The sequence below is a fragment of the Fibrella forsythiae genome, assembly GCF_017353175.1.
In the GTDB taxonomy this organism is placed as follows: domain Bacteria; phylum Bacteroidota; class Bacteroidia; order Cytophagales; family Spirosomataceae; genus Fibrella; species Fibrella forsythiae.
Genome location: NZ_JAFMYW010000005.1, coordinates 461,372 through 519,042, shown reverse-complemented (window position 1 = coordinate 519,042; position 57,671 = coordinate 461,372). Strand labels below are relative to the sequence as shown.

47 protein-coding genes and 3 pseudogenes (2 of these 50 running past the window's edge) are annotated in these 57,671 nt (G+C 44.4%); 27 read left to right on the top strand and 23 right to left on the bottom strand.

The window, feature by feature from the left end; genetic code table 11:
• Positions 1–564 carry the 5' end (the start) of a serine-rich family protein gene (locus J2I46_RS18655; protein WP_229379835.1) on the bottom strand. Its footprint begins 846 nt before the window's first position, so the window shows 564 of its 1,410 coding nt (coding positions 1–564); its start codon is at positions 562–564; the stop codon falls past the left edge of the window.
• A 338-nt stretch (positions 565–902) separates the two neighbouring features.
• On the opposite strand from J2I46_RS18655, the gene J2I46_RS18650 reads away from it, so the two are divergent.
• The 5 genes from J2I46_RS18650 to J2I46_RS18630 all read left to right on the top strand — a co-directional run bounded on the left by J2I46_RS18650 (position 903) and on the right by J2I46_RS18630 (position 9,590).
• A complete protein-coding gene (locus tag J2I46_RS18650) occupies positions 903–2,159 on the top strand; it encodes a hypothetical protein (protein WP_229379834.1) in 1,257 nt (418 codons plus the stop codon).
• A gap of 65 nt (positions 2,160–2,224) precedes the next feature.
• Positions 2,225–2,728, top strand: a complete 504-nt coding sequence (locus J2I46_RS18645; RefSeq protein WP_207330552.1) for a hypothetical protein — start codon at positions 2,225–2,227, stop codon at positions 2,726–2,728.
• A gap of 13 nt (positions 2,729–2,741) precedes the next feature.
• Positions 2,742–5,687: an RHS repeat domain-containing protein gene (locus J2I46_RS18640; RefSeq protein WP_207330551.1), complete on the top strand. Its 2,946-nt coding sequence runs from the start codon at positions 2,742–2,744 to the stop codon at positions 5,685–5,687.
• Positions 5,684–9,136 carry a DUF6443 domain-containing protein gene (locus tag J2I46_RS18635; RefSeq protein ID WP_207330550.1) on the top strand — a complete coding sequence of 1,151 codons (3,453 nt, stop codon included), beginning with the start codon at positions 5,684–5,686 and terminating at the stop codon, positions 9,134–9,136. The genes J2I46_RS18640 and J2I46_RS18635 overlap by 4 nt, the downstream gene beginning before the upstream one ends.
• 1 nt (position 9,137) lies before the next feature.
• Positions 9,138–9,590 (top strand): hypothetical protein, encoded by a 453-nt coding sequence (locus J2I46_RS18630; RefSeq protein ID WP_207330549.1) that lies wholly within the window; start codon positions 9,138–9,140, stop codon positions 9,588–9,590.
• A 259-nt stretch (positions 9,591–9,849) separates the two neighbouring features.
• On the opposite strand, the pseudogene J2I46_RS18625 reads toward J2I46_RS18630, so the two are convergent.
• A pseudogene (locus tag J2I46_RS18625) lies at positions 9,850–10,977 on the bottom strand (IS3 family transposase).
• Between the two features lie 256 nt (positions 10,978–11,233).
• Between J2I46_RS18625 and J2I46_RS18620 the strand changes: the two are divergent.
• The 7 genes from J2I46_RS18620 to J2I46_RS18590 all read left to right on the top strand — a co-directional run bounded on the left by J2I46_RS18620 (position 11,234) and on the right by J2I46_RS18590 (position 22,910).
• Positions 11,234–12,856 (top strand): S8/S53 family peptidase, encoded by a 1,623-nt coding sequence (locus tag J2I46_RS18620; RefSeq protein ID WP_207330548.1) that lies wholly within the window; start codon positions 11,234–11,236, stop codon positions 12,854–12,856.
• Between the two features lie 3 nt (positions 12,857–12,859).
• A complete protein-coding gene (locus J2I46_RS18615) occupies positions 12,860–14,020 on the top strand; it encodes a hypothetical protein (RefSeq protein WP_207330547.1) in 1,161 nt (386 codons plus the stop codon).
• 5 nt (positions 14,021–14,025) lie between these two features.
• On the top strand, positions 14,026–15,162 hold the full coding sequence (locus J2I46_RS18610; RefSeq protein WP_207330546.1) for a hypothetical protein: 1,137 nt from the start codon (positions 14,026–14,028) through the stop codon (positions 15,160–15,162).
• Between the two features lie 23 nt (positions 15,163–15,185).
• Complete coding sequence (locus J2I46_RS18605; protein WP_207330545.1) at positions 15,186–16,196, top strand: trypsin-like serine peptidase; 1,011 nt, start codon at positions 15,186–15,188, stop codon at positions 16,194–16,196.
• A 128-nt stretch (positions 16,197–16,324) separates the two neighbouring features.
• Positions 16,325–17,506 (top strand): SIR2 family protein, encoded by a 1,182-nt coding sequence (locus J2I46_RS18600; RefSeq protein WP_207330544.1) that lies wholly within the window; start codon positions 16,325–16,327, stop codon positions 17,504–17,506.
• Positions 17,507–17,513: 7 nt separating this feature from the next.
• Positions 17,514–20,624 (top strand): nSTAND1 domain-containing NTPase, encoded by a 3,111-nt coding sequence (locus J2I46_RS18595; RefSeq protein ID WP_207330543.1) that lies wholly within the window; start codon positions 17,514–17,516, stop codon positions 20,622–20,624.
• 1,098 nt (positions 20,625–21,722) lie between these two features.
• A complete protein-coding gene (locus J2I46_RS18590; protein WP_207330542.1) occupies positions 21,723–22,910 on the top strand; it encodes a tyrosine-type recombinase/integrase in 1,188 nt (395 codons plus the stop codon).
• Between the two features lie 26 nt (positions 22,911–22,936).
• On the opposite strand, the gene J2I46_RS18585 is transcribed toward J2I46_RS18590, so the two are convergent.
• From J2I46_RS18585 to J2I46_RS18575, 3 genes are all read right to left on the bottom strand, one after another.
• Positions 22,937–23,887, bottom strand: a complete 951-nt coding sequence (locus J2I46_RS18585) for a GIY-YIG nuclease family protein (protein ID WP_207330541.1) — start codon at positions 23,885–23,887, stop codon at positions 22,937–22,939.
• A gap of 102 nt (positions 23,888–23,989) precedes the next feature.
• A complete protein-coding gene (locus J2I46_RS18580; RefSeq protein ID WP_207330540.1) occupies positions 23,990–24,205 on the bottom strand; it encodes a helix-turn-helix transcriptional regulator in 216 nt (71 codons plus the stop codon).
• A gap of 743 nt (positions 24,206–24,948) precedes the next feature.
• Positions 24,949–25,236 carry a hypothetical protein gene (locus tag J2I46_RS18575; protein ID WP_207330539.1) on the bottom strand — a complete coding sequence of 96 codons (288 nt, stop codon included), beginning with the start codon at positions 25,234–25,236 and terminating at the stop codon, positions 24,949–24,951.
• 56 nt (positions 25,237–25,292) lie between these two features.
• Here J2I46_RS18575 and J2I46_RS18570 point away from each other — a divergent pair, with 56 nt between their 5' ends.
• The 4 genes from J2I46_RS18570 (at position 25,293) to J2I46_RS18555 (ending at position 29,190) form a co-directional block, all read left to right on the top strand.
• A complete protein-coding gene (locus tag J2I46_RS18570; protein WP_207330538.1) occupies positions 25,293–25,964 on the top strand; it encodes a hypothetical protein in 672 nt (223 codons plus the stop codon).
• 1,472 nt (positions 25,965–27,436) lie between these two features.
• Positions 27,437–27,736 (top strand): helix-turn-helix domain-containing protein, encoded by a 300-nt coding sequence (locus J2I46_RS18565; RefSeq protein ID WP_229379833.1) that lies wholly within the window; start codon positions 27,437–27,439, stop codon positions 27,734–27,736.
• Between the two features lie 62 nt (positions 27,737–27,798).
• The gene (locus tag J2I46_RS18560) at positions 27,799–28,707 is read left to right on the top strand and encodes a DUF8464 domain-containing protein (RefSeq protein ID WP_207330537.1); all 909 of its coding nucleotides are present in this window, start codon (positions 27,799–27,801) and stop codon (positions 28,705–28,707) included.
• Between the two features lie 9 nt (positions 28,708–28,716).
• The gene (locus tag J2I46_RS18555; RefSeq protein WP_207330536.1) at positions 28,717–29,190 is read left to right on the top strand and encodes a JAB domain-containing protein; all 474 of its coding nucleotides are present in this window, start codon (positions 28,717–28,719) and stop codon (positions 29,188–29,190) included.
• 33 nt (positions 29,191–29,223) lie between these two features.
• Here the strand turns inward: J2I46_RS18555 and J2I46_RS32875 are convergent, their stop codons facing one another.
• The gene (locus tag J2I46_RS32875) at positions 29,224–29,385 is read right to left on the bottom strand and encodes a hypothetical protein (RefSeq protein WP_229379832.1); all 162 of its coding nucleotides are present in this window, start codon (positions 29,383–29,385) and stop codon (positions 29,224–29,226) included.
• Between the two features lie 88 nt (positions 29,386–29,473).
• Here J2I46_RS32875 and J2I46_RS18550 point away from each other — a divergent pair, with 88 nt between their 5' ends.
• From J2I46_RS18550 to J2I46_RS18540, 3 genes are all read left to right on the top strand, one after another.
• Entirely contained in the window at positions 29,474–30,370 is an 897-nt protein-coding gene (locus tag J2I46_RS18550; RefSeq protein ID WP_229379831.1) for an ArdC family protein, read from the top strand.
• Between the two features lie 329 nt (positions 30,371–30,699).
• Positions 30,700–31,281: a hypothetical protein gene (locus J2I46_RS18545; RefSeq protein ID WP_207330535.1), complete on the top strand. Its 582-nt coding sequence runs from the start codon at positions 30,700–30,702 to the stop codon at positions 31,279–31,281.
• Between the two features lie 56 nt (positions 31,282–31,337).
• The gene (locus tag J2I46_RS18540) at positions 31,338–32,207 is read left to right on the top strand and encodes a hypothetical protein (protein ID WP_207330534.1); all 870 of its coding nucleotides are present in this window, start codon (positions 31,338–31,340) and stop codon (positions 32,205–32,207) included.
• Between the two features lie 130 nt (positions 32,208–32,337).
• Here the strand turns inward: J2I46_RS18540 and J2I46_RS18535 are convergent, their stop codons facing one another.
• The 4 genes from J2I46_RS18535 to mobF (J2I46_RS18525) form a co-directional block, all read right to left on the bottom strand.
• Positions 32,338–32,775, bottom strand: coding sequence for a hypothetical protein (locus tag J2I46_RS18535; protein WP_207330533.1), 438 nt, complete (start codon positions 32,773–32,775; stop codon positions 32,338–32,340).
• Positions 32,720–33,085 carry an ATP-binding domain-containing protein gene (locus J2I46_RS32870; protein WP_310589051.1) on the bottom strand — a complete coding sequence of 122 codons (366 nt, stop codon included), beginning with the start codon at positions 33,083–33,085 and terminating at the stop codon, positions 32,720–32,722. Before J2I46_RS32870 ends, J2I46_RS18535 begins: the two co-directional genes overlap by 56 nt.
• Positions 33,001–34,194, bottom strand: a complete 1,194-nt coding sequence (locus J2I46_RS18530; protein WP_310589050.1) for an AAA family ATPase — start codon at positions 34,192–34,194, stop codon at positions 33,001–33,003. Before J2I46_RS18530 ends, J2I46_RS32870 begins: the two co-directional genes overlap by 85 nt.
• 75 nt (positions 34,195–34,269) lie before the next feature.
• Complete coding sequence (gene mobF, locus J2I46_RS18525) at positions 34,270–35,481, bottom strand: MobF family relaxase (protein ID WP_207330531.1); 1,212 nt, start codon at positions 35,479–35,481, stop codon at positions 34,270–34,272.
• A gap of 511 nt (positions 35,482–35,992) precedes the next feature.
• Here mobF (J2I46_RS18525) and J2I46_RS18520 point away from each other — a divergent pair.
• A complete protein-coding gene (locus J2I46_RS18520; protein ID WP_207330530.1) occupies positions 35,993–36,265 on the top strand; it encodes a hypothetical protein in 273 nt (90 codons plus the stop codon).
• 9 nt (positions 36,266–36,274) lie between these two features.
• Here the strand turns inward: J2I46_RS18520 and J2I46_RS18515 are convergent, their stop codons facing one another.
• The 4 genes and pseudogenes from J2I46_RS18515 to J2I46_RS18495 all read right to left on the bottom strand — a co-directional run bounded on the left by J2I46_RS18515 (position 36,275) and on the right by J2I46_RS18495 (position 40,175).
• Positions 36,275–37,177, bottom strand: a complete 903-nt coding sequence (locus tag J2I46_RS18515) for a glycosyltransferase (protein ID WP_207330529.1) — start codon at positions 37,175–37,177, stop codon at positions 36,275–36,277.
• A 7-nt stretch (positions 37,178–37,184) separates the two neighbouring features.
• Positions 37,185–38,201, bottom strand: coding sequence for a hypothetical protein (locus J2I46_RS18510; RefSeq protein WP_207330528.1), 1,017 nt, complete (start codon positions 38,199–38,201; stop codon positions 37,185–37,187).
• Positions 38,202–38,364: 163 nt separating this feature from the next.
• Positions 38,365–39,726 (bottom strand): annotated as a pseudogene (locus J2I46_RS18505) (type IV secretory system conjugative DNA transfer family protein).
• Positions 39,720–40,175, bottom strand: coding sequence for a hypothetical protein (locus J2I46_RS18495; protein WP_207330526.1), 456 nt, complete (start codon positions 40,173–40,175; stop codon positions 39,720–39,722). The pseudogene J2I46_RS18505 and the gene J2I46_RS18495 overlap by 7 nt, the downstream one beginning before the upstream one ends.
• Positions 40,176–40,866: 691 nt before the next feature.
• Between J2I46_RS18495 and J2I46_RS18490 the strand changes: the two genes are divergently transcribed.
• Positions 40,867–41,073, top strand: a complete 207-nt coding sequence (locus tag J2I46_RS18490) for a hypothetical protein (RefSeq protein WP_207330525.1) — start codon at positions 40,867–40,869, stop codon at positions 41,071–41,073.
• A 272-nt stretch (positions 41,074–41,345) separates the two neighbouring features.
• Here the strand turns inward: J2I46_RS18490 and J2I46_RS18485 are convergent, their stop codons facing one another.
• The 4 genes from J2I46_RS18485 to J2I46_RS18470 all read right to left on the bottom strand — a co-directional run bounded on the left by J2I46_RS18485 (position 41,346) and on the right by J2I46_RS18470 (position 46,951).
• On the bottom strand, positions 41,346–41,735 hold the full coding sequence (locus J2I46_RS18485) for a hypothetical protein (protein WP_207330524.1): 390 nt from the start codon (positions 41,733–41,735) through the stop codon (positions 41,346–41,348).
• Positions 41,719–44,463, bottom strand: a complete 2,745-nt coding sequence (gene mobF, locus J2I46_RS18480; RefSeq protein ID WP_207330523.1) for a MobF family relaxase — start codon at positions 44,461–44,463, stop codon at positions 41,719–41,721. Before mobF (J2I46_RS18480) ends, J2I46_RS18485 begins: the two co-directional genes overlap by 17 nt.
• Before the next feature lie 168 nt (positions 44,464–44,631).
• Complete coding sequence (locus J2I46_RS18475) at positions 44,632–45,402, bottom strand: hypothetical protein (protein WP_207330522.1); 771 nt, start codon at positions 45,400–45,402, stop codon at positions 44,632–44,634.
• Between the two features lie 34 nt (positions 45,403–45,436).
• The gene (locus J2I46_RS18470) at positions 45,437–46,951 is read right to left on the bottom strand and encodes a type IV secretory system conjugative DNA transfer family protein (protein WP_207330521.1); all 1,515 of its coding nucleotides are present in this window, start codon (positions 46,949–46,951) and stop codon (positions 45,437–45,439) included.
• A gap of 1,528 nt (positions 46,952–48,479) precedes the next feature.
• Between J2I46_RS18470 and J2I46_RS18465 the strand changes: the two genes are divergently transcribed.
• The 4 genes from J2I46_RS18465 to J2I46_RS18445 all read left to right on the top strand — a co-directional run bounded on the left by J2I46_RS18465 (position 48,480) and on the right by J2I46_RS18445 (position 51,166).
• Entirely contained in the window at positions 48,480–48,872 is a 393-nt protein-coding gene (locus J2I46_RS18465) for a hypothetical protein (RefSeq protein WP_207330520.1), read from the top strand.
• Between the two features lie 49 nt (positions 48,873–48,921).
• A complete protein-coding gene (locus tag J2I46_RS33345) occupies positions 48,922–49,551 on the top strand; it encodes a HigA family addiction module antitoxin (protein WP_310589048.1) in 630 nt (209 codons plus the stop codon).
• 90 nt (positions 49,552–49,641) lie between these two features.
• Positions 49,642–50,286, top strand: a complete 645-nt coding sequence (locus J2I46_RS18450; RefSeq protein WP_229379830.1) for a hypothetical protein — start codon at positions 49,642–49,644, stop codon at positions 50,284–50,286.
• A 4-nt stretch (positions 50,287–50,290) separates the two neighbouring features.
• Positions 50,291–51,166 (top strand): ComEC/Rec2 family competence protein, encoded by an 876-nt coding sequence (locus J2I46_RS18445; protein WP_207330518.1) that lies wholly within the window; start codon positions 50,291–50,293, stop codon positions 51,164–51,166.
• A 172-nt stretch (positions 51,167–51,338) separates the two neighbouring features.
• On the opposite strand, the gene J2I46_RS18440 is transcribed toward J2I46_RS18445, so the two are convergent.
• The 5 genes and pseudogenes from J2I46_RS18440 to J2I46_RS18420 all read right to left on the bottom strand — a co-directional run bounded on the left by J2I46_RS18440 (position 51,339) and on the right by J2I46_RS18420 (position 55,830).
• Positions 51,339–52,595: a hypothetical protein gene (locus tag J2I46_RS18440; RefSeq protein WP_207330517.1), complete on the bottom strand. Its 1,257-nt coding sequence runs from the start codon at positions 52,593–52,595 to the stop codon at positions 51,339–51,341.
• Positions 52,596–53,078: 483 nt separating this feature from the next.
• Positions 53,079–53,498 (bottom strand): annotated as a pseudogene (locus J2I46_RS18435) (transposase family protein); the annotation flags it as partial.
• A gap of 26 nt (positions 53,499–53,524) precedes the next feature.
• Entirely contained in the window at positions 53,525–53,722 is a 198-nt protein-coding gene (locus J2I46_RS18430; protein WP_207330515.1) for a hypothetical protein, read from the bottom strand.
• A 310-nt stretch (positions 53,723–54,032) separates the two neighbouring features.
• Positions 54,033–54,788, bottom strand: coding sequence for a LytR/AlgR family response regulator transcription factor (locus J2I46_RS18425; protein ID WP_229379829.1), 756 nt, complete (start codon positions 54,786–54,788; stop codon positions 54,033–54,035).
• 13 nt (positions 54,789–54,801) lie between these two features.
• On the bottom strand, positions 54,802–55,830 hold the full coding sequence (locus tag J2I46_RS18420) for a sensor histidine kinase (protein ID WP_207330514.1): 1,029 nt from the start codon (positions 55,828–55,830) through the stop codon (positions 54,802–54,804).
• A gap of 305 nt (positions 55,831–56,135) precedes the next feature.
• Between J2I46_RS18420 and J2I46_RS18415 the strand changes: the two genes are divergently transcribed.
• Together J2I46_RS18415 and J2I46_RS18410 are read left to right on the top strand one after the other, a co-directional pair.
• Positions 56,136–57,038 (top strand): DUF5694 domain-containing protein, encoded by a 903-nt coding sequence (locus J2I46_RS18415; protein ID WP_207330513.1) that lies wholly within the window; start codon positions 56,136–56,138, stop codon positions 57,036–57,038.
• Positions 57,039–57,558: 520 nt separating this feature from the next.
• Positions 57,559–57,671, top strand: partial view of a helix-turn-helix domain-containing protein gene (locus J2I46_RS18410; RefSeq protein WP_207330512.1) — the 5' end (the start) only. 157 nt of this gene lie beyond the right edge of the window; only the first 113 of its 270 coding nucleotides appear in the window; its start codon is at positions 57,559–57,561; its stop codon lies beyond the right edge, outside the window.

The window sequence follows — 57,671 nt, the reverse complement described above, 5'->3', positions numbered from 1 at the left end:
AGTGCGAAACCCACTGTTAAGGCCCAGAAACGTGTTTCTATTACCGATCTGATTCGCATAGCCCGCTCCATTACCAACAAACGTGTTATATACTCCCGACTGATTTGTGTAGCCGGTTGAGGATCCCATAAAGAGGTTGAAGCTGCCGGTGTTATTTGAAAAACCCGCCCGCTGACCGATAAAGACATTATTCTCTCCTCCCACGTTACCAAAGCCGCTATTTAGGCCCACGAAGGTGTTGAAGCGACCACTGGTATTAGTAAAACCTGAGCCAGCCCCAAAAAATAGATTCTCCTGACCGATGGTATTTGCCTGGCCAGCATTACTACCGACGAATAAGTTAAATGTTCCAGTAGTATTACTCTTCCCGGCGTTGTTACCCAGAAAAGTATTGTTTTCACCTACGGTATTGGCCTGCCCAGTCAGTGCACCAATAAAAGTGTTGCCAAAAGCAGTATTATTTGAACCTGCTTGGTAGCCAAAAATAGTATTCTGGCCAATTAATTGTTGAGGTTGTACGAGCAGACTTACCCAAACGCATATTATTATGTAGGGTGCTTTCATAATAGAGCAACTTTTAACAAACAGCTAGCAAATAAACGGCCAATTTTATGTGCCTTGAACATACACATAGTCTACTTGGCAGTATTCAAGTCAAGAAGTGGCCAGATGAAGTAAAAACCGAATTTTCTGTACAGTTATAAGAATTATCTCTTTCATGCTGCGCATAATTCAATTTTTGGCTCAGTATTTGCCTCATCATTCATATAAGTTATTTTTTAGTATTCACCTTATATTATTAGGTGTATAGACTCAATTCAATCAAGGGTTTCCGATTAAGGCGGGCAATTAAACAATGGTTCTGTGTTTGATTTATCTGTAAGTCTAATTTATCAAAATCAATGGCTTCAATTTTACTTTTTACTCACTCGAACAGTCGACCTCTTCTACTGGTAAGCCTCCTATTAAATGCTTGGGCAAGCCTGGCTCAGCCAACGACTACGATCTTAGGCTATAAGGCTGGATTAGCTAACGGGAGCGCAGCGGTCAATACATACATCGGGTCTGAAACTGGCCGTAATTCAACAGGGTACGGTAACACCTTTGTTGGGAGCCAGGCGGGCGTGAATAACCAAAGTGGGTATGCCAACGTCTTTATTGGTCTTCGTGCTGGAGCCAATAACACGACCGGCTTTGCTAATCTGTTCGCAGGACAGCAATCAGGTAGCAACAATTCAACCGGCAGTTATAATCTTTTCTTTGGCAATGCCTCTGGGGCTGGCAATACAATTGGCGAAGGCAATACAGCCATTGGAGATGGAGCGGCCTACAATACGACTAGTGGAAGCAATAATACTAATATAGGCCGATGGGCTGGATTTAATAGTATTGGTGAGAGCAATGTCTTTATTGGAGTCGCAGCTGGCTCTCCGGCTTCTATGTATTTAACCAACGCTGTAGCAATTGGAGCAGAGACCCTCGTTAGCCAAAGCAATTCGATGGTACTGGGCAAGAATTTGAATGTCGGTATCGGCACATCAGCTCCGCAGAATAAGTTAGAACTTGTCAGCAGTGCAGCCAACACCTCGGGACTGAGACTCACTAACCTGAAAAGCACCAGCCCAGCAACCATACTGAACACGATTAAATTCTTAACCGTCAATGCTAATGGCGATGTGGTGCTAGGTAGCATTAATGGCTCGGCACGCATGGGTATAGAAGCAGCCAACGCAAACTGGCAGTTGGATGGCCAGAACTTACTCAATGCAAATGAAGGGGCTGTTCTAATTGGCCCCGGTATTAATAAGTTGCCTGTGGGCTACCGACTATTCGTCAGCGGGGGAATTCTAACTGAAAAGGTCAAAGTGGCTATCGCCAATACCAGTGACTGGGCCGACAATGTTTTGTCTCCCAGCTATTTACTCATGCCATTGAGACAGGTCGAGCAGCATATACATCGGCATGGACACTTACCAGGTATCCCGTCTGCGGCAGAAGTGGTAGATAAGGGCGTTGATTTAGCTCAAATGAATGCACAGCTGCTAGCTAAGATTGAGGAGCTTACCCTGCACCTAATAAGCCTGCAGAAACAAGTGAATCGTCAGGGCTCTCAACTCAAGCAAAATCAAATCAAAAGAAAAGCTTCAGTAGCTTTTTGATCTAACTAGGAAGAGCATTTTGACTCAAATCAAATTTATCCTTTCTTTTTAATCATTCGAAACTTATGAAAGCTCGTTTACAAATATTCCTTATCTGGCCACTGACTGGGTGCATAATTGCCTTACTCTTTAATAGCGAGATAAAGGCGCAGACAACAGTCCCAACCAATTTGGTTGATATGCCACACTACGTTGTCATTGGGCCCAACCCAGATATTCAAAATATTCAGTTTCCAGCGGGCTACAATCTGATCGTACTGGGTGGAATTCTAACCGAGCGACTACGAGTAGCCACGCGATCAGGGCAGTACTGGGCTGATTATGTCTTTAAGCCCAATTATCACCTCGCCCCTCTCTCCGAAGTGAAGGCATATATCGCTACGCATGGGCATCTACCTGGCATCCCCTCTGCTCAGCAAGTCGAACGCGAAGGGATCGATGTAGCCCAGACGCAGGCGAAACTCCTAGAAAAAATTGAGGAACTGACTCTGCATATGATACGGCAACAAGAAGAGATCAATCGGTTGAAAAAAGCAGTACGCCTTCGAGGTAAGTCCACCCACCGCTAAGTCAAATTATATTATGAAGTCTCTATTAATTATCCTGTTTACACTGGTGTCAGGTAATGTATTGGCGCAAGAAGCCCCTGCTGATTCCGTGCAAAACGGGACCAGCAATCAAGTTATTACTGAACAGCCAGCTATAACACCAAAATCGCCAACGGTAGCAGCATTGGGTCGGTACGGTGAATACCCCGTTAGTCTGTACACAGGTCTACCAAGCATTGAGATTCCAATTCATCAGTTTACAGTTGGTGGCGTAACCGTCCCCATCAAGCTAACTTATCACGCCTCCGGTATCAAAGTAAATGACCTGCCTTCTTGGGTGGGCATGGGTTGGAGTCTGCAAACGGGAGGCATGATAACCCGGTCCGTACTAAGTCGCCCAGACGAGCAGGGGTCGGGATCGCTTGGGCAAGCTTTCCCCAATCCGAGTACATTCTATGACTTCAGTTGTTTGACCACAAGCGTGGATCAACAAATGAATAGTCTGGCTAACAATTTGGTAGACACTCAGCGCGATCTGTTTTCTTATTCAATTCCTACGGCCAGCAATACATTCATGTTAACTCCTTCGGCACCCGGCTATAGCAGCCTTCAGCCAGGGATGGTCCGTGTAGCTGCTGTCAGTGGATTAGACTCCTTCATTATAACGGATGAAAGCGGCACTCAGTATCGATTCGCAGATAAAGAAACCACGGTAACCAACCCGACGACCCCCAATGCATTCGGTGACTTTGTAAGTGCGTGGCACTTGAGCGAAATTACTAGCCCCACTAATGCGGATCGCGCAGTTTATACTTATGCAGCTCCGAAAAGCGCAGCCACAGCCTCTGAACGAATTGACAGCTGGGTTGTCAACGCTGAGCTTGATGAATCATTTATTGGTGATTCCGGAGTACAGACGGGTGCATTTTATACCGGCAATCAGGATGTTGGATCCAGCGTGTTTACACGCCTGCTCGCTAGCATTGAGTTCCCAGGGGGGAAGCTTGTCTTTGTCAAAGACAACATGGATCAACTGGATTACATCGATGTGATGGGTTACAATGTAAGTTCGAACACGTACAACCGGATTAAGCGCGTTGATTTGGTTTACACGTATAAATCACGAACCGGCAACAGTAATACTCAAGTGCCTTTTCTTGATCAAGTAAAATTAGTTCAAAGTGACGGAGCGACCTCGATTGGTTCTTACCAACTAACGTACAATGAAACCAGCCTACCGGAGGCGAATAGTACAGCGAAAGACTACTGGGGCTATTACAACGGGAAGCCCAACAACACCCTATTAGAAAGCCGTACAATCTCGTTTGCTCAACGGGCGAATAATCCTTCAATCACGACAACGACTATTGGAGATGCTGACCGTAAGCCCAGCGAAGTTCACATGAAGGCTTGGTCACTCACCAGCATTCGCTATCCCACAGGTGGATTAACACAATTTGACTTCGAAGCGAATCGCTACAAGGTAGGTCAAAATACTATACTTGCGGGAGGGCTTCGGCTCGCGGGTCTGCGCAATTATGCAGCCAATAACCAGTTAGCCCAAACTAAAGCCTATAAATACGGCCAAGACGAGGAGGGAACAGGGACATTTCGCTCGCAAGCGGGTCAAACTTATGTCAGCACGCTTCAACTTAATTACAACCAGTTTGCTGGAACATCTTCGCCCTATAATTACCGATATAGAACCTACAATTACACATCCGCTCCGACTGGCCCCTTAACACCTGATGAAGGATCGCCAGTAACCTATCCAGAAGTAGCCGAATACACGCTCAACGCGGAGGGTATCCCGATAGGCAAAATCATTTATAGGTATCGTGATGAAGCTCAAGATGCCGTTCTGCAGCTCGGCGTTAAATTATTTGTAACCAGCACTCGCTGGAACCGGGGGCAGCTCACCAGTCAACGCTGGCATAATGCGGCAGGAAATTTAGTTGCCCAAACTGATTATGATTATACGATACTGAGCAATGGAGCAACTACAGATTTAGCTGGGGTGCTTGTTCAGCAAGTGACCCGTCAGATCGGTAGTGTCAGTGTACGCCCGAATACATCCTGCCAAGACCCAGCCAATATGTATGTCCCCCGAACATACACCTTTAGTTACGGCTTAGTAAAACCCACCCGAATCCGGGAAACGCTGATTGATATGGCCAATGCAGCTCGTAAGACAGTTCGGGTGACAGAAATGGATTACGCGCCGTCTTCTTATCTGATACGGGAAACGCGCCGTTTTGTTGAAGGCGGTATTGCGGGTAATGATATTCTAGGCGAGCGGGTAAGCTATCCTCAAGACTATGGTACTCAAATACCCCTTACGGCACCGTCTCCCATTTCGCCAGAACTCTTAGGCATTCGAGCCTTACAGGAGCGTAACATATTCCGTCCTGTTGAAACAATTAATTATCGACAAGAGGGGTCCACAGGAACCAAAAAATACCTTACAGGTTCGCTCACAACCTTCAAGACAAAAACGATAAACGGGCAGTTGACCGCTCTTCCTTATCAAACGTATCTGGCCGAGACTGAAGGAACAAACTCCTACGTCTCCTCAGCAGATCGGTACCAAAGTTCAGGTGGTACTGGAACGGGTTTTCTGCTGGACCCAATCATGGCCAATCCTCGTATGACGATGAGCGACTACGATGCTAATGGAAATTTAACCGGTTACCAGTTAAAGGATGGATCATCAACCGGCTACACATACACCACTTACCAACCCACAAGCGGAATCCCCTTCTCTGTTGTCACCAGTCAGACGCTTAATGCGGACCAGCCGTCAGCGCAAATGACAAGCTATAGCTACACTCTCCCCGTACTTGGCCCAACCAGTCAGACAGACACCAGAGGAGTGATGACCAGTTATTTGTACGATGCTTTTGGCCGGCTACAGACCGTTAAGGACAAAGACGGACGCGTATTGAAACAATACACCTACCACTATTCCACACAGCCATGATTGTTCGTCTAGTAAGTGTAGGACTTCTCTCGCTTATACTGGTACCAGAGAATGTCCGGGCACAGGTTTCCCCAACGGCCACCCAAAACTACGTGGTGGAACAGATGCCCCGCTCGCCCCAAACCAGTGTGAGTCCGGCGAGTGCATACACTGATGTTCCGGCAACGGTCTCGTACTTCGACGGCTTAGGTCGACCCTTGCAAAAGGTGCAAGTTCGGGCCAGTGCTGATGCCAATAGTGACATTGTGACCAGCGCGACCACCTATGATGCCTACGGTCGGACGGACCAGACGTTTTTACCTATACCAGGAGGTGTTGGCGGTACGCTGGTCACAACGCCGCAAACCGCTGGGCAATCCTTCTACGGAGATACCAATCCCTTTACGCAGTCTCTTTACGAAACTTCGCCGCTCAACCGCGTAACCCGCCAGTGGGGAACGGGGCAAGCCTGGCGAACCGCGAACCGGTCTACTGCCATTACATACGGCGTAGCTCCAGCCAACACGGTCCTGCGATTTAAAGTCAACTTTTATTCTAATGTCATCTATGCCAATGTGGAAGGCGATGGGGGAATCAGCTGGGAGTATTTTGGGGCCAATGACATTGCGACACAAACGACGACGAATGAGCAGGGGAACGTAACGACTGAATACATCGATTTGCAGGGACGGGTTCTCAGACGTGATGTGGTCAATGGCAGCCAGACGCTCACCACGATGTATCTTTACGACGCCTTCAACCGCCTGGCGGCGGTGATACCGCCTAAGCTTTATGATTGGTTTATAGCGGGAGGGCCAAGTACAGGGCTGTACTTTTACCAGAATGGGAATGCTGCCAATCCCACAGCTGTATTCATGCATAATTGCTACGTGTATCGATACGATGCCCGGGGACGGTTAAGTCGGAAGCATATAGCTTCGGCTGGCTGGACAGATCTCGTCTATGACCAGCAGGATCGATTGGTCATGAGTCAGGATGAGCAGGATCGGGCTGAAGGCAAATGGCGGTATAACCGTTATGATGGTTTAAACCGAGTAACCGAAACAGGCCGCTTAATCCTTTCTCGCACGGCGGATCAGTTGCGAGCTGATTTTACCGGAACAACAGGAGAAGGCTTTCCCTCAACGGTGAACCCTTCAGAGTCGGCTCAACTGACCCTACAACGATATGACGACTATGACGGAGCAGCCCTGAGCTTCGCGGCCAATAATTCGTTTGCTACCCCTTGGCCAAATTCTAAGAGTTTGCTAACCCGTAGCCTGGCACGCAACCTTGAAACGAATGTCTGGTATGAATCCGTTTTCTGGTACGATGATAAAGGTCGAAGCATACAGCAGCAGAGTCAACATGTGCGGGGCGGGGTCGATCGCACAGATATTCAATATCGCTTTAACGGCGAAGTGACGCAGGTACGAACTCAGCATGAGACAGTAACAGAGCTGACGAGCTATCAGTATGATCACTTGGGACGGAGAACAAACGTAGACCATACGCTCAATGGAGCTGCCGTACAACGGCTGGCCACTTATAGCTACGATGGGGTTGGCCGTTTGGCACGAAAAGACTTAGGTGGCGGCGGTACAGCCGTGCCAAGCTATACCAACAACCAGAGCTTACAAGCCGGTACCCAGCAAGTAGCCCAGCAGTATATAGATTTCGTGCCAGGTACTGCCGTTAATGAAAACAAAGCTACGGACGGGGGACAGCGATGGGACTTCCGCATCAGTAGCGGCCTCTATAGCCAAACTTATAATTGGCACATCCGGGGTGGGTTACGAGGCATCAACTTAGATGGAAGTGGCAACCCACAAACAGGAAAGCTGTTCTCATTGAAGCTGGGATATGAGGAGGACGGGACATACTATGACGGGAACATTCGCAGTCAACAATGGAGAACCTCACGTGATAGCCAGCAACGTACCTATACCTACAATTATGATGGCGTCAGCCGTTTAACAAGTGCTTCTTATACAGGAGTAAGTACAGAGAATTATGGGTTATCCAGTATCAGCTATGACGCCGATGGTAATCTAACATCGCTGACACGCAATGGCAAGAAAGCCGATAATAGCTTTGGCACTATTGATGCCTTATCTTACTCGTATGCAGCTAACAGCAACAGGCCTCAAGCAGTGACTGATGGCTCTGGCCAATCCGCGGGCTTTAGTGATGCCGCTGGGGCTACTGACTACACCTATTGGTCTGACGGAAGCTTGAAGTCTGATGCTAATAAATCAATCATTCTCATTGAATATAACTTGCTCAAACGGCCTCGGAAAGTCACTTTCAACGGTGGTCAAACTATCGACTATCAATACGACGCAGTGGGCAACAAGTTGGCCCAGAAAGACCGGACGGGGGTGATTACCCAATATGTAGGTAATCAAATCTACCGGGCAGGAACGTTGCAGCAACTGACCCATGAAGAGGGGCGCATCGCAGTCAGTGGAGCAGCTTATTCGTATCAATGGAGCTTACAGGATCATATAGGTAACATGCGGGTAATGTTCCGCGATAGCGCGGGGATAGCAGCAGTTGTGCAAGAAGAGGGGTTTGGCCCTTGGGGGGAGAGTTTGAATGAACTTAGTTATACCCGCAATAATCCAAGTCTCGATCCTTATGTGTTCACCGGACATGAACGTATGAATGAGTTGGGTGTGTATGATGCCAAAGCACGGGTGTATGACCCCATTGTACCTCGTTTCTGGCAACCAGATCCCTTAGCAGACGTTTTCCATGATAACAGCCCATACCAGTATGCCTTTAACAATCCCTTAGTGTTCGTTGATCCAGGAGGAGATAGTACAGTACCCATCAATAAGTTTGATATTGCTGACTTCAATGTCGAGCGGGACGAGGTATTGATTAATACTGTAACAGTTACAGCTAAAAGGAATTCAAATACTAGCCCCCCCCAAGCAGGGGAATACATTTATACACCAAGAGATGGATTTTGGGATAGCTTAGACCAACTTGTTAATGGAAATAGAGCCTACAATTGGGCTGGAATGAATTATTCTGTTGGAGCAGATGGGTATGCTACTGGATTTCAAATACCTATAAATGGATCTCCTCCAGATATTGGACCAGCTGGTAAATTTTCGAGTGCTCAAAAGCTGGCGACCTTGATTAAAAGGTTTAGAAACCCATCATTAAAAATGACTTTACCAGCATTGAAAACTGTTTCGATTAATATGGAACACATTGTGGATAGGCATACCAGAGGCGGCTTGATAGCAAAACAACGAGCCTCAACTAGTTTATTCCCAGAGTATATGACTCAAAAACAAATTGAAAGTGCAGTAAGAAGTGCGTATAAGAATGTAAGCGGTAAAATCTCTACTCAAGATGACAGAGTATTGCTCCAAGGTATTTCTGATCAAGGCTTACTAATTGAAATGTGGCTCAACAAAGCAACAAGAGTAATTGAATCTGCTTATCCTAAATAAAATGATGGAAATAATACTTGAACCAAATTCACTTCGTCTTAGCTCAAGTGGCAACATACATGGAGTGCTGTATTTTGAGACTTCAGACAAGATATTCCCAGACACTGATTGGAATGATTTCGTCGTGGTACTTCTTGGGTGGTGGGTGGAAAGCGCAATAAATTTAAAGCAAGGACTAAGTAAGCAAGAACGACTTAGATTTATGGATGGACCTTACAGCATATTAGTTAAGTATATCGATAAAAATCAATTATCACTTGATTTTATCGAAAAAGATCACACAATTGATTCTTCTTTTATTCAACTCAGCAGCTTTATTAATATACTCTCAAAGGCTTGCGAAAAGTTACTGAAAATTATTGAAGCTAATAATTGGCAAACAGGCGATATTTCTTTGTTAAAAAGCAGATATGCTTCTTTGCAGAGAGAATCCTTATCAAAGGATGCTGATTAGAATTGCACTGCTAAAATATATCAATCAGCAACATACGTACACTAGTATAACCCAAATAAAGGATAGCTCAAGAGTGAGGTATATATCAGTGGTGGGTATATCATCGATAATTAGTATTATTGATGCGTGAGTGACCTCCTCCCAATAAACTGGACCATTCTAAAGTAAAGAGTCTGGGCGATTGAAGCCTACCCATTTCTTGGACCACTCAGAAGTTGAGGATCGGACGGTCATGAGCCACCCCCAATTTCTGGACCGCTCAGAGGTTGAGAATCGGGCGGTCATTTGTCATTCTTTTCCTTTCTATTCCCACCTCATTTGGCGTCAATCCGCCAAGGGAGCTATGAGGCCGAAAGCTATTATATTCTTGACGCCAATGCTCAATTTTTTCCTCTGCGTCAGTCAGGGACAAGAACCAGTGAGCATTCAAACATTCGTCCCGAAAGCTACCATTGAATGACTCAATAAATGGGTCATCGGTGGGTTTTCCTGGCCTAGAGAAGTCCAACGTTACCCCATTATCATAGGACCACTTGTCGAGCGCCTTCGAAATAAACTCGCTGCCGTTGTCAACTTGAATGCGGCCAGGAACGGTTAAAGATACAACTTTCAGGCTTTCCAAAACTGCTACCACATCTTCCCCTTTCAACGACTGGCCCACGTGCATGGCCACGCATTGGCGGCTATAATTATCCACTATAGTTAAGGCCCGGATTTTGCGGCCATCGAAGAGCTGATCAGATACGAAATCCATACTTCAGCACTGACCAATAATAGAGAGCTCCGGCCGATCCAATCGGTGAGCAGCCATTCGGGTACATCGAGGGCGTTTATTTCGCAAGTTTAGGCCTTCCAGACGATAGAAGCGGTGAATTCGCTTGTGATTATCCCGCCAGCCCTCGCGTCTGAGCAGGGTAAAAATGCGTTGACAACCGTAGCGTACGCGGGTTTGCGCGATCTCTCGAATCCGCTTTCGGATGACTGAATCATCCCTGGATCGCGCTTTGTAAAACCAGCTTGACCGCCGTAAAAGAACCACCTCGCAAGCCCGCCGGTTAGATACTCAATAATCAGGCCTTGGGCCAGCCCTCGGCGTTGAGCTGGCCTTAGAGCTTTTTTTGATCACCTCCTGAAGCATCTGTTTGTCCAGGCTCAGATCAGCCACTAGTTGCTTCAACTGTTGGTTCTCTTCTTCGAGTTGACGCAGCCTGCGCAGTTCGGGAACCCCTAAACCACCATACTTCTTTTTCCAATTATAGAACCGGTCCGCCGGTGCGGTGGCTTCACTGATGCCCATCTTGTGGCAAACCTCGGCGACAACGGTTCCGGTGTCGGCTTGACGAAGGGCAACAACGATCTGCGCTTCGGTGAACTTGGTCTTTTTCATAAGCGATTTCTGGTTGTTTAAAGTACCAAAAAATCGCCCAGACTCTCTACTTTAGAACGGGCCAGTTTAATGGAAACAGGTCACACTTAGACCGTTCAGCGAACCTGGACCATCTCAAACTACCGGTTGATAAATACGAATGTAACACTGTTCTTGATATGACTTAGGCCTGATAGAATTGTCATAGATTTAGGCATGTCTGCTTTAACAGCTCTTTTTTGTAGCGTCAAAGGCCATTTATAACAATAGTAATTTTATGAAACTGTTTGTAAATGACCTTATTTTAGAAGGTCAACCAGCTGCTTTGGTATCTCTACTCAGCTCTGAAGGCCTGACAAATGAATCACTCAGCGTCACAACAGCATGGGACAAAGCTCATCAAGCCATCCAACAGCCGGGAATTGACTTTGCGGAACCAGATAAAGACAACTACTACGTGTTCGATAATCCAGCTTATGATGCTGAGCTCTTTTCGCTTGAGTCGGCTGATGCAGCAGAAGAGGTATGTCGACAGGATAATGATTATGATACGAATTGGCCATTTCCAAAACAGAATGAATTACCCAGTAAGCAAATCTGGCACTTAGACGCTGAGTTTGCTCAATTAAAAGTTGCGCGTGATCAAGTACAGCCAGATAAAGACCACATCGTTCGCATTGCACATTTGGATACAGGTTATGACCCAACACATGACACATTTCCTGACACACTCGTCCGGCATGATTTAGAACGAAACTTCATTGAGGGTGAACTGGGCGATAATGCGGCGGATAGGCATTCAAATGGTTTTGGCCAGATGCCTGGCCACGGAACGGGGACTTTATGTATTCTGGCGGGCAAGCGGATTAAATTAGACGACTGCAATTTTGACGATAGTATCGGATTGGCTAGTCATGTAGAAATAGTGCCGATTCGAATAGCTAAAAGTGTGGTTTTGTTTCGTACAAGGGCCTTTGTCCAAGCCCTGGAATACGTTATTTCCCTATATGACGATACAACGACACGCTGCCATATCGTGACAATGAGCATGGGTGGGCTGGCTTCACAGGCCTGGGCTGATGTCGTAAATCAGGCTTACGAGAAAGGTATTTTCATTGTTTCTGCCGCCGGTAATAATTTTGGCCGAGTCACACCGAGAACGCTAGTTTATCCAGCGCGTTTCGGCCGAGTAGTGGCTGCATGCGGTGTTACATTCGACGGATCACCATACTATAGACCTCATACCTCGCTGAGTGTCATGCAAGGAAATTTTGGACCGCGCCGGTGCATGGGCTCAGCCATTGCAGCTTTTACACCCAATGTGCCTTGGGCAAAAATTGATTGCGACCATATTGTAAGTCTAGCGGGAGCTGGTACCTCATCAGCTACTCCTCAAGTAGCGGCGGCGGCGGCCCTGTATAGGTTACGCTATTTTAGTGAAATTGACGCTATGCCATTTGGCTGGCAACGCGTTGAGGCAATCCGTCATGCGCTGTTTACATCGGCTTGCCCCACTATCGCGCCTAATTTCAACGATGATGTTACCCTGTATTTTGGTGCAGGTGTGCTGAAAGCAGCTGATTTATTAGCTGTTCTGCCTAATGTCTCTTTACTTAATCAAACCTTGCCTGATACTGTCTCTTTTCCCCTATTGAGCCTTCTAGCAGGTTTTATTACGCTTGAAACAATACCCAAGTCCAAAACGGAACAAAGTATGTTTGAGATTGAGGTTCAGCAGCTTATTCAGCAATCCTTGCGCTTGCAGCAGATTTTGGATAACGAAGAAAAACAACCTGCGGAGTTGCTTCCTCCTGAAGAGCGGGCATTTTTACACACTATTCTGGCCATGCCTGAAGCCTCTGAACGGCTGAAAGCCTTTATTAGATCGTATAATCCTTGACTCATGCCCTATTCCAATTACGACGTACAGGAAACATTTGCCAAAGCCTATAAAGCCGTGCGTGTCATTGAGACGCTGGAGAACTACGTAGTGGCTGATCAAACAGAGGCTGTAGCTCTGGGTGGGCAAGTGCAACCCATCATGAGAATTTCAGATGAAGCGCACTTCTGGCGCATCATTTTGACAGACCCTGTTAATACGCTTGATAGACAAGTAAGCTTAGATCAGGAGTTTACACTGAGCGAATGGGTACCTAGGATACCAGGCTTATGGTGGAATAAGGAAGCGACCCAGAGGAGGAGAAACACCTGGGATGGTCGACCAGTCTATGACCCTTACTCAAAATCAAAGTTTGTTCAAAGCGGCGTTGGCACGAACCTGTTTGGGCCTGATACAAATGGACAGCGGATTGTCAGTATTAGCAGCGGATCGAATGCTTCGGCAGGAATCCCGCTCCTTATTTCGAACGGGATGTGGAATAGACTGAACTTAGAGACCGGTAATATGGTGAAGTTGGACGCGGTAAGATGGCAACGAATGGCGCAGGAGTGGACGCAGCGATTTGAATCGATTAAGGGTATTCCTCATGCGTATCTATGTATAGACAATGAATCGCAGATACGGGTAACAGGCCTGAGAAGCCCACCGATCTTTCAACCGTATTCATTGATTGAATACGTCTATGAAGATGCCTTGCTTTATGATTATGTGTTTTGCAATGCAAGCGTTCATAATTACCAACAGGAAGTGGCTAACTTCTTTGAGAACTACAAAAGAGACTTCGCCTATAACGGTCGTTACCTAATTAATCCTGATCCCACTAACCCACTTTTTGAAACGGCCTACAGTTCACCAGACCACCTTAGGCAAGTAGAAAGTGGCGGACGATATCACCTGGCCATATTAAAAGAGAGAGTCCGACAAGCTTATTTCCAAGGTAGATTGTTAGAAGATATTTATAAAATTCTCTCACAGCTTTATACCGATAGCAGGGATATTAGCCGAATTGCCATTCACCTTGGATTCTCGGTTACGTTATTTAGCGGCAACCGACCGGCCGACCGCATTGCTCAATTAGTGGGTTGGTGCCTAGATACCCCCAGTAAGATGGATGAACTCATCGATAAATTGTCTGTAGAAAATCCAGAGTTGCTTGCTTTCTAAAAAATATGAATCGCTCAACTTCTTTTTTCGATGCCTATAAAGCCACTCACATTATTGAAACACTGGAAAACTATGCCATTTCGGATCGCATAGATGATCTAAGCGTTAGTAGCCTGACATTGCCAGAGAGAACTGTTCAGGACGAGTATGATTTCTGGAAAATGGTTTTAGCAGACAATACGAAACTATTTGACGTGCCTTTTTCATTAGCGGATTTTATTATCAGTGAATGGGTACCTCGTGTTCCAGGGCTTATCCATTCCCTTATGGAGAGTACTTTCAGTTACAAATTTGATAAGTTTTCTTATCTTAATTGGGACGATCACTATCCCTCGTCGGAGTCAGGGGAATTATTAGGCGGAGTTGGAACGAATATGTTACCTCCTATTAACGGACGCAGGATTGTAAGCGTAGGCAAAAGGGGTATGGTGTCTTATGCAATTCCCCTCTTAATAGGAGATACGATTTGGCATAAGCTTAATCTAGAGCCAGGTCATAGAATACGATTGAAGCGAGTAAGATGGCAACGGATGACCCAAGAATGGACCCAGCGGTTCGAATCGATCAAGGGCATTCCAAGGGCCTATCTACTCGTTGAAGATGAATCCCAAATAGAGATTACAGCGAAACGGGAGCAGCCTAGCTATCAACCCTATACCCTAATCGAATATGAGCGGGAAGGCCTCATACTGTATGATTACCTAATACGCGATGTCCCTCCTGAAAAATCATGGGATCAAATTGGTGATGAATTTGAGACTCGTCGGGTAAAACATTATTCAAATGGTCGTTTTCTTCTTAATCCCGATCCCGCTAATCCTTTGTTTAACGACGCTTACGATTCACCTGAACAGTTAAGGCGGGCTGAAGTGGGAAGCCGGTATCATCTCGAACTGATTAAAGAACGAATCAGAGATACCTATTTTAGAGGAAAGCGAGCGGAAGAAATCCTTCAACTGCTAGCACAGGTTTATTCTGATACACCTAGTATTAACCGAATTGCTACTTACCTCAGATTTCCGGTTACCACATTCGCCGGTAATCGACCTGCTGACCAGATTTCCCAATTCATGAACTGGTGTTTGAATACGCCAGGAAAAATGGAAGAACTTATTGATTTATTATTCATTGACCAACAATAGCAGGTGCCTAACCCCTATAATACATGGACTGGAATAATGACCTTACTACACTAAACTATCATTTAGCTCAACTCTATTCATCTAGGGAAGAAGCCTATCGGGTGGCCACTAATGCTAAGTTCAACACTATCATGATTGAGTTTGATGGTAGATCGATAACACGTTGGTTTAATATTCTCGACTACGCCAGAAAAACCTCTAGCTGGAACCGGATTATTACGCTTTTAGAAGAAATTACCAAGTCTAATGAATTAGGCGCATGCGACGAATTAGTAGAAGGGATACTAGATAATTTCAGAAAAGGGCAATTTTCAATTAGCTCGTCAAAAACTATTGCTGGTACGCCAAAAAAGGTAGATGAAGAAAGAGGGTTAGAGAAATTAATGGGGCCTAAAAGTAATCTATTACCCATCAGTTTTCTAGATCAAGGGGTGCAATGTGCCCGCGCTGTCGTACGAATTGTCACACCTGAAGGTTTAGGCAGTGGTTTTCTGGTCGGCGATAATTTATTGATTACAAACAACCACGTGCTTAGGAACAGAGAGATCGCAAAACAGGCTAAGATTCAGTTTAACTACCAAAAAACGCTACAGGGTCTCGACACCATTTTTGAGGAGTTTTCGTTAGATCCTACTACTGCTTTCCTAACCAGTACAGATACGCTGGCGACCAAAGACTTCGACTTTACCATTGTTAAGGTAAGAGGGGACATAGCGCAATTCGGTACCCTGCCCCTTAGTAAGGTCTCTGCCCAAAAGGGAGATTTTGTCAATATAATTCAACATCCTTCTGGCGGACCTAAGCAAATCGCGCTTTATAATAACATTGTAACAGGCGTGGATGAGACGGTAGTCCAATATTTAACGGATACCTTACCTGGCTCGTCAGGCTCTCCCGTATTCAATTCTACGTGGGAGGTCGTTGCACTCCATCATGCAGGCGGTAATCTGGTTGACCCAGCGTCGAAGCAGACTGTCTTTCGCAATGAAGGAATTAATAGTCTCCGTATACAAGAAGCACTGCAAAGGCTTTAGAAATTAGTCGGAGCATCCCTACAGGCTAGAACAAACTCAAGAACTAAGCCCAGCAATAGCACTCGACTTGACCCACTCCCTACACTGGAGCTTTTAGTTACAACTAATCCGCACTTAACGTTGCTCGTATGCCACTCACACAACGCGAACGCTTCCGATTAAAAATCTCGTTGGCAACCAAATACGATAAGATTGATGAGATTAAGCGCATTATTGAACATGCTGAATTGGGTAAAATACCGCTTGGGGTCACCGGCAAAGCAATCGAATTGTGGGAGCAAATCCTAAAGACTGCTGAAAGTAGAAACCGGTTAGCGAGTTTAGTAAGGAAAGTAGCCGAAGAAAGCTCCGATGATGACAATTTTAAATATTGGCTTAACGAATTAGAAAATGGCCTCCTTACGCGTTGGGAGAAACTAGCTCGCTCAATTGCCGACGGCCATTGTTTGCTTTTCCTTGGACCAGGCATGCTTCGCTGTAACGTCCAAGAGGACGGCAATGACTCCCCTACGCTTATGGTGTTTAACCAGGCCTTTGCCCAAGTATTAGCAAAGGAAATGTATGACAGCAACGTTTATTTCGACGAAAAAGCCACGACTAACTTACCCTATATTGCCCAGCGTTATAATGAAGTTAAGCTGCCTGATATTAATCTGCTTGTTAAGGATATTCCGGGTATCCAGGGCAAACTGGCACAAGAGTTTTATAATTCTTGCCAGCCCGATACACGCCTCTATGAGCTTATTGCACAATTACCTTTTAAAGTTATAATCAACACAAATCCCGACGACGAACTGGCGACTATTTTAAACGGCCAAAAACCTGGTCAGTGTGTACATCGATACTATAATATAACCAATGCTGATGGGGCAGTTCATAGGATACCAGAGCTTCTTGGCCCTGGCCAAACGTTACTCTATAATATTTTTGGCTGGTTTGGCGACCGCCCTTCTATGATCTTGACCGAGACTCAGTTACTCGATTTTACAACTCGGCTAATTAATCGAAATCCTGCGCTCGATCCACAGGTGGTAAATGAATTTACCGTGCATGAAAATGGGCCTAAATCATATCTCTTCTTAGGGTTTGATTTCGATCAGTGGTACGTGAAGATCATGTTTCAGACGGTGTTAAAACTGATCAAAGAAGACAATCGCTCCTTTTCAATTTCTCCGAAAGGCGTAGCGTATAATCAATTTAATCGTGAATTTTTTGAAGAAGAATTTAAATGTTACTTCATTGATGATGACCTGACTCGTCTGCCAGACAGTTCTTTAAAGAAGTTAGTTGACATCTATAAAAAACTATAATTATCGCATGGCCATCAGCAAACAAGGTAAAGACCGATACCCAGGCCTGAATTCATTCCTACCCGAACAGCAGCCTCTTTTCTTCGGCCGTGGGCGAGAGAAGGAAGAGTTACTCCAGCTAATACGCCTAGAGCAGGTAGTAGTCTTGTTTTCAAAGTCGGGACTGGGGAAGAGTTCATTACTTAATGCTGGCATTATTCCGTCTTTACACACGCAAGGATTTCAACCAATTTCTGTACGTTTTCAGCAAGAAAAAACAGCACCGATTGACCAGGCAACCTCTAAATCGCCTATTGATGTACTCATCAATAGTCTCCATACTGAGTTTCGTGCGGCTTGTACTCAACAAAAGTTGGCTGAGCAAAAGTTAGAGATCCTATATGACCGAAACAACCCTCGGCTGTGGGAAGCAGTAAAGTCTTGCCCCTTTCCCGGTGGGCATGTACCCATATTTGTCTTTGATCAGTTTGAGGAATTCTTTTCCTATCCTGTAGCGGATCAGCAGGTTTTTGCATCGCAATTAGTTGAACTTCTCCATGACCAGGCTCCAGCACGAGTTATAAACTGGCTCCTGGATTTAGAGAAGCGCACGCCTGAAGCTGTAGCTTGGAGTTCCCAACCACCTATAAAGTGTGTATTTGCCATTCGAGCTGACCGTTTGTCGGATATGGACAGTCTCAAAGCTTATTTCCCGTTGATTCTACGCAATCGGTATGAGCTTGGTCCTCTGCAGGAGGAGGCTGCCCGTGATGCCATCTGCTTACCAGCGCAACTCACGCAAGAAGCTGGACCTTTTATAACGCCAGCATTTACCTACGACCCGCTGGTACTAGATACGATCTTGAAAACGCTTTGTAACGAAAACAGCGAAGTTGAAGGCGCGCAGCTTCAGATTGTTTGTCAATTTGTTGAAGGGTGCCAAAAGGACGAGTTTTGCGCCGTAGTGGATCAGTCAGTGCTGACAGGTGAACGTGAAATTAACCGTATCCTGGATAAGTTCTACCGAACACAACTCAATGGCATTGGCAATGAATCGGCTATTGTGGTAGCTAGTAATATTCTAGAAAACGAATTGATTGAAGGAGGAAGGCGAGTAGCTCTCTCCGACCCCAAAATGATTCGTTTACTGGGCAATCTGGACAATACGCATAAGCGCGAACTAATTCAGCAGTTGCAGGATGCTAGGCTAATCCGATCTGATGTAACTCACCTTGGTACTACCTATGAGCTCAGTCACGATACTTTAATTGAGCCCGTTGAAAAAGCAAGAAAGATCCGCGAAGCCTGGAAAAAACGTCGAAACGACCGGGAAGAAAGCAGCAGGGAACTGAAACAGGAGCGCGCGCAGCAAGCTCTCCTACTCCAACAAGAGATTGATGCCAAGGAGGCAGCCATCCAAACTGAACGAGCTAAAGATGTCGAGCTTCGAAAAGTTCAGCGACTACAGAAACGCTATGAGTTCGTCATCCGCCTTTTTACGCTTGCATCGATCCTCGCGGTGATTTTTCTAAGCTATGGCTTGGCTAATTTAGTTGCGAAGGGACGGCTCTCTCAGTATTTATTTGAAGCTGTTGCCTTGCCGAATTACAACCAAGGTCATCATGCAGTCGCCTTTCGCCTATGGGAGGAAAAAGCTAAACTGAGCAAAGGTTTCTTCCAATGGTATCAAACTGATTTAGCCACTAGTAGTACGCGCACGTTTGCGCCTTATGCGGGGCGAGAGGTACTGATGGACAAAAGCCAGCAATATGTCGTAGCACGCTACGATGATGGCATATCTGATGGAATCGCCGAAGTATTTCAGCGGAGGGGCAATAGAAAAGACACTGTACTTTTTAAAATACCCGCATCTGCCATAAAATTGACGGGTATGTCTTTAGCGATTTTTCAGCCGGATAGCACTGGGTATACATTTAGAATTCTCAACTTGCGGACCTTGAAAAATAGCTCCGAAGCGATCCATGTTCCCTCAACGCAGGCAGTTACTCTATCAACTGGGGGCTCCTATGCCGTCTTTTTAGACGCTAAAAGGCAACCTCATTTACAGCTCCTGACGGGACAACATGTAAAAGAATTGCCTTTTTTCAACGAGCAACTGGTCAAGGATCAGGCAAAGCTATCTCCCTCAGACACGAAGATCACCTTTGATGCTCAGGATCATTTTGTATTAATCCAAGAGAATGCAGAAACGACAAGTGATCAACAGCGTCTTTGGGTCTTTGACCTGCAAAAAAAACGCTACGTGGGCAGGATTGACAAGGTGGAAAAATACCAGCTCTGCACTGAAGCTAATTTATTGGCCGGTGTGACAAGGAGTGGCCAGATTAAACTTATGGATTTACAGGCAGTTGATAATCATACGCGGATTTTAGGCTCCTTGACTTATCCGTTTAAATATATAAGCCGATTGATGTTCGCGCCCGATAACAAGTCATTAGTAATTATTCCTGCCGTAAGCAAAAGTCCTTTGCAGTTTCAAATAGATGTAGTCGATTTAAAGCCAGATCATCAACAGGCAAAATTATTAGTGAGTGGCGTAGATGACCATTGGGTTTCTGAGTCGGCCGATCAGTTGTTCTATTCAGTTTTTAGTCAACCTGGATTGTTGTTTAGTTACCAACCAAGTGGGAAGTGTTTAGCTTCTTTTCCGACGAGCTTGCGACCGGTCCTTGTCGGGAAAAACCATATGGTAATGAAGCAAGGCAATAGCCTAAGTATCCACAAAGTAGACCCTACAAGCCTCCTTCCAGCCTTCCAGTCAGTAGCTTCCCCTCACATCAAGTCAAACATCAAGTCAAATATTAGGTTCTACAGCACTAATCATGTGTCAGATACCCATTTACTTGTCTTGTACACTAATCGAATAGAAATCGTCGATTTACAGAACGGCACAAAAAATAATATACACAGTTCCAATGCCCAGCTTGGTAAGCTTTCTTTGACGGGTAATTTACTCCGTGCAGAACTGGGTAAAACAAGCCAGGATGTTAATCTGTCCTCTCGACAATACTGGGCTTTCTTTATAGATTATCCTAAGAATGACCTTGATAGCCTTCGCCAGTATGTGTATCCTATATTGACACAAGGTCAACGTAGAGAATTTGGGCTCCCAAAGTAACGTTAGACACACTCGGAGCGATGCTGGCCCTGCAACAAATCATCGGACAGCTCAACAGCCGCGTTAGTCAGCTTCTTGGCTTATCACAAAGTGTTCAAAATGTCAAAATCAGTCTTGAGAAGCCTAACGAAATTCACATACTAGCTGATGAGGCACCCGCCGTCATACCCCGCATTGAGCAGTTCCTGCTTTCCGTAGCCTAACGCTCAAGAACGTCAGTTTCACCTATCCCAGAGCGCGCAATGAGCCAGTCTTGCAACACGTCGACTTTTTCATACTGGCTGGGACAACCACGGCCATTGTTGGTCTGAGCGGCAAAACTACGTTGCTCAAACTGCTGTTCGCTTCTACGAACCCACCCGCTCGGGTGATACGCACTGAAATACATTAGGCATTCGTTCTGGAGATTGCAGGACGAATTTATTTTTCTGACACCATCGCCTGTAATGTCGCCGTGGGCGTAGACCGTATTGATGCTGCCAATGAAGCGGTGATTATGAAGAACTTAACCGATTTTTTCGCGGGTCGCACGGTAGTTATCGTGGGCCATCGACTTAGCATCGTCTGCCACGCCGATCAGACTGTGGTATTTGATAAATCGGTGCTTGCCAAACGAGGCACTCACGCCGAGCTGGTTGCATACTCAAACCAGAAACGATCTGTAGGTAGTACTTTTTAGAATGAGAATGGTCAAACCATCAAGTCGCTAATTCTTTGAGCCATCTGTTCAAGTATGGTTGTCTTATGACCTTTAAGTGCGTTGAATTTTGGATGAAGCTCACTTTGAGTAGGGCCAAGCAAACTTAATTGTCTAACACAGTATAAAAATGGAAGGGTATTATGTGGGGTATATCCAGCCCGACTAAGGAATTAATCAACTAATTAGAGTTAGTTAGTTGTTCTTTCTGAATCCCATCCTCTCCGCCACTTCTATATATATCTACATATCATGGTGTCTAAAAACCCTTGAAATTCAAGGGTTTTTGTATTATACTCGTTTAAAATGGCTTAACGTAAACTAGCCATGTCTATCTAAAAACCGGGTATAATTTGGGGTATAATACGTATCCCTAAATAAAATACCCCACAGGGGGTACGATGTCTTTGAACGACCTTAATTGCCGACACGCCAAACCTAAAGAGAAAGCGTATCGCCTTTATGATGCAGGTGGTCTCTACTTGGATGTGAAACCAACTGGCAAGCGGATTTGGCGATATCGTTATCATTTCTGTGACAAAGAAAAGTTACTAACTATCGGACCTTACCCTGCAACGTCCCTAGTTGGAGCCCGGGAGAAAAGAGACAGGGCCAAACAGGCACTATCAGAAGGGGTTGACCCAGCCCAGCAGAAACAGGAACAAAAAAAACTAGCCCGCTTCAAACAAGAGCAGACATTTGAACTTGTCGCGCTTGAATGGCATACCCACAATGTGGGCATCTGGTCGCCCAATTACGCAAAATGCCTATTGGGCCGTTTGCGAAAAGACCTCTTTCCATTTATAGGCAGTCAGGCCATTTCGTCACTCACAGTACAGCATTTGCTGATCTGTCTGCGTGAAATTGAAGGACGGGGCAAACATGACCTGGCTCACCGCATGTTGCAGGTGCTTGGTCAGATAATGCGCTATGCCGTGATAACCGGACGGATTGAACGAGACATCACAACTGATCTGAAAGGGGCTCTTGAGAAATATAAGAAGGGACACTTTGCCGCAATCGACATTGACGAGCTGCCCAAATTACTGAAAGCGCTGGCGGGCAATGAGCGTCGGCTGTTTAAGCAAACCATTTTAGCTATCCGGCTAATCTTGCTAACCTTCGTGCGTACAGGAGAACTAATCAACGCAACCTGGGATGAGTTCAACTTAGGTAAGGCGGAGTGGGTAATACCTGCGGAGCGCATGAAAATGCGCAGTCTCCATCGTGTTCCTCTTTCCCGACAGGTCATTGCGGTTCTGAACGAGTTGAAGCAGCTTTACGGTGGGGAGGGCTATATTCTGCCCAGCATTGTTCGCCGAAACAGACCCATCAGCAACAATACAATTTTGAAAGCATTAGAACGATTAGGGTACGCCAAAGTCATGACCGGGCACGGATTTAGAGCATTGGCAATGAGCGCTATTAAAGAGAAACTGAATTACCGGCATGAAGTCGTTGACCGTCAATTAGCGCACGTCCCACGGAATAAGGTTGACAGGGCCTACGACCGGGCACAGTTCTGGCCCGAACGTGTGGTGATGATGCAAGAATGGGCTGATTACATAGACTCGTTATCGAACGCGTAGCAATCGGTATTCTACTAATGACAATTCTATTCATCGCCAATCACGCTTTTCAAACTAGCAAGTTCCTCGTTTTGCCAATCGGCGTAAGTTTGGTTACTGCCTTTTACTTTCCATTCAGTTCTACCATTTGATACGCGCCCAAAAACGATTGCGGCTGCCGCACTTGGGCTTGAGAAGGGCGTATTGTCTTGAAAGATTGCTTTCAAATTATCGGGTTGTATAACGACCTTGCCTTCGCTGATTAATCTTTCAAAAAGTAATTTGTATGTATGGTCACCTTTGCCGATCCATTTGGGTTGGGCTTCCGAACCAGCAAGAACCACGAATTCAGGACCTGTTTCCCATGCTTCAGCCGTTAAGCCGTGTTTATTACTTTTGGCAACGAATACTGGTGATCTTAATAAGGTTTTAGGTTTACTATCATGAGTATCAGTTTGTGATAAGGGTAAAATCCTGGACGGTTCTTTTAAAAAATCTAAGCCTAATACGGGCAATACTAAGCGAAGCTGAGAAATGAAGAACTCCATGTCCGCAATGTCCGCCTCTGGTAGATAATTATACTCCGGTGAAGTGCCATTATGAATGTTTGCGTAACCAGCCCCTTGAGACAAGGCAATCAGGTGGCTCTCTAAGTAGCGAACATGTGCTTTTGTTAAATTTTGATCTTTGCTTGTAACGACACAGGCACGTTCCCAGAAGTCCTTCTTCTCATCTTTATTGTGTTGTATCAGCCTTTTTCCAACATTATCGCTCTCACCTATATAAACTAATGTTTTACCTGCGACCGCAGGGTCGGGACCAGATAAAAAATAGACACCAGTGCGCATCATCTCAGGTCGTTGCACTAATTCTGCTAGTTGAGTACGAGGACCCATCAATATATGACCGGTCCAGTTCATTATCTCGGCTGTCAGCATACCTAATGGTGAGCCATCAACCAAATACAGTTTTATAGATTTTCCGATGTACTGACTCATTATCTAAATCCTTGATTGAAACCATGGTCTGGTATAGACACTAAAGTAAGATAGGATTTGCCCAATATGTTAGGCAAATCTTGCTACTCCTGTTAAACGACCTTAATCAATCGCTGAGAGCGGGAATGTGTCTAAGCACTTTTGAATATCACTCAACTTCCAGGCTGTCACGCGAGGTGCCAGCTTGTAGGGCTTGGGAAACAGTCCGGACCGGCATCCATTCCACCAGGTGGCTTTGCTCACAGGTATCAATTGTAAAACCTGATCTAGCCGTAAGAAACCGGAGAGTTGATGGGTGAAAATGGTGGCTTCGTTCATCGCGTTTCTCCTCTATTTGATCATGACTTATTCTATCATCCTTACACTATCCCCCTGAAAGCCAGCTCATTTATTAAATCTGATGCTGTATAAATAAGCCCAATGGAATAGGTCGATAGATAATAAGGTACGATTAAATTATCTGTTATTAACAGGACGTCATGCTATTGTGAGGGGCACACACAGAATTTATTCTGATCGTAAACCGGTGTACTGAGACGATCATTCAGGTAGTGAATAACAACAAATTATCATATGGAAGCCTTGCTCGACCAGAAAACCGCCGCCCGCCTGAGCCACACTCTACTAAATCGTTTCCTAACAGGGCTTAATCTTAAGACTCGTGCTACCCTTAGAATCGAAAATTATGTTGGTATAACTATGTGCCTCGTTTACCAGTTTTCTTTCTCCGTTATCGATTCCGTGACCAACAGTGGACTAACACGATGTTGAGGGGTTGAAGCAAGCAAACTCAATGATCAGAATAATTCAGGCCTGGCACAACCACTGTTCAAGCACTTAATCAGCCACTTTCATTTAGATTTTAGCCACTGCTACCCCTATATTACCAAAAATCATAGCAAAAAACGTTTGAGTATTTTCCGGAATTCTAACATTTTGCAATAACTTGCAAACATGCATAATTGCCTCGTATTAGGAGGGCGTATACTCTGCAAGTCGATCGGCACCCATAATAGCCTCATTCATACATGACTGCCGGTCCACCAGGAACAGGAATGCATTTACTTTTGAAAACCTGGCCCCCATATCTTCACCATTCCTATAAAAATCCCGTCCGGAGAATACAACTCTCCCTTACCAACCTTTCTACGCGTTTTATATCCTAAAATCTTTTTGACACCTACCATTCGCAGAGCGTTTGAAAGGAATTTCTCTAAGCTTATTTCAGCTGACTTCCTACCATTTAGTTTTATATTTCTAAGTACCGATCCGTCATCCTTGACGGGGATTGTCAAAGGTAAACTCTTCAATTTATTTACTTTAGTGTTGTGTGCTTCGTTATGCGCCATCACAGAAACTCCGATGTAAGCGTCGACAAAGTACTAATATAACAATTTTTTGAGTGATGGATATCATTTTCTTAGTACTAATAATTGTTGCTGCATTCGTACTTATAGTAGCTTATAGATTCGTACTCAATCTGAAGCCGGCCATTCCTGTCCATATTCCTGGTGAATCGGATACCCTATACATTGACGACACGGTCAATCATTATTTTCTATGCGCGGAAGCAAGTGATCTAAGTGCTATTTATGAGTTAGGACGGCATGCCTTTGGAGAGGATATTTCTCCCTTAGCATTGATGGAATTATGGCATGAAAAAGATAAAGAAGTATTTCAAGTATTAGTCGAAGAAACGACATCCTTACAGGAAAAATCTACAAGGCGAGAAATCGTAGCTTATTTCTCCATCATGAGAATTTCCCGTACAGCTTTATCACGCTTAAAAAAAAATATCTGGACGGGTGGACAGATTACGCCTGAACACATCAATAGCAAAAGCAAGATTTTTTACATTGGTGCCGTCTATGGCAATAGAAAATATACATCCGGTTTAATTATGCATAATCTTATTTCTCACCTCAGCAGAAATATTAAGGAAAACAAAATATCGGTCATATGTGCCCGGCCAGTCAATCCAAAGGGTTTGGAACAAGCTACTAAATTTAACCTACAAAAAGGACCCGGAGCAGATCGATTGTATTACAGATATATAGACAGAACAGAAAAAGGATGAATTAATAATCGTTATGTTTTATCAATTTTTCCTGCGGAAATGAAAAAGATTTTGCCTCAGTGGTTGTGGGTAAGATTAAATTATAAAAAAGACTGTCTTTATATTGTTGAAAAAAATAATATTCTTTCGACTTTCCAATTAACGTGTAGGTACTATCCAGTCGGATCGAGTCGTTGCCATTTGTGAATGTATAATATCTATGCGCACCAATCGGGAATTTTCGGTCTTTCAGCTTGTGACTTATGTAATCAGCCTTAACAATTACAGTTAACACTGCAATAAATAACATAGTTAAGAAAAAAGACACATAAATCGTGTAGACGGTCTTCAAAGAAGAAATTTCCGAATTTAAATAATCATCGATTTCAACATAAATATCTGAAGCTATAATGTACAGTATAATAACTAGAAACACATAAGGTATATAAAAATTGAGTATATACATATTAAGATCAAACTTTCGATTATAAAATTTATCAAAAGGCGGTTCTAATGCTACATGCTTAATCGTGTTAGTAAACATCGGCTGTTGAGATATCTTTTTATACATTATAGCGCAAAAGATTATAATTATGATTTGTATTAAGATCTTCACATCGACGAGTCTTCTTAGTACTCTGAAGGTCAGAGGTTTTGACGTGGATAGTACAACTCGTTTATTTTTTGTTTTGAAAACGCCTATTATATATATGTAGCTATAAATTAGGAAAATCACACTGAATAAGGAAACATCATTCATAGAGAAAAGCAGTATTTCTGATATATCTATGTAATCTAATATTTGTATATCAAATCGACTGTAGTAGAATATTAGTTTTATTGAACTGATAGCAGTCAAGTAAGCGGGCACAAGAGGAAGAAGTTTCAAAAACTCTTCTTTAGACAAATTAAATTTTTCGTTGTCCATAAAGCAAAATCAAAATTAGTTTTGAAATGAATCTAGAGAGTTGCGGTCAGCTTGTTTCCTTCAAACTAGTGCTACCGGAGTAGCGTATTGTTTTAGGTAAACATCCCGCTTATTGACGATCAAATCAACTAATTAAGACTGGATGATATTTACTAGCGACAAAGCCCGTAAACCAATCGATAAAGCCTGTCCGGCTGCTTGAGCATCAACTGGATTTAATTGCTTTAGTCCGTCGACGGCGTATCCTCTCCATAACCTTTGTAGCTGGTTTCTGGCATTTTGTACTGGAAAGATGCCTGATAGGGAAAGCGCAACCAATAGCTGATTTCAGTTTCAGCGGAAGTAGAGTAAAAGCAGAGGATTTACTCTACTCTGTAAATGCGTCCTTGCATACTTCGTCACAGGGCAGGCTACTAAACGGTGGCAGGTGTACACTACCCGGGACTCGACATGGTGACTATGTCAGTGGGCTACAGCCCGCGTTTAGGATACAGGTTGATAAATAAGCAATAAGCGCTTAACTGGCCAGCCCCCGCGAGCGGTATTATGGCGACTTTTATTATTTATGATTAATAAGCCTGGATTCCAGTTGCTTAATGCTGTCGATTCAGTATACCCTGAATATATTCCTACATCACATTGTATGATAGGACTTAATTCAGAGGAGGCATCCATGACTCAAAAGATCATCGAACCGCTGCTCGATCGTAAATCCGCTGCCCGTTATCTCCGCGTTTCACCCGGTACATTAGCTGTCTGGGATTGTACTAAACGTTACGATCTTAAACCGATCAAGATTGGTCGTGCCGTGCGCTACCGACGATCAGATCTGGACGCATTTATCGAACAGCGTCTATCGCGATAACCGTCCTACCAGTTAAACCGCTTTCTAGCTCTCTATTTTCTATTCTGTATACGGAGGCTGTCATGGATATAGCCCATGCGAATACGATACCTATTGCCCAGATTTTAAGTCAGCTCGACATTCACCCCAAACGCTCCACGCCACACCGTCTATTGTACCTCTCACCTGTACGTTTGGAGAAAACCCCTAGCTTCTGGGTCTATCTCAAAACCAATCGCTGGCATGATTACGGCGATGGACGCGGCGGTGATCCCGTCGATTTGGTCTGTGCCTACCTCAAATTCTGTCGTGAAGCGCATACCGTCTCTGATGCCTTACGCTGGATCAATAACATGGGTGTGGCACCCTACCAGTTCAAGCCGCCTGTCTTTGAGCACGAGGAGCCTGATGCACCCAGTCTTGTGCTCAAATCCCGCAAAACCATTCAGCATCTTGGTTTAATCCATTACCTGGAGAAGCGCGGTATTCCGTTGGAGATCGCCCATCGTCATCTGAAAGAAATCCACGTCCGTAACCAGAATACCCAGAAAAGCTTTTTTGCGCTGGGCTTTTCGAATGAAGAGGGCGGCTATGAATTGCGCAATCCATTCTTCAAAGGCTCTCTAGGTGCGAAGTCCATCAGCTTTATCCGGGGCACGGAACCCAAGCCAGTTGGTATCCATCTCTTTGAAGGCTTCATGGATTATCTGTCCGCCATTACGCAACTGAACGGCAAAGGATTCAAGGGCGATGCGATTGTCACCAATTCACTGTCGTGTCTCAAGCAGGCTATTCCCTATATCCAGGATTACGGTTATCGCACCGCTTACACCTGGCTTGATAACGATCCAGCCGGTCAAAAGGCAGCTGTTGCACTTGATGAATTTTTCAAGACACAGGCTGATCTCACCCATACCCCAATGAACAAAATCTATGCGCCGCACAAGGATGTCAATGCGTGGCACATGCACCAACGCAATCTGACCTTGTGAGGAGAACACATGTCACAACTCCATTTGCAAGACCTCTTCAAGGTCGACGAAGTCGAGATCATCTACCGCAACCGGATACCGTATCAGGACCGTATCCAGATTACACAACCTGCCACGGCCTATGAAGTGTTACGGGTCAACTGGGATGAAAACCGGCTAGAACTGGTCGAACAGTTCAACATCCTGATGCTCGATCAGAAAAACACCTGCCTGGCCATCTCTGACCTTGCAACGGGTGGTATAGCGGCCTGTCTGGCCGATCCCAAAATCATCTTTGCCACGGCCCTCAAAGCCCGAGCCATCGGGATTATTCTGGCCCACAATCATCCCAGCGGCAATTCACAGGCGAGCGGTGCTGATCTGACATTGACGCGCAAATTGGTTGAGGGTGGCAAACTGCTCAATATCAACGTGCTCGATCATCTGATTATCACGTCACACAATTACACATCGCTTGCGGATGCTGGATTGATACCCCGTTAGCGGTTCGATGCAACCGTGTTGAGGCGAAGGCAATTAGATCAACGGCACTGTACCTGTTCGTTTCGTCAGGATTGACGCTGGCGATGTACCCGACGCGCTCATTCCACCAACCACAATATTCGCCAGCGTTTCACGCTTTCCCCGCCCCACCAATATTCTGGCTGGTTCATTCAACTTACCGCCGGGTCTGTTCATCCCCATCATCCGGACAACCGAAGGACAGATCGATGATAACTACAAATCCCACCAAACCCGTTTCACAACCGCACCACAGGAGGCGCAATTGACCCAAAGCAATCCACAACAGAATGACGTGTATGCCCGGATCACGAACAAGATCATCATGGATCTGGAGCAGGGCAATCTCACCTGGCGTAAGCCGTGGAACGCCGAACATCTGGCGGGGCAGGTGCAACGCCCCTTACGCTGGAATGGTATTCCCTACAGCGGCATTAATACCCTGATGCTGTGGGGAACTGCTGCAGAGCAGGGCTATACGTCCCCGTACTGGATGACCTACAAACAGGCCACCGAACTGAAAGCCAACGTGCGCAAAGGCGAGAAGGCGACACAGGTTGTCTATGCCGATAAAATCACTAGAGAAGGTGAAAACGACCAGGGCGAGAAGACAACCAGTCAGATCCCGTTCCTCAAATGCTACATGGTCTTCAATGCGTCACAGATTGACGGTTTACCGGAGAACTTCCACCCAACCATAACGAAGGCTGTCGTTGATACCAAACAACGTAACGCGGAACTGGACACCTTCTTCAAGCAGACCAAAGCAGATATTTACACCGGGACACAGGCGTCCTACTCCATCACCACTGACCGGGTACAGATGCCCCCGTTCGAGAGCTTTGAGACCGTCACCGATTATTACGCCGTTTTGTCACACGAGTTGACGCACTGGACCCGTCATCCAACGCGTTTGGATCGTGATTTCGGTCGTAAAACCTACGGTGATGCAGGCTATGCCAAAGAAGAACTGGTGGCCGAACTTGGAGCCTGTTTTCTGGCCGCTGATTTAGGCTTTGAGCCGATGCCTGAGAAACAGCATGCCGCTTATATTCAATCCTGGTTGCAAGCCTTGCAGGATGACAAGAAGCTCATCTTTTCTGCTGCATCCCATGCGCAGAAGGCCGTTGAATACATTCAGGGGCTTATGTATGACTCTTAAAATTTAATTTTGATTGCTTGTACAAATAGTACATATTTATGGCAAAATGCAACACAAACAGTCTTGATGCATATATGCCCAATTTTGGAGCAATTTTCATACCCAAAACACATCAAGCAAAGATGGGAACGCGAAAATCGCTGTAAATTCACTAACACGAGAGTAAGTTTGCGTTTGCGAGCACAACTAGAAGATAAACCGGAAAGTAACCATTCGAGAGTTAAATAAGCTAAATGTCGTTTCTTCGGTTACCTTGAATACATCTTCAAAAGAGGCTACAATTTGACATCCATTAATGAATTAAGCAATTAAAACACACAAGTATATCTATGCCAGCTGAAACATACACCCATAAAACTGTTACTTATAGTGATGCAATAAGAGAGATGGCCATTGCACGTAGTGGAATGACTCTGTTTAATAACGGGAGTGACAATGCTATAATTGTACTTGAAAATATACTACTGCAATCAAAAACAATAAACATGTTTGTGGGTAATTTCCATAGAGATATTTGTGATGATAGCACAAAAAAATTCGAGAAATCCCTTAAGCATTTTTTACTAAACAAAGGAAAAATATCAGTAATTTTAAATAACTACGACTTAAATAAAGATGGCGATAATAATATTATTAATATTCTAAAACAATACTCTGCAAGTAAAACTTATAGAGACAATATTGATGTAAGATTAACTACTGAAAAGCCTATTATTGATAACAATGAAGTTCACTACACTGTAGGAGACGAAAGCATGTATCGTCTTGAATATGATACAGAAAAATTTCTCGGTAAATTTTGCTTTAATGATCCAGACACTTGTGAAGAACTACTTGAAAAATTCAAGCAATCGTTTTTAACAGCTAAGCCACTAAAGTTACGTTCTGAAAGCTTACTGACATTGGTTTAGTTTTTGCCTTTTAATACATTGCTATCCCACACTTTTAATATAAATATTTTGTTATTATGGATATTGATCGATGTAACTCAGTGTTTGAGTTATTTTCTGCATTTAATTTTACTTATGCTGTTTTATCACATCCAGACAATGTTTCTAAAGTAGTCCAGTCAGAAAATAACGGAAATAAGTCATTCGCAGATATTGTTGATAGCTACCTTATTAGGCCTTTTGACAGGTTGAATAACTTAATTGCTCCTACTGAATTAAGAGTTACTAAATTAAAAGAATCGCTACTGACTATAAAAAAGTCATTTAATGATCCTTCTATATTGGGCCAATGTGAGTTATTGTTGCATCAAACTACGGATGTAAGTCTTTTAATTAATATATGGAGAGATGGGGTAGATGAAAGTAAATCAAACGCTAAAGTAAAAGTGAATCAAAAATTCCCTTTTGCTAGTTTTTTGTTGGCTCTATTTTGCATCTCGGTTTTGATTCTTTCTGCTAGTGAATCGACACATAAGCATTTAACTTTATTTTTTTTGGATTTATTGCTTGGGTTGGAGGTGTTGTGGTACTTCTTTTGGCCTAGGAAAAGAAAAAGAGACTTAACTTACCGTGATATCCTTTATACATACATTTTAGGTTTGGTAACTATAACGATAATTCATTTTATTTTAAAATTTCACATCAAAAACCATAATCTTGATCTATATTCATTCTGCACAAGGATTGTAGATACAAATGAATTCCGTAGACCACTTTTTATTTTAATTAATATCATACTGCCGTTCTCGCATTTTATATATTATTATTTTGTGTTTCAAAATGAATTGACTCGAAAAGACAAAGAGGCATCGCAACAGATTCCCCTAATTGAGAAAGCATTGCTGCATATAGAAAATGGGCATGAAGCACTAGAGAAATCAACATAGCCCTTTTCTAATAATCGCTTTAAATTAACTTATACAAACTAATGTGTGTAGTCGAGATATTAGCATTATTATTGGATGACAGCATCAAGTTACAATCGCTAGTTTGTAATGTAAGGAGGCTCATAAGTACCTATAAGTTTTCTTTCGAAATAGCTATTTCAACCACAACAGGATAAATTAAATCTTCAGTATACGTATAACGCTTACTAATAACGGTTATCAATTTAGGCATATTATTGAGCAGTGAAAAGAACAGAATTTCCAGACAATATCCTGACATACTAATGGTGTGGGAAGAAAAACTGAGCTTAATTGTATTCTGATTTGTATCTGATTCAAACTCTGCTGCTATTAGGTAGGCATAATTAAAAAACGCCTTGCGTCCGTCTTCCCATGCGAAACAGATATTGCGGACAATACTGTCAGCGTCGTGCAATTGCACCCCAACCAGTGAAGCGATATCTTGCGGAGTTGTTGGAAGCCCGTCTTGTGCGGGCTGGTCAAAATTTGCCTTAAATTGCTGGACGGGACACATGCGCTGACCGCTTTCGTTGAATCGGGTTTTCAACAGATGCAAGCACAGGCTTTACACCGGCTTTTGTTTGGCTCGCTGTTAGCGGTGCGTTGCGTATGAGGCGTTCGGTGGTACGTCTAGCAGAGCGTTTACGCTTCAATAGCTCTAAGGCTGATAGCCGGTCGCCTACATCCGCCGCTTGTGCCATTAATCCCTCGGTGTCGTCTGTGTAGATATGCATCAGATCCTGCGCCCGTGATACTGATACATAAAACTGATTTAAACTCGTAGCGGCAAAGGTGCTGGCCGGTTGCGCAATAAACACCTCATCGACGGTTTTGCCTTGTGCGGCATGCGAGCTAATGCAATGCGCATAAGCAAGATGTCCGTAACTGTCAGCGTATAGCTGACTCTGCTGATGGTGTTTTTTAGACGGATCGTTCCGTTTGACTCAACGCCTACCACCTCTAACAACTGGCCGTTGTTCAATCGGCGTTTTGCCATATCAAACCCATTGCGAGTGATACGAATGCTGTCACCTTTTGACAATTTAATCTCATGCGGCTGGTACACATCGAACTTGGCCATTTCGTCAAGCGGCAGGGTATTTATTTGTCCTTGACTATCTGCTATCTTAACCTGTCCTTGTTCAACAGCTTTTACCGAATACCGTTCACCCCGTTTGATACTAGTTACGTTCTGGTTGAACTGAATAATCTGGCCTGATTGGTAATTACGGGCGTCGCTTTTTTCAGCTTGTGTCAGGTTTCGGTTGACCAGTTGGAGAGCAGGTGACTCCGTTTTATCAATTCGCCCTGCATCGCGCAGTTTCTCACGTATCACTTGTGTCACCCGTTCACCCTCCTGATGTGTTGGAGAAATCACCAGAGCCGTTCTTCCACGTTTCAGTGTCGTGACATAGTCATTTGCCAATTCCGCAAACGGGTTGCTTGGATCAATGGCCTTAATCGCGCCTAGATCCTTCAAGGTAGCAAACGCCTTTTTGGCTTTACCTTCAGAGAGGGCTTGAACCGCTTTACGATAAGCCGGATTGCGTTGTCGGAAAATCCGGCTCACCTCAGCGGATTTAATGCCAGCAACCGTATTGAGGATGCGTAATGCATCACCACGCACAACACTTGCATGTTGCTGCGTATCACCGCTCGGAATTATTCGGGCATTGTGCTTGATGACCAGTTGAAGGAGAGTTATCATGTCTGCATTATTCAACAGCCCAGCCTCATCAACCCATAATACGCCATTATTGGCGAGTGCTGCTTGCAGGGCAGGCGAGGCTAACAAGTGTGCGACCGTCTCAGCCTCAGTAAAGCCTTCATCCCGTAACACGCCTCGTGCTGCTTGTGCAGTGGGTGCCACAATCGTTACGGTACGGCCTGTTTGTTCTATCTGCCGGATAGCCTCTTGCATCAAGGTTGTCTTGCCAGTCCCCGCCCGTCCCCGGATAATTGACACACGGTTGGCGGTCGTCAGCACATGGGCCACAGCCTCGCGCTGTTCGCCTTCTAACGCAATGGCTGGCGGAACGGATTAGAGTGGCAATAATGTGCCCTGACCGTGTCGGGCAAGGGTAACCATTTGCTGTTCTTCAGCCAATACCTCCTTGGTCGTACAGAGTGTTTTTGCCCCATCCTTGATTTTAAGAATGCGCTGATCCGCTTCAAAATTATGCGTGATCTGATCGATATTCACCGTCGCATTGCCTATACTGTTCCGGTATGCTGTTTCCAAGATGCGCCGGTCCTGCATAACGGAAGCCCGCTCAAAGCGCAGACTGGTGGCATGACTAACACAAGCATGAGGGATGAGGTAAGGCGGCTCCTGATACGGCGCATGACGGATAAGCTGATCACCTTCGCCCCTATCATTCATACATAGACTATGAATATGTTTGCGCCAGGCCTCTTTCAGTTGAGTCATCGTCAACCCTTTTTGCTTCTTGGCACGGGTCCGCGCTCCCAACTGATCAAGTTGGGCAGGATCGGTAACACCAAGTTCTCTGGCTATCCGTCCAATTTCATTAGTGCGCTTTGAAAACAGATCAACAATGCGCTCAGGTACGCCCTCGATTTCAAAGGCGGTTGGTGTGCGTCGAATACGATAGCCTAGCGTAATCAGCTTATCCGACAGAATTTTGTGAAACCGAGCCTGATAATACGGCATATCGCGTTTGATGTCGCGAAACTGTCCAGCCTTGAATTCATTCTCAACAGCATCCCAGGTCACGTTGAACACGAAGCAATGGGCGTGTAGATGAGGGTCTGGCACAATGCCATCCACAGGCCGTGCAGTTTGATGAATAAAATCCGTCCAAATCAATTCACCGGTCAGTCGGTCTTCATCTTTTCCCTGTTTTCTAACGCGTGTTTGCGCATCCTCCTCAATAGCCTGCATCGTTTCCTGAACGCTAGCTTGAAACGCATCCAGGATGTGATCGTCTTGAGAAAGCACATGCAAGATCGACAGGCTGTTCGGGCAGTGAAAATTAATATCGTACCCAACCGTCCGGTTTTCTGTCTTGCGTGGAGTGAGCGACTGACCGCTTACTGGGTTGATATGCTCACATAAAGCCTGAAACGTATTTTTGGTAACAGGGCCTGCGATACCCAGTCGCTCAGCAACGCGCCCACACAAATTGCCAGGACGTTCTTGTCCGTTTAAATAGTAGTCGGATCGACGCAGAGAGGAGTTAAAGTACTCTCTCGCTTGACCGGCTGAACTGCTTTGAACCATGCGTATCATGCATGATTTTATACAGCAGGAATCAGCAAAAGGCGGTCAGTAGGCTCATATGTTAAGAGTGATTAGGGAAGAATAACATGAGAGCAGATGAAGCTTATAAATGGTCTACGCCCCTAACAATACCTGTCAGACATCTTCCCTAAACTATAGTTAGCTTGACAAGCTCGGCAACTCCTGCCGAATCATGGAGAAACTGTCTAAGCTGTCCGTATGGCAACACGCGCACATCAAGGCTTGCCTTGGAGAAATCAATTCCTATATTTGTACAAGGTTCTCCTTTGATTCGAGTGCAAAAACTCATCTGACAGTTAGGCGTAAAGAGGGGCTGATAGATTAAGCAAAGCAATAAGCAATATAGCTTCAGGAGGAAACGATTGTTACAGCTAACCGGGCCTGTCGGATAGCTTCTAACATACCGATTAACTCAAGGCTACACTTCAATGGCGTATCCTTGAAATTCCTTCAAGCTGATCTAAGGGGAAACGGCTTATGCAAAACTTGCTAAGGATAAATGAAAAATGTAGAGAAATATGCTATGTCAGATATAGATGATCAAATACTATTTTCAATTGATTGTATTGCAGCACTCTTTTGGGATTATTCTGATGATGACGTACATTATCTTCGGAATAGTAGCAAAAATATTGATTATGTTTGGAAAGCCTATATAGATATTTCTGATGATACATATAAAGCATTGTGGAAAGCTTGGCTTAGTAAATTTAATACAGATAGCAAGCGTATTATCTCCGAGTATGCTATACTAAAATATAATGAAACGTAGTTAGAAACATTAAATAGGGCGAAATATTGAATGTATATAACCACATATATTAGCTATATTTCTGATTATCTCTAGCATAAAATCTATAGGGGAATTATTTACCTTTTCTTGATCAAAAGATATTAGTTTAGCACTTTTTATAACTCCTATCCTCTTTAGATTTCTTATTATTTTTCCGTATCTATAAAACCTGGACAGAAAAGAATACATTGTATCGCCATAGTCATGACATACTATAGAAGCAGGCATGTACGCAAAGCGGCCAATTCCAGACAGTTTATAACTAATTTCAACATCTTCGCCCGAAGCAATTTTAATTCTCTCATCAAATCCTTTTACTTCTACTAAAGCAGGTTTCCATATTAAACAATTAGCCGTGATTAAATATTGTGGTCTTTTTTCTCTTTCCAACGGATTTTCTCTTGGGTACAACATATCGTGTTCGTCATAATACTCAGAATAGATGCTTTTACCCAAAGCCTTGACTTTACCTGCATATCCTATACAATTAAGATCTGCAGGATTATAGTATCCAGCTAGTGTTGTCTCTGTAAATTGACAATCACTATCTATAAACAAAATCCATTTTGAACTTGCTTGTTCTATACCTACATTTCGTGCTGCGGCTGGACCTGGCCTTTGGCATTTTTTTATAATAAGATTGTTTATGTATTCATGCCTTTCACTAATCCTTAATGGTGGTGAAGAATTATTATCAACAATAATTATTTCTTTCGGAATTGTTTGCGCATTAATGAGTGCAGTATACGAATCAAGTAAGTTATCAACACCACGCTGATTATTTTTTACTGGGATAATTACACTTATATTATCATATCGGATTTTTGCGTCAGGTTTGATTACCCTTCTATATTGGCTGTCTTTAAACTGAATATTACTTATAAAGGTCATGATAATTCTACTTTAAAGAAATATCTCGAATTTGTAAAGAGCCTGCCTGACTGGGCATTCTTTCGCTGTTGCCGAACATAATCTGCATCACTTTGTCAGGCCTAAATTGGTCTAATTCATTGATAGCTTTTTCTTCGGTAAACATTTGCCAGTCATAATATAATTCAGGTTTGTGGATGAACTTATACAAGGGAATTTCAAAGTATTCCCATTCAGTCGGAACTTTAACAACGACTAGATTAGATGTTTTGTTTCCACTATCTTCAAATCTAACATAAATCAATGGGCATCTGCTAATATTATTTTTGTCTGCTGTAGGAGGTACTTTAGTTTGAGGTGCTCTCGCAAAGAATGTCACATATTGAGATTTTAATATATCTTTCGTATTTACTTCCCAATCCGCCATACTAGGTCTGCCCTTAACACCATGAATTGCAGCATACCACGCGCCCCCCAAATAATGCTCATATTTGATATCTAATACATGCTTATTCTTACCATCAACTATTACTGATGTAACAGGCACTTTTCCTGCAAAGTGTTCACCGTTACCATTATCATTAGCTTCTCGAATTACAGTACTATTAACTTTATCTTCAACTTGGACATTTTCACATTCACCACCAAACCAAGATGATTGCCAAAAATCATAGCTTACATTTTCATTTTGTATCCTACTTAAAGAATTTATCTCGTCGTAATTTGTGAGTTTTTTAACATCAACTCCTTTTAAATCTGCTTTCGAAAGAACTTTTTGATTATTAAATTTTCTATATGATTTTACAAATTGTTTTTTTTGGAGTATATAATACCTAAAAAATAACAACCCAATAAGCAAAATAATTGTTATTATAATAATCAATATAAAACAATTCAATAATACGGTTGTATATATTGGCTTTTCTGCCTCTTTTGCTACTTTATATGATAGGTAACCGGTTATTACTGAAATTCCTATACCAACCAATCCTATTACGAAACCAATTATAGTATTTAAATTATCCGACTTTAATTTAGTTTCCATTTTATATGTTTATGGGTGATAAAATTTAGAACAATAACATTCAAAAGCAGATCGGTACTTAAGAAAGTAGCCTATTACTAGTCGATTTTCAGTGTTAGTAAGTTAAAAAATAGTGGCAAAATATAAGGTCTAGCGTTTTATCTGTGATGGTATCTTCTCTAAATCATATTGAATAATATGAATTCGTATTCTCCTTATTTCTCAGCTCAAACATTTGATAATAAGGCCGCTTTACAAATAGCGTCGGTGGATTACTGCCGAGAAAAGCAAAGATATTTTCCGCTGATCCACGCCTTATTTCATCTGGCGTTACAAGTGGTCTTTGATTAGAACTTGCATCCTGTACTCCGCCAACCATCCCCTTCGTTGTAATTGCATGTGAAGTTTGTCCAATCGCAGCACTCACATAATTCGCGGTAAAGTTGTCATATATCGTAAAAAACTGTCGGATCGCCGTATTTGCCGTAAACGTTTCCCAATTCTCCCCATACAATCCTTTCAGCTGAATCAACGATTGCAATATTGGCCAGACCGTCACTTCAAACTCGGCATAGGTACTCAAAGCCGTCTCAATTTCAGGCAAATAACCTAAAGCTGCAAATTCATCCAGCAAAAAAGTGACACGCTTATTTAGCTTACGCACGACCGCCCGAAGTGTCGTTGTCACGATGAGACGCAACCACCGCGCATGGCTTTGTAATTTATCGGCGGGGATGATGATGTAGAGTGACGTATTGCCGTTAGACAGGCTGGTCGGGTCGTAGCCAGAGCGTAATGATTGTTGTAAAGCGGGGCTTTTCAGGAAGTCGGTTGCCTGTAAAACAGAAGACAGTATACTGCCAAACGTCTCTTCACCCGCTTGCATCAGTTTGACGATCTCGTTGCCAGCATTCCGCACAATCTCGCCATTGACGGGGTCGTTGTTGAGCCGCATGCGCGCGATTAATTCATCCCAATCGTCACCAGCAAGCCTTGCCCACCGCCATAAGGTGGTGAGGATTCGACCATCAGCCTCTTGTGTGGTCACAATCTGCATGATCAGGCCTGTCACAATCGACCGGGCCGTATCGGTAAAGAACTTGTCCTTGTCACCGCGCTCAACGGGGACGAGCATTTCAGCGATCATCTGCGCATCATCGACCAGATGAATGCTGCTGGTATCCGCTAGGATGTCGAGCGGATTATAACTTGTAGCCTCACCAACATTCTCTTCCAGTAACCCCTACGGATTGAGGATGACCACATTTTGGCCGCTCTCGCGCTGATAACGCACCGTAATGGCCGCGTTCTCACCTTTCGGGTCAATCACAACCCACGAGCCTTGACAGCCGCCCAGGCCCAGCAAATTTGGGATGATGAGGTTGGTGCCTTTACCGCCCCGAGTACCCGCCACCGTTAACTTATGGCCTTTGTCTTTGAAAACAAACTCGCCACCGATATACAAGCCCGGTCCAGTTCGGTAGGCGTTCAATTCTTTGGGCCGCGCAAACCGCGCCGAGCCAAACTTGTTGCCTTCGATCAGCATATTGTTAATCCCAATCCACCACCGCCGATAAGCCCCGAACACGACGAGCGAGAAGAAGATGTTGAAGCCGAGAAAATCAGCAGGAACCGCCCACCTATACCCAGGATCGCCGCAAATCGGATAACAAGAATAAACAAAATGAAGAGGGCTACCCAAATCATAAGGCTCCCCAGAAAAATGGCGAACCGGCTAATCGGCATTAAGTTGGCAATAGTCGACGGTATACTAAGGTGACGCATGAAGCGGTTATAGGCACAAGTAAATCCCGGCAATGCCCTAGCCAGCGTAATGGGAGTGAGAAATAACCCAACGGCACTCAACATTACCTTCTTAAAGGCAGTGGAGCTTTGCTCGTTACGAAGCAGTTCATCAACCTCACGGCTTGTTAAGCCGATCCATTTTCCGATGACGGATTGAAGGTAAGCCTCCGCCTGGTCAATCGGCTGCATAAATAAAAATTTAGGACGTTGTGGAGAGTTCTTAAAACTAAAGAAACAATCCATCAATTATCTCACCTGTGTTCTCGTCTTTATTAAACGGTATACCACACAAAATCAGGGCACTCGACAACAATGAACCACTGAATTCCTGTTCCTCGTAAAGGTCTGTTGCAGCTAAGCGAAATGCTTTGAGATGTATTCTGTAGCTATAAAGAACTCCATTTGTGTGCTTCTAATTCGTCAGGGTGGGGAAGCCTTTCCCCTGTGTGAAAGATAAGTTTATCGTCGCACTCAGTGCTCGTTTTCTAACCGCTGACTTAGTATTTGAACCCATGTCGGAAGAGCCGTATGAGGCCTCAGCAGTACCCAGTATTGATTTGCCGTATTTTCAACACCCGTCATTTCCTACCATATCTGATTAGTAAACAACCGTTCATTTGGTTTAACCGAATGTGTTGTCTGGTTGCCGTTATTTCCGTTTCAATCAATTAAGCTCCTTTGTTGTCGGTTGATGTACAATGTCAGCTTAGCCCAACCACCCGTAACGACGCTTATCCCTCCTTTTTGACCCGTCAAAAAGGCTCTGACGACTCAGGCACAAATAGACAATACGCATCGATTTGTGCCTTCGGGGAGCTGTCACGGCCAGCCGGGCCTGTGTTCGCTTCCATCATCAACAACAAACAAAGGAGATTTGCTGATGACAACTCAAACCGAAACCACGTCCAAAGCCCCAACCCATACGGTTTACATGGTGAAACTCAAGGACGGCGCAGATAAGCCGGACTGGATCAGAGTCGGGGCGGCTTGGGAACATGGTGATAAGGACGGCTTGAATCTGTCTTTATCGATTCTGGGCCAAGACATTCCGGTCACCATCCGTAAGAACAAGCCTAAAACGGACTAAGTCAACCAAGCCGGGCAGTGATAAACTGCCCGGCTTTACTTTAAGCCAATTCCGTAACAGAACAATTCTGTTTCACTGGATCTCAATGACTCAACTGGTTCTATCAGGGCAACTTTGATGCTCTGGTAACTCACCGTCAGGAGCGCGATCAAGAAAGACCCCAAAATGTCTAAAGCGAAAACGCCAATAAAGATTGTCCACTTTTGGAAAGTTTAGACCACGAGTGATCGCTTTTATACATCCATTGTTTAGATACATGGCTGTGAACTTCATCAATTTTCTGTGATGAGCTTAATGTCTACCACGATTGGGACTTGGGTCTCGTCCGTCAGCGCATAGCGGGCATCTTGGACTGTCACAATACGCGGTAGATGGTCAAGCAGTGCCATGAATAGCGATTCCAGATGGTAGCCAGACAGGCTGACCTGATGAGACGAAAAATTAAGCTTGATCAGATTCTGCTCCGCGTTTGGCTCAAACTCCGTGGCAATTAAGTAGGCGTAATTGAAAAATGCTTTTTTCCCGTCGGGCCAAGCAAAGCAGATGTTGCGGATGTGCCCTGCTGTTGCGTAGAGTTGAGCCATATCCTGACCACTCTCATTCACCGAGGTCGGGTCATTCTCGCGCATCTGGTCAAAACGCAATTTAAAGCCTTGGTTCATGATCGCGGTCTTTAGGACGGTTTGGCGTTAGTTTATCGACAGGCTTGCTTTTCGGCTCAACGGTTTGTGCCGGTTTATTATGCAACTGGTGCTTGATCGTCTCCATTGTTAGATTTTTTCGCTTCACTAATTCTAAAGCGGACTGACGCTCCCCCAAGCGGGACGCCTGCATGAGTAGCTGCTCCTTGTCATCGGTGTAAATGCGCGCCCGATCCCGGCCCCGCGACACTGACACATACAATTGCTTGGCATCAGTCGCCGCAAACGTAGAAGCAGGCTGTGAGATAAATACCTCATCCACCGTTTTGCCTTGCGCAGCGTGCGAGGTAATGCAATAGGCGTGCGCGATATGACCGTAGCTCTTATCCAGCCTATACGTGGCTTTGCTGATGGTATTACGCAGCACCACATCACCCTGCTTGCTGACTGAAACCACGTCTAACAACTGGCCGTTATTCAGCCGATTTTTGTCCTGGTCAAAGCCGTTCCGGGTAATGCGGACAGCATCCCTCTTTGCTAGGCTGATCTCCGATTTGTGATATACATCATAATCCCGACTATTGGTTAAGGGCAGGGGAATGGTTTGCTGCTCGTCATTTTGGATCAGGACGCCTTTATCCGTACTGCTGGCCACCGTCCACACGCTTCCCCGCCCGATACCCGGGCGGTTCTGGTTGAACTGAATGATTTGTCCGACCTGCAAATTGCGCCAGTCACCCTTTTGCGCTTCCGTCAGATTGAGACTGGACAACCGGTCAGCTTTAATCTCCCGCTTGCCCAGCATGCCACTGGCTTTCAGCTTCTGGCGGATGGAATCGGTCACCTCATCCCCTTGCTTGTGGGTTGGGGATACAACCAGAGCTGATTTCCCCTTTCGTCTGGCCTCCACATAATCTTTAACTAACGCTTCATTGGGTTTGAGTGGATCAATGCTTTGAATTGATCCCATGCTGTCCAGTTTTATAAAAGCACTGCTCACATCCCCTTTGGAAAGATCTTCTACCGCAGCGCGATAAGGCGCATGACGCTGGCGGTAAATCTTGCTGACCTCAGCCGTTTGAATGCCACCCACCGTATTAAGAATGCGTAACGCGTCACCGCGAATGACGCTGGCGTGCTGGCGGGTATCCCCACCTAGGATGAGCCGTGCATTCTGCTGTGTGGCCAACTCAAGCAGGGCACTCATGTCTTTTGTCCCTAATAGGCCAGCCTCATCAACCCACAAAATCTGCCCTGCCAACATCTGCTGGCGGGCTTTGTCATGGAGCAGATTGGCAACCGTGTTGGCGGCTGCAAACCCTTCGTTACGCAAGACGCCCCGAGCAGCTTCAGCCGTGGGAGCAACAACTGTCACGTGCTTGCCTGCCTTTTCCATCCAATTGATGGCTTCGCCCATCAACGTCGTTTTACCCGACCCGGCCACACCCCGGATAATGGAAACGCGGTGCGGGGTCGTCAGGACATGGTTTACCGCAGCGGCCTGTTGTCCATCCAGTGTCAGGTCGGGAGCCTGCGTATAAAGTGGCTTCAGCTTGCCTTGTCCCTGCTGGGCCAGTCTGACCATGCGTTGTTCTTCCGACAGCACCTCGCGGGTTGTACACATAGTTCGTCCACTATCCTGCACATGAATCAATCGCGCGTCATTTGTAAGCTGCTCGGTAATGCCATCAAGGGTTACATTTTTGTGACCCAAGGCCTGCCGGTAAGCTGTTACCAGTAACCGACGGTTCTGCTTGACAGACGCTCGTTCAAAGTCATGTTGCAGAGCATGATCCACACATTGTTCAGGGGTCAGTATGCTTGGTTCTTTCGTCGGGGCATAACGTAAAATACGCTTCCCCGCCTCCTGATCGTCCTGCTTCAGTTCACTGATCTGCCGCCGCCACTCCGTTTTGAGCTCGGCCATTGAATGCCCTTTCTGTTTTTTAGCGCGTGTCCGGGCTCCCAGTTCATCCAACTGGTTGGGGTCAGTAATCCCTTTTTCTTTGGCAACCCGGCCAATCTCATCGGTCCGCTTGGAAAACAGATCAATGACCTTTTGGGGCACCCCTTCCACCTCAAATGATTGAGTCGTCCGGCGAACCTGATACCCCTGTTCGATCAACTTGTCCGACAGCCGTTTGTGAAACCGGGCATGGTAGTAAGGCAAATCCAGATAGATATCGCGGAGGCGGGCCGACTTGATCTGCTGCTCGGTGTCATCCCAGGTGGCATTAAAGATGAAGCAATGCGCATGCAGATGCGGATCAGGTAACTGCCCATCGACGGGCCGGGCCGTCTGGTGCACAAATTCACTGTACAGTAGTTCACCCGTTACCCGCTCATCCTGGGCTTTGTCCTTCCGAACCCGTGTTTTGACATCCTGCTCTATATCGTCCATCGTTTGCCGGACACTCTCGCGAAACGCATCCAGAATGTGATCGTCATTCGACAGGCCGTGCAGGATGCTCACCGACTTAGGCACATGGAAATTACAGTCCCAGCCCGTCACCCGATTGTCTTTTGTCCGGGGTGTTAAAGCCTCTCCAGTCCCCGGGTTCAGGTTTTCGCATAGGGCAAAAAACGTGTCTTTGAAGACGGGACCAGCCAGCCCTAACCGATCAGCTAGTTTCCCGCGCATCTGTCCTTGCAGCTCCTGATCGTTCAGGTAATAGTCCGCTTTAGAAAGCGCATCGGAAAAGTACGCTTTGGCATGGGCGGCTGAACTGGCTTGAATGAGTCTGATCATGCGGTGATCAGTTTACACTGGTTGTTTGTTACCCCGCACCGGATTGGTCTTTCGTTTGATGTAGTGCATCACTAGTAACGTTGTTCAGTACGAGGAGCAGTGCAGGGTGGAATGATAGGACCGGTTAATCAGTTAGCATCAGACCTATGCCCTTAGCACAGCCTAAGGCTACATGGCTTCGACGATTTCGTCATCCGCTACAAACAGGTTAGCCATCTGCCGCCGCGCATCTGGGTCAGCTGGACGACGGCCATAGAAATTGAACCCCCGTGATTCTTCCGGACTAGTATCGTTGATAAAGGCATTGACAAGCTCCTCGTTACAGATGCGCTCATCGATCTTATCCATTAAAAAATTATCACCCTCCGTGTAAGCGGCTATATAACTGAACGAGTAAAAGATACTACAGATTAATAGGACGAAGCCGATAGGCTGAGTGGAAAACCATAAGACCATTCCTGCAATAAAAAAGAGGCTAGGTTCCAAAACGGTCTCAATTGTGCGCACACTGAAGCGTCGACCGTTAATTTCGAATTCATAAAAAAAACGATTAATGAGGCCTGTTGATAGACTGAACCGGGCAAAATCAAATACGCCGGGCAATCGTTTAATCTCTTCACGCCGTTGAAGAGCACAATAGAAAAAGTAAGCTAGGTAGGCGTACCAAGTCAGATATGACCCCAAAAATGCACTACCATTACTGCCTCCATAAAAACGGCGGGTGCCTTCGATCCATGAAATGGGGGTCAAGGCTAGGATTACGGTGATGATCACTGCCGTCGAAAATTTGAAATACCGTTCTCCGAAATTCCGCCGGATGGGCACCTCCAGCAACATACGCGGCCAGGAACTCAAGCCCAGAAAAAAGGCAAGAAGGGCTTCCTTGATAACGTTGCGCCGACGGTACATTGTTTTGAAATAATGCGTAGAGCGTTTCATAAGTGATTCGATTTAGGGGTTGTGATTGATATGCTTATTTGGGTTGATAGCCTTGATCGAAGGTCATTTTGATGTGGTTAAAGCCACTGGCAAATCCTTCGCCCTGCCTGTGCATGTAGCCTTCCACGCGCAAATTATTTTTGGGGCCACCCGTCCGCAGGCGCACAAATTCTTCGGGACGGACTACCCGTTCCAGTTTCAGTGACCGGCCCCGTGTTTGCGAGAAATTCTGCGACACGGTCACGCTCTCGGATTGGTCTTCAAAAAAGGCTTCCCCAATCAGTTCCGAACCGTACTTGTTGGTCTCGCTATCGGCGTTGGCATGAAAGAGCTTGGTGCCGAGTGTACCCAGAAAGGCCTTGACCCGATAGTCGGATTTTTGACCGCCCATCGACGCGTAGTAATTGGGCAGGTTTTGCGAGATGTAAACGGTAGCCACCCGGCTGCTTCGAGCTGTTGCTTGGAACTCGGCATCCTTCTCATGAATGAAACTTTGGGCCTCATCCGCCCAAAGAAAAACCGGACGGCCATTCTGTCTAACATCGCGCTTCTCCATCGCCCGTTGCCAGACGTATTTGAAGAGAACCTGCACATCCCGACCCACCTTTTGATACTTTTTGACCGGCAGATTGATCAGTATAATTTTACCCGATAAGCTGTCTTCCGGCGTCAGTGTGGATGGGTACCTACAGAAGAGGGAATAAACCGGTTCACGCAGGAGCCGGAAGAGAAACCCGGCAAAGGTGAAGTCAATGACGCTGCGCGTTTTGTCCGACAACGGAATGAAATTGTCAAAGAAGAACTGATCGAGTTGCTTCAGTAAGCGGGCATCGGGAATCGCCTCAATCACCTCCAGTTCAAAAACGGCCTGATCCTGCATCCGTTCCTGATCGACTGGCGGCAGACTGGCAAACCAGGCGTCAATCTGGGTATTCACGTAGGTGCGGGCGGTCTCAAAGGCTAAATGAAAGGGCTTGCCTTTACTCTCCGCAGATTCCATATGTAAGGCTTCACTATTGCTCGGGATGGTCTGCACGATGTTAAACAGGTGCGTTACTGTTACATACCCATATGCCAGCTTACAGAGATCAATAACGTTGAAGATCAACATGTCCAGGGCGGTTTCCCAGAAAGGATCATCACTCTGACCGCCACTTTGTTCCTGGCCCGCCCGAATAACAGTCTTGAGCACATCGACCACGTTATCCGTCAGGTTGTCTTCACCCGACACCTGCGTGGCTTCATAGGTGACAAAATTAAAAAAGTGGTGTCCGCCCGGTTCGATGATCAATAAATCGTCAGTTCGCCCTGTTAGATGACAGAACTCATGCCACATGTCCTTTTCGTCCGGCTTCACCGTAAGCACCAGCCCACCAAAACCGGCCGCGAGGTATTTCAGGGCCAGGAGTCGACCGGACCCGGATGTCTTGCCCGATCCGATGCCACCGAAAATGGCGCAGCCCTCCACGGCATGGCGTACCGTCCAACTACTTTTTGTCGAATTGGACACGAGTTCAATAAGCGGTTGATCCAGATTATATGCATCCATAAAAAGATGTAATGAAATGCTCTGTTCACTAGCTTAAAGTTGGATCGTAAAGGAATGGATAGCCATTCTGCTCATTTTACTCACTACTATCTATCAGTACCGTTAACATCAGTTCAGCTAGCAATAGCCGACTGGCGATAACCAAGACCAATTCGGCGTGGGCCGTAAAAGGACAGACAGAGTTGCAAAGGAGACTATAGACGACCCTGATGGACCTGGCGATTGGTGTTAAGTTTGCAAAAATTGGTATGCTACTTAAGCGGTGCGTGAGTGTATATCAGCGTGCCTAAAATTCCAGCATTGCCTTACGTTAAAGCAACGGGGCATAGAAAACTGATGGACAAGCAGCGCAGTGTCAATACAAGAATCTGATAATCGCGCGGAAGCCGAATCAAACCAATGTCTGACAATAGACTGATTTGATACGACCGTTTGTTCAATCGGCAGCATACGAACAAAATGTTAGGACATCGTGGATAGTCCCTAAAAGTAGAAATTCGATTTATTAACGACATTACATGTATCCGCATCTTTACTAAGCGGTAACCTGCACAGAATCAGAGTGACTAATAGTCGGTGACAGCCCAGCTTTTAGTTTTAATCAGCAGGTTGGCTTTACTTATAACTTGTTCATTTGCCAGGTCTGATTCATAGCTAAATTTCCGAAGTACAGTTGTTTATGGTTACCATTGCCGTAAGAGGTTTAGCTTGATGAATACCTGAACTACACGCCCTAAAGATAGGTTAGAGCTCAGTCTATTGACGTGTACTTCAACACCCTTCCAACCTATATAAATGACAACAGGTGGCCTAATTGGTAGGTACGAAGAAGATCCAGTTCAGGGGGCTGTGTTTTTACCCTATCACCATTAAAGCGATTGCTTCAAGGGACCTATAGAATTATACGCCAATTACTTCTTCAAACTGGTATCTTTACTATATCAACAGGGAGAACCCCTGGTGGTGTGGATAGAAGAGGAAAGCAGCCCAATCATGTTGGTCTGCTTTTTTGTTATAAATCACCCAGCAGAGATCCCCCCCGCCGGGTGGCTGCCATTTATTGGAGTCACTCACGGTTTAGTTCAACTTCTCTTAGAAAGCCAAGACTTTGTATCTGGCTTATAAATTAGGATTCGGTAGAATGGAGGATAAAAATGAGACCGATAGTGTGTTCGAATACCGCCATAAACAGGAGGAAAAGCAACGCCAGCGGGGGCTGATCGAGATGGGCCAGAGCTGATCTAATCAGGCTGTTTTATGCCGTTTGACCCAAGCGATCGTATCGGTCAAGCAATCCTGATCGGAGAGCCACGGCCTGTTAATGTGTTCATATAATGCACCACGCACTGAGGTGGCCACTGATTAATGGGGGATGTCGTGGCCCATTCGTTAGCGAACCCCCACGCGGCTGTGTCGTGGCTGTCATGTTAGCGGGTTTAATGGGTTTACCCGCTTTAAAGTCTATCTTGAATGCCATATTTCCCCTTTGTTATGACTACTGCACCATAACCCGAATCCTATTTTCAACATGTCTATTAACCGGGCGTATGTCGATCTATTAGCGGCACAGGATCAACAGCTTAACAAGCTGCACCAAGATCATTATGTGGCTTGTGAACGTATCAAGCAGATGCAGCAAGAGCACTTTGATCAAACCAAATATGCCGTAGAGTTAGAACGGCTGGAAAAGGCCCACGCGCAGGAGGTCAAAGCTGTTAAAGCCCGTTTTGAAAAAGAAAAACAAGTGCTTCTAAAAGAGACACCCACCCCGGAGCGTAAACTAGAGCCGGAGAAACCACCCGCCCCGGAGATATCGGACAATCAGGATTTGATGACTGAAATGATGGTGGCCAAATACCGCCGTAAACAGCAGGAGCGACAACAACAGAAAGGGTATGACCGCGACGGGCCAGAGCTGTGAATTAAAGTTTATGGTTGTAACGCGTAACGTTATGCGTTATCATTGAGTTATGATAGATAGTTTTCATCATAAAGGTTTGCGCCATTTCTTTGAACATGATGACCCATCAAAGCTGCAACCCCATCATGTCGAGAAAATCCGCCGCATCCTTTATAAGCTGAATGAAGCCACAGAGATTAACGATATGAACATTGTCGGCTGGGGTTTGCACCCACTATCAGGCAATTACAAAGGCTTTTGGGCTGTGAAAGTGAACGGTAATTGGCGGATCATCTTCCGGTTTGCTAATGCCACCGCATCGGACGTTGATTATTCAGATTACCATCAAAAGGAGGACGAGATGATAAAGAGAGGTATGAGACCGCCCCACGCCGGTTCAATGTTGCGTGATATGATGGAAGGCATCATGGAAGAAACCGGGCAAGAATTGACCATCCGCGAAGTGGCCAAGGGATTAGGAACAACGCCTAAAACCTTATCAAATATCTTGAACGAACATCAAGGTATTAGCTCTGAAATGGCTATTCGTTTGGCGGAAGCGTTCGGTTCAACGCCTGACTTTTGGCTGAAATTGCAGCGTGACTACGATCTATGGCATGCCGACAAGAAAGTAGACCGCTCCAATATTCAGCATTTTTGGCCTGTCCAAGGCCAAGGGATGCAACCGTCAATTGTTTAATATCTTCAAGAAAGGTGTATACGTTAGTCAATGTTCGATAACTATTCTCTTAGATCTCGCCTCGCGCCAACTACATTAACTGCTTTACCTTTGGTAGCAGTATATAAGTATATTGGAAGTCCATACATTGATGACTATATGAACGAAATAATTCCATTGTTTCCTATTATAGAAGGTGTAAGTTTTTTTGTTGCTATAGTTCTACTTTTAGTACAAGTGAATAGACAGTTATCGAAAGAGTTTTTACAAAAACCTTATTTTCAAGGAGAAATAAGAATGCCCACAACTGACTTTTTGTTACATATTAATAATGAATTTTCAAATGAATATAAAAATCAGATACGATCTAAAATTAGTGGTTATTTTGGAATGACAATGCTTACGAAGACTGAAGAAAGTGTTGATGAAGTCAAAGCTAGATTTTTAATAAAGGAAGCAGTTAGTCAAATAAGAGCTGTATTGAGAGATAACGAATTACTTTTAAAGCATAATATAGAGTACGGTGGAGTTAGAAATTTTCTTGGAGGTTGCATACAAGCTATTTTCTTTAGCGTAGTCCTTTTAATTAAATCTGTGTTTTTCCCATACAGCCAGAATTTAATAATAGTTTCTATGCTTTTTCTTGTAGTTTATGTAGGCTTTTTGATTTCCGGAAAAAAGATTATCATTTTATATAGTAATGACTACGCAAAAGTTCTTTACCAGCAGTTTATGAATCATACTAAACAACCTTAAAATAATGGCTTCTAATTCAGTAGAAATGGTATTTTGGGATGTCCAGCACGGGCATGCAACCTATATCAAAACTCCAAATGGCAAGCATATCGTTGTTGATTTGGGTATTGGTGACTATGACACGCGAAATCAAAATTTCAGTCCTCTGTTACAGCTAAAAAATCATTGGGGTGTAAAACAACTTGATCGGCTCATTATATCTCACCCTCACTTAGATCATATTGATGATATACTAAACGTAGGGGGACTCTATCCTAAAGTAGTTTTGCTGCCAGCTCACTTGACACGTAATGAGATAATGGCAGGTGCTAGAGCTGTAGATAGACCTAAATTTAGCATGTATTGTGATATCGCAGATACGTATAGCAATCCAATAACTAGTGACAGCCCTGAATACGTTGGAAATATTGATAATTGGGGTGGTCTTAGAATGAATCATTTTGTACCTACAACGTGTAACCATAACAATTTCAATAACCATAGTATTGTATCGGTGTTTGAATATGCAGGTATGAAAGTAGTTATACCAGGAGACAACGAAACGCCATCTTTTGAGGAGTTATTTAAACAACCAGGTTTTATTGAAAGGATAAGTAACGCTGATATTTTGTTAGCCCCACATCATGGACGTGAATCCGGCTATAATGCCGAATTTGTTTCTCTTGTTAATCCAAGGCTTACTATCGTTTCTGATGGTCGTTTTTGTGATACGAGTGCCAATGATCGATACTCACGAAAAAGTCGTGGCTGGGGGATATATAAGAATAATGTGGAGGTTCAGAGAAAATGCTTGACTACTAACTCAGATAAGGAGATATACGTAAATTTTGGTTTTAATGATTCAGGAGAAGGGCGGTTTTTAAATGTGCGCATAAAATAGGTCTGCCAATGTTGGGTCATTGATATTTATTTTGTCGCCTTTTGTAAAAGTATAGACGCTGTTAGATCATTCGGCTCATAGCTTCTTTTCATCGTTAGAATCATAACAAAAGGAGAACCCATTAGTAGGTTCTCCTTTTGTTATGCTCATGTCTTAAGGCTGATTGTGAGATTTACAGCTTCTCGATCATTGCTTGATAAAGCTTACTACGCCAGAAATTTCGTGAGACTATATCATCATGTTCAAATAAATCATCGACTTCTCTGAGCATATCAAACAGCATAAATGTATTATCAACATTTATTCTTGTCAGTATCTTGAGGATTTTATCTTTATATACCTTAAATTCTTCTTTCTTAGCTCTTCTTACCTTTTCGGCAATAAAGACCTTCACATCATCTGGATTTCTAATAGAAGAAATCTTTTTAGAATCTTCACTTACTTGTTCAATAAAAAAATCAATAAGCTTTGGAAGATGCTCTATTTTCTCAAGCACATTTGCTACACTTCCCCTGTGAGCATAAGTCAATAAGTCCACTGGGCTTGTATCGGGCTCTTTCTTTATCCCTCTAGGCCTTAAATATATTTCGCTTTCTTTACTATCGTCTGTGTAAATGAGCTTAACTAATCCATTAAAGGATACAGCATTTCTTTTAATCTCATCATTTTCCAAGATCAGATTAAAAGACAAGCTTAGTTTATCATCAATTTTATTTTTGCTATTAAGGGTGAAAGAGACATATAGCGTAGAGTCGTCTACGCTGTAATTGTCAATATAAATCTCGCTTTCTTTGTTTTCAGCGTATTTATCCAAAGCCATGATTGCTACGAATACAGAGAAATTTATTCCATACTCTTTGTAATCTCCGACAGATGTAACAGCTCTTAAATAGAACTTGTCTTCGGCTTTGTTATAGACAGTTCTAAGTCGCTTTTCATTTGCATTGTTTATATTTTTTCTTTTAAGATAGTCTTTTATTACATCTATAAGGTCATCATAGCTTTTGTCACGGCAATAGTTGGCGAACTTACTGAGATCGTAAATATCTAACAAATCGCTCTTTGCTGAATATTTAGTTTCTACTGAAAGCATATCTGATTTAGTCTTATTTATTACAAATTCGTCTTCAATGTTGACTATTTCGAATATAGCTTTCTCCTTTTCTAGCATTTTGTCCAAGTAAATGTCCTTGACCCTACTTCTCAAATTGACTTTGACGCATTGACTGTCAAGAAGAGAGATTGCGTTAATCAACTGTTTGGAGTTGCCGATTTTTATTACTCTCGATTCGTCTTCTACTTTAAAAAGATCAAGCAAATCATCTTTATAGGTGTCTGCTGCATCTAACACTCTCGTTAGCTGCCGTTGTGTTAAAAAGCTGTCAGAAGCATACTCATTCGACCGCATTGTCTGTCTTTCCAGTATCATATTGTTTGGTTTAAGTCACTTGTGAGAGTGAAAGTTTTACAAACTGCAATATAGCGATATACTTATGTTGTTATACTTAATGGTTAAGTAATACTCCTTATCGCACATCTCTTTATCAATATGAGCCTTCAAATGTGAGTGGTTCGTAGGTGATTTTTTTAGTTAAAGCATCTCTCTTTCAATTACATTGCTAGTACGGTTTGTCACAATATAAACGTTCGTTTATTTTAAGACAACTTGGGTTCGTAGCTGGTTTAGATCTATGAAGGGCAAACCTGTATCGCCCGAAAGGAGCGTTATTTGAGATAATTATACAGATACAAGTTTTGAGTTTTCTCTGATTGTACTATCTTTTACCAGACGATGTTTCTTACTTTTCTGTCCAGTAAAAAGTAGCAAGTTCAAGAGGCCACATATCCAAAATCGAATACAGCACAACCGGCCGTAGGTCGTTAGTAGACATGTTGCAACGGTGATTGTCAGTTAGTTACTCAAAATAAAATTCCACAGACCAGCACAAATTAATAGTGATAACTCATACAAACTTGCCTTGTGTGTGCGTAGTCGATCACTTAGATAGCGGTAGCGTTTTAAGCCGCCAATGGCGTGTTCGACACGAATTCGGGTTGAACTCTTAGTTTGATTATCCGCCTTTTCTTCCGACGTTAATTGGCCACCTTTCGGTTTCTTCTTAGGCTGACTAACTGATTGACAATCATAGTCCTTTACGATTCCCTGATAGCCTAAATCTACTTCAATAGAGAGTTCAGAAAACCAGGGTTGGTCGGGCGGGAAGTGGTACTTTAACTGTCGATAATCATGATGCTTACCCTGCCAAGCTTTGCTTACATAGTGAATATAGCGATCAGCTGTGCCCAAGATTAATGACTTGACCGTATGGGCTTTTTTTTGCCGCTGTACATGCCCTCCTAGTAGTTGGGATCGGCCGGCCGCTGGGTACGTTGTTCTGTTGCATCAATCAGCAGAGGGCCTTTATCCTGGAAGTAAGCTTTGAAGCTTTCGGCGTTGTCAAAATGGGTCTTAGGCAAGTGGCCAGACTGGCTAAGAGCGGTTTTCATTAAGGCCAGCCCGATATCCTGATTGCGCTTAGCTGTCGAGCCATCCATACCGGTAGTAAGGCCTAGTAAGTCAAAGGTAAGGCCTGATTTTAACCGGGCCGCCGGAGCGGGAGAATAAAGTAAATAACAACAAGTCTTCGTAGCTATTAAGCACTGGCTCGTCGGGGCATTGCTGCTGGCGTTGCTCAAGGCTTTGTCCGTAAAGCTGTTGGTAAGCGGCGGGAAACAGAGCCAGTAGTTTAGTAAACCGTATTTGATCTAATCCCGTAGCCGCTCGCCACTGGCGATCAGTGCGTAAGTCCGCTGTTGAAAACTTCATTTTACAAAATTAACCCGTTGCAACAACTCTAGTATAAAGCTAGCCTGTGTGCGGCTGACGGGCACGAATGATTTGTAGAACTTCGTCTCGATACGTCTCTCCAATAGGGAGACGCTTATTACGGATATAGATTAAATGCCCATCAATAGACTCGATCTTATCTAGAGCAACAATATAAGACCGGTGAATTCGAATAAAAGGAGGACAAGGCAACTGGCTTAAGAGATCCTTCAAACTGCAATAGCTAATTAGACGATCCGTCGTTAGCTGAACGGAAACATAATTTTTTAGGCCTTCGACAAAGTGAATATCGGCATGATTCACGCGCACATATTTGTTCTTGGTATCCCCTTTTAGAAATAAGTATGTCGGTTCAGCCACAAGCGTTGATGGCACTACCAAAGACGGCGGAGCGTGCGTTGCCTCTGCAGATATAAAGAAAGGGAGCAACTTTTGAACACTCCTTAAAAAACGCTCGAAGGAGATCGGCTTCAATAAGTAATCAATCACATCGTTCTCATACCCATCTAACGCATATTCGGAATAGGCCGTCGTCAGAATCACTTTACAGCGGCTACCACACAAGCGTAACAACTGTAACCCTGTGAGTTCAGGCATCTGAATGTCTAGAAACAGGACATCGACTTGGTCCGTTTGACAAAAGCGCAGGGCTTCGAGGGGGTTGGTAGTCGTTTTGACTAGCTTTAGGAAAGGCACTTGTTGAATATAGTCGGCCAACAACGTTAAGGCGTACTCTTCATCATCGACGGCTAAACAACGGATCAAGGGCAACATAAAAAGTAGACAGTTAGTGAATCGGCACTAGTAAATAAGTGTTGAACTGAGCCGGTGTTTGATTAATGACTAACTCGTAACGACCGGGATAGAGCAGCTCTAACCGACGACGAACATTGGTGATGCCAATCCCCGAGGTTGTTTCTTTCTGCTGGTTGCCAATCGTGTTGTCAACGCTCAAGACCAGATCATCTCGGCGAATAGTCAACGTAATCTGTACCGGATAACGTGCTTGGTCAATTACCCCGTGTTTAATGGCATTCTCCACAAAAGGAATGAGAAGTAGGGCAGCTACCTGCTGATCTCTTAGTTCCCCTTCGACTATGAAATTGACAAAAAATCGACCTGGAAAGCGTAGGCGGTATAAATCTAAATAATCCTGTAGATACGCAACCTCTTGGCGGAGAACAACCTGACTAGCTGAACTAGCTGCTAACGTATAACGCATTAACTCAGAGAGTTTGAGGATAGCTGACGCTAAGGGTTTGGAAACGGGGTACGCTAGGACATACAGATAATTGAGGGTATTGAACAAAAAATGGGGCGCAATCTGTGCCCGCAGAAACGCTTCTTCAGCCGTCCGCATTTGATGGCGTAGCTGCTGCGTTTCCTCTTCCCGCTGTATAGTCCGTTCGATCGTCCAAGTTAACCAACTAACAGCGATGGCTGGACTAGCAAAGTACAGATTGTCCGAAACGTAATAGCTTAGGGTAGTATTGGGATTGTAATTACCGAAACCAAACAGTCGTGGATAAAGTCCCTGCTCCAACCCATACCGTAGACCCATATAGAGGGCCATAATTCCTAGCAGGGCGGATAATAGTTTCACTAGTCTAATCAGCAGTGGCTCTGACCGCAGCAATTGGGGGAACACCAGCCAATAACAACAGTAAAATTCGAGCAGCCGCAAGGCAACTTGGGTGCTGCTCAATAAGCTACTCCGAAGCGGATACGGGCTCAACAGCCAGTCCCCAATCAGTTCATACCCCAGGTAAATTGACCAGCCCAACCGATGCAGTTGATACCAATTTTTCCGATTCATTCTGCAAGCTATTTGACCCAAGGCATTATCGAACTGCTTTTATACGAACGCTTTATCTACCTGGATAAATCGGCTAGATGAAGCAATGAATCCGATTCACAACATCAAGTTGGTGCATCATCTACGTATAAGGGCGTTCGTCGGCTAAACGAGCGGGTTGGGATAATAAAATTGATCTCCTGAGACATCGATGTCAGTTTTGTCTACGCTAATGGGGAAGCCGTCTAGGGCTGGTCAGCTATTTAACCGGTCGAATGACTCGCCCCCCCCTAAGCGCGACAATCGGTCTTACTTAATCCTAACTTATGTCTATTCATTGCCTAAGCATTAGCGTTATCGCGTTGGCACTACTGAGTGCTTGTTCATCTAATCAGGCGTTAGTTTACGCACAAGCGAATCGAACTACCAGGACGGACCCAGATTCTTTTCTAGTTGGACGCGATTCACTGCCTAGCGTCTTGTTAGTAGGTAGCTGGCATTTTAATTACCCGGGTATAGATGCCCACAAAATCAGCGAAGAAGATAAGGTTAATATCCTCTCAGCCCGTCGGCAAGCCGAACTGAGCGACTTACTGGATTATATCGCTCGGTTTAAACCTACTAAAATTGCGGTCGAAGGAGGTCGTAACAGCGGCTATATCCTGCGTCGCTTTGAGGCTTGGAAAAAGGAGGGCAAAGCCCTAGGTGCTTCGGAAACCGACCAGATTGCCTTGCGATTGCTTGATCGCTTCAAGCTGGACACGCTGTATGGGGTGGATGCTTATCCACTGCTCCTAGAATTGGCTAACAATCGGTCAAAAACGGCGGACTCTACCTACCTGGACCGTATTTTGGCTCGTCATTATTTCGGCGGTCGTAATTCAATATCTCAACGCTATCAGCAGCTTTATAATTACCAAGATCGGCAACAAACCCGCCTAACTTTACTGGAAAGTTTTCGCTACATCAACAGTGAGAAAGTGCTCAATCGAGGCTTCGGAGCCTACGTTAGCGGTGGTCAATTTGACGCCAAACGCTATGAAGGAGCCGACGCCCTGTCCATGTTTTGGTTCAATCGAAATCTACGGATTTATCGCAACATTCAGAACATTATCACCTCGCCACGGGACAGGGTGTTGGTGCTTTTCGGAGCCGGTCACGTATCGATCTTAAATTACCTGTTTGCCTGTTCCCCACAGTATAAGTATATCAAATTTAACGACTTATGAATGACGGACCTCATTTCTTCGGCGGCCCCTTAGCGGGGTCACTAAAGATCGAAAAAGAAATAAGCAGGTTGCACAGGCGTACTATTAAACGCCCGTTTCTTCGAGACAATATATTGCCCCACTCGGTTGCGGTTGTTAGCTTCATTCAAACCTCTCAAATTGCCATTTCACAAATCAACGTACTTTTTCAGCGTTACAGTTGAGTTCGTGAGACGATTTTACAAACGTACGACGTTGGTAGTACGTTTGTAAAATCATATGATAATGGTCTGATCAGTTTTTCACCGCAAGGATAGTCAGAAACACATTTGCGGTACTTATCTTAAATCTTATTTGGTTGACCTGTGACAGGTTAAACGCAGCCCTGTGTATTAAGAGAAAATAGGACCATTTTGAATTCGATTAACATTAACGCTGATCAGGATAAATGATCAATGTCATATACTGGTTTAAAAGTATTCTCACTCTAACAATAACTTTGCTGTAGTAATTGGGAGATGTCTATCTATCAAAAGAATCTATGCAAGTCATTTGCCTCGAAGACAAAGCATTCTTCGCCTTAGTTGAAGAGGTCGTTACCAGACTGAAGGAGAAGCAGGGCAGCGACTTAGAAAAATGGGTGTCCGATGAAGA

Excerpts from the sequence above, each read along its gene's own strand:
- J2I46_RS18560 (WP_207330537.1), top strand. The coding sequence starts at position 27,799 with ATGGATATAGCCCATGCGAATACGATACCTATTGCCCAGATTTTAAGT.
- J2I46_RS18595 (WP_207330543.1), top strand. The coding sequence starts at position 17,514 with ATGGCCATCAGCAAACAAGGTAAAGACCGATACCCAGGCCTGAATTCA.
- J2I46_RS18520 (WP_207330530.1), top strand. The coding sequence starts at position 35,993 with ATGAAAAATGTAGAGAAATATGCTATGTCAGATATAGATGATCAAATA.
- J2I46_RS18540 (WP_207330534.1), top strand. The coding sequence starts at position 31,338 with ATGGATATTGATCGATGTAACTCAGTGTTTGAGTTATTTTCTGCATTT.
- J2I46_RS18515 (WP_207330529.1), bottom strand. The coding sequence starts at position 37,177 with ATGACCTTTATAAGTAATATTCAGTTTAAAGACAGCCAATATAGAAGG.
- J2I46_RS18640 (WP_207330551.1), top strand. The coding sequence starts at position 2,742 with ATGAAGTCTCTATTAATTATCCTGTTTACACTGGTGTCAGGTAATGTA.
- J2I46_RS18485 (WP_207330524.1), bottom strand. The coding sequence starts at position 41,735 with ATGAACCAAGGCTTTAAATTGCGTTTTGACCAGATGCGCGAGAATGAC.
- J2I46_RS32875 (WP_229379832.1), bottom strand. The coding sequence starts at position 29,385 with ATGAACAGACCCGGCGGTAAGTTGAATGAACCAGCCAGAATATTGGTG.
- J2I46_RS18650 (WP_229379834.1), top strand. The coding sequence starts at position 903 with ATGGCTTCAATTTTACTTTTTACTCACTCGAACAGTCGACCTCTTCTA.
- J2I46_RS18425 (WP_229379829.1), bottom strand. The coding sequence starts at position 54,788 with ATGTTGCCCTTGATCCGTTGTTTAGCCGTCGATGATGAAGAGTACGCC.
- J2I46_RS18590 (WP_207330542.1), top strand. The coding sequence starts at position 21,723 with ATGTCTTTGAACGACCTTAATTGCCGACACGCCAAACCTAAAGAGAAA.
- J2I46_RS18545 (WP_207330535.1), top strand. The coding sequence starts at position 30,700 with ATGCCAGCTGAAACATACACCCATAAAACTGTTACTTATAGTGATGCA.
- J2I46_RS18615 (WP_207330547.1), top strand. The coding sequence starts at position 12,860 with ATGCCCTATTCCAATTACGACGTACAGGAAACATTTGCCAAAGCCTAT.
- J2I46_RS18420 (WP_207330514.1), bottom strand. The coding sequence starts at position 55,830 with ATGAATCGGAAAAATTGGTATCAACTGCATCGGTTGGGCTGGTCAATT.
- J2I46_RS33345 (WP_310589048.1), top strand. The coding sequence starts at position 48,922 with ATGATAGATAGTTTTCATCATAAAGGTTTGCGCCATTTCTTTGAACAT.
- J2I46_RS18630 (WP_207330549.1), top strand. The coding sequence starts at position 9,138 with ATGATGGAAATAATACTTGAACCAAATTCACTTCGTCTTAGCTCAAGT.
- J2I46_RS18415 (WP_207330513.1), top strand. The coding sequence starts at position 56,136 with ATGTCTATTCATTGCCTAAGCATTAGCGTTATCGCGTTGGCACTACTG.
- J2I46_RS18610 (WP_207330546.1), top strand. The coding sequence starts at position 14,026 with ATGAATCGCTCAACTTCTTTTTTCGATGCCTATAAAGCCACTCACATT.
- J2I46_RS18440 (WP_207330517.1), bottom strand. The coding sequence starts at position 52,595 with ATGATACTGGAAAGACAGACAATGCGGTCGAATGAGTATGCTTCTGAC.
- J2I46_RS18600 (WP_207330544.1), top strand. The coding sequence starts at position 16,325 with ATGCCACTCACACAACGCGAACGCTTCCGATTAAAAATCTCGTTGGCA.
- J2I46_RS18430 (WP_207330515.1), bottom strand. The coding sequence starts at position 53,722 with ATGGATGGCTCGACAGCTAAGCGCAATCAGGATATCGGGCTGGCCTTA.
- J2I46_RS18605 (WP_207330545.1), top strand. The coding sequence starts at position 15,186 with ATGGACTGGAATAATGACCTTACTACACTAAACTATCATTTAGCTCAA.
- J2I46_RS18445 (WP_207330518.1), top strand. The coding sequence starts at position 50,291 with ATGGCTTCTAATTCAGTAGAAATGGTATTTTGGGATGTCCAGCACGGG.
- J2I46_RS18565 (WP_229379833.1), top strand. The coding sequence starts at position 27,437 with ATGATTAATAAGCCTGGATTCCAGTTGCTTAATGCTGTCGATTCAGTA.
- J2I46_RS18470 (WP_207330521.1), bottom strand. The coding sequence starts at position 46,951 with ATGGATGCATATAATCTGGATCAACCGCTTATTGAACTCGTGTCCAAT.
- J2I46_RS18570 (WP_207330538.1), top strand. The coding sequence starts at position 25,293 with ATGGATATCATTTTCTTAGTACTAATAATTGTTGCTGCATTCGTACTT.
- J2I46_RS18645 (WP_207330552.1), top strand. The coding sequence starts at position 2,225 with ATGAAAGCTCGTTTACAAATATTCCTTATCTGGCCACTGACTGGGTGC.
- J2I46_RS18585 (WP_207330541.1), bottom strand. The coding sequence starts at position 23,887 with ATGAGTCAGTACATCGGAAAATCTATAAAACTGTATTTGGTTGATGGC.
- mobF (WP_207330523.1), bottom strand. The coding sequence starts at position 44,463 with ATGATCAGACTCATTCAAGCCAGTTCAGCCGCCCATGCCAAAGCGTAC.
- J2I46_RS18620 (WP_207330548.1), top strand. The coding sequence starts at position 11,234 with ATGAAACTGTTTGTAAATGACCTTATTTTAGAAGGTCAACCAGCTGCT.
- mobF (WP_207330531.1), bottom strand. The coding sequence starts at position 35,481 with ATGATACGCATGGTTCAAAGCAGTTCAGCCGGTCAAGCGAGAGAGTAC.
- J2I46_RS18490 (WP_207330525.1), top strand. The coding sequence starts at position 40,867 with ATGACAACTCAAACCGAAACCACGTCCAAAGCCCCAACCCATACGGTT.
- J2I46_RS18465 (WP_207330520.1), top strand. The coding sequence starts at position 48,480 with ATGTCTATTAACCGGGCGTATGTCGATCTATTAGCGGCACAGGATCAA.
- J2I46_RS18475 (WP_207330522.1), bottom strand. The coding sequence starts at position 45,402 with ATGAAACGCTCTACGCATTATTTCAAAACAATGTACCGTCGGCGCAAC.
- J2I46_RS18555 (WP_207330536.1), top strand. The coding sequence starts at position 28,717 with ATGTCACAACTCCATTTGCAAGACCTCTTCAAGGTCGACGAAGTCGAG.
- J2I46_RS18495 (WP_207330526.1), bottom strand. The coding sequence starts at position 40,175 with ATGCAGCCGATTGACCAGGCGGAGGCTTACCTTCAATCCGTCATCGGA.
- J2I46_RS18580 (WP_207330540.1), bottom strand. The coding sequence starts at position 24,205 with ATGAACGAAGCCACCATTTTCACCCATCAACTCTCCGGTTTCTTACGG.
- J2I46_RS18575 (WP_207330539.1), bottom strand. The coding sequence starts at position 25,236 with ATGGCGCATAACGAAGCACACAACACTAAAGTAAATAAATTGAAGAGT.
- J2I46_RS18635 (WP_207330550.1), top strand. The coding sequence starts at position 5,684 with ATGATTGTTCGTCTAGTAAGTGTAGGACTTCTCTCGCTTATACTGGTA.
- J2I46_RS18510 (WP_207330528.1), bottom strand. The coding sequence starts at position 38,201 with ATGGAAACTAAATTAAAGTCGGATAATTTAAATACTATAATTGGTTTC.